Below are 52,523 nucleotides of genomic sequence, written 5' to 3'. Positions count from 1 at the left end.
GTGGGAAAAAAACTGGAACTGCTCGAATCACTGCGGGAGCGGAGATGGCACCGGCGTTGCCGGTGTTCGCGGGTAAACCCGCTCCTACAAGGGATGGGTGCAACGCCAGGCAGGGGCGCACCCCCGCACACTCTTCAGGACAGCGTCGCCTCCCATAATTCGAGTCAGAACACTAGAATAGCCCCACGCACCTATACAGAAGCGCTCTATGTCCAATTCTGTCGAACCTGAAACCCTGGCCCAGCTGCCGTTGGACGAGCTTGTCGCCTGCCATGAATGCGACCTGCTGCTGCGCAAGCCCGTGCTGCAGCATGATGAGAAAGCCCAATGCCCGCGCTGCGGCTACGAGCTCTATGCCCACCGGCACAATGTGGTCAATCGCAGCCTGGCCTTGGTGCTGACGGCCCTTTTGCTGTTCGTGCCGGCCAATTTCCTGCCGATCATGCAGTTGCACCTGCTTGGCCAGACTTCGGACGATACGGTCTGGAGTGGCGTGCTAGGCCTGTACAACTCGGGAATGCGCGGTGTTGCCGTAGTGGTACTGCTCTGTAGCATGGTCATTCCGCTGGCGAAGCTGCTCTGTCAGCTGGCCGTGCTGTTGAGCATCCGCTTGAACTTCGGGCGTGACTACGGCCTGGTCTTCTACCGCATCTATCACCACCTGCGTGACTGGGGCATGCTCGAGGTCTATTTCATGGGGGTGCTGGTGGCCATCGTCAAACTGGTGGACCTGGCCGAACTGACCGTGGGCCTTGGGCTGTTCTGTTTCATCAGTCTGCTATTGATCCAGGTGTGGCTCGAAGTGGTGATGTCGCCCCACCAGATCTGGAGTGCGCTATCGGGGGAGGACCTGCATGCGGGCGATTGACGCAGGCATTGTTGTCTGCAATGAGTGTCACGAGCTGAACAGGCAGGAGCCAGACAGCACTTCGCAAACCTGCACACGTTGCGGCGCTATCGTGCATGCACGCCGGCCGAACAGTATCGTGCGCACCTGGGCGTTGCTGATTGCGGCGTCGATCCTCTACATCCCGGCCAACATACTGCCGATCATGACCGTGAGTACCCTCGGTCAGGGTAGCCCGGACACCATCATGTCCGGTGTCATCACCCTGCTCAAGCACGGCATGGTGCCCATTGCGGCTGTGGTGTTCATTGCCAGTATCCTGGTCCCCACGTTCAAGCTGGTGGGCATCGGCTTGCTGTTGTACTCCGTTCAGCGGCGGCAGCCGCTTTCGGCCCGGCAGCGGATATTGATGTACCGCTTCATCGAATTCATTGGGCGCTGGTCCATGCTGGACATCTTCGTCATTGCCATCCTGGTGGCAGTGGTGAATTTTGGCCGAATAGCCAGTGTCGAAGCCAACCTGGGCGCTGTCGCCTTCGCAACTGTGGTGATCCTGACAATGCTTGCCGCTTTAACTTTCGATCCCCGACTGATTTGGGATAACACGGAGTCGGAGGACGACCATGAGTGACCTGCCAACGGCTAAAACCCGCCCAGCCTCGAACTGGTCGGCCATCTGGATCCTGCCTTTGATTGCGCTGATGATCGGTGGCTGGCTCGCGTGGCAGGCCTACCGCGACGCTGGTGTGGAAATTGAAGTCCGCTTCGAGTCGGGAGAGGGTATCGTCGCCAACAAGACCGAGGTCATCTACAAAGGCATGCCGGTTGGCAAGGTGAAAAGCCTGGTGCTCGACGCCAAGGGCGACACGCAGGGGGTGATCGCTACCATCGAGATGAACAAGGCTGCCGAGCCCCATCTAACCAAAGGCACGCGTTTTTGGCTGGTGAAGCCGAGTGTCAGCCTGGCCGGTATATCTGGCCTTGAAACACTGGTGTCGGGTAACTACATCGCCGTTAGCCCGGGAGAGGGGGAACGTACCAAACGCTTTGTGGCATTGAAGGTGGCGCCACCGCTCTCGGATTCTGAACCAGGCCTGCACCTGACCCTCAAGGCCGACAGGCTGGGCTCGCTCAACCGTGACAGCCCGGTGTTCTACAAGCAGATTCAGGTAGGCCGGGTGAAAAGCTACCGCCTGTCCGAGGACCAGAGCACCGTAGAGGTGAAAGTCTTCATCGAGCCGGCCTACGCCAGCCTGGTGCGCAAGCACACGCGTTTCTGGAACGCCAGCGGTGTCAGCATCGATGCTTCGCTTTCGGGTGTGAAGGTGCGCAGTGAGTCTTTGTCGAGCATTGTGGCGGGTGGTATCGCCTTCGCCACGCCGGAGTACCGCAAGGACAGCCCTCCCACCGACCCGAGCCTGCCGTTCCGCCTGTACGAGGACTTCGATGCCGCCCAGGCGGGTATCCGGGTAAAAGTGAAGCTGAGCGATTATGAAGGCCTGCAGGCGGGTCGCACGCCGGTCATGTACAAGGGCATCCAGGTGGGTTCGCTGAAAGCCCTGAAGATGGAAGACAACCTGGCCAGCGCTTCGGCCGAGCTGACACTCGACCCACTGACCGAGGACTACCTGGTAGACGGGACACAGTTCTGGGTAGTCAAACCGTCGATTTCCCTGGCGGGAATCACTGGCCTGGAAGCCTTGGTCAAAGGTAACTACATTGCCATTCGTCCTGGTGAGAAGGGCGCACGGCCAGAGCGTGAGTTCGAGGCGCGTGCCAAGGCGCCGCCGCTCGACCTCAAAGCGCCGGGCCTGCACATGGTGTTGTTCGCCGACACCTTGGGTTCGCTGGAAATCGGCAGCCCGGTGACGTACCGCCAGGTGAAGGTGGGTAGCGTGCAGAGCTATCAGTTCGCCCGTAACAGCAACCGCATCCTGATCGGTGTGCATATCGAGAAGGAGTACGAGAAGCTGGTCAATGGTTCGTCGCGCTTCTGGAACGTCAGTGGGATCACCCTGACCGGCGGCCTGTCGGGCATCAAGATCAAGAGTGAGTCGCTGCAAACACTGATGGCCGGCGGTATTGCGTTCGATACGCCACGGCCCGATGTACCGCTGAAACGGCACATTCCACGCTTCCGCCTGCATGACAGCCAGGAAGCGGTGAACCGTGCGGGTACGTTGATCACCATCCGTGTAGAGCGTGCCGATGGCCTGAAACCGGGCACGGCCATCCGCTTCCGCGGCCTGGATGTGGGCAGCATCGAGAGCGTCGACCTCACCGATGACCTGCAGGCGGTGCTGCTAAGGGCGCGCATTACCGAATCGGCGGATCGCATTGCCCGTGCCGGTACGCAGTTCTGGGTGGTCAAGCCGGCCCTTGGCTTGGTGCGCACTGAAAACCTGGACACCTTGATAGGTGGGCAGTACCTGGAAGTGCAGCCAGCAGCCAAGAACCGTGGACCACAGCGCGATTTCATCGCCCTAACCGAGGCACCGGAGGTAGCAGGGCCAGAGGTCGGCCTGCCATTGACGCTCAGTGCGCCACGCCGCGGCTCGATCAAGCCGGGTGTGCCGGTTACCTATCGTGAGGTTACGGTGGGCAAGGTGACAGGCTTCGAGCTGGGCCAGAGCGCTGACCGCGTGCTGATTCATATCCTCATCGAGCCGCGCTATGCCGCCTTGGTGCGCAGCGGTAGCCGCTTCTGGAACAGCAGTGGTTTCGGTTTCGACTGGGGTCTGTTCAAGGGCGCTACAGTGCGTACCGAGTCGGTGGAAACCCTGATCGATGGCGGTATCGCCTTCGCAACGCCAGATGGCGAGCAGATGGGTAACCCGGCGCGGCCGCAGCAGACCTTTGCCTTGTTCGAAAAGGCCGAGGATGAATGGCTGCAGTGGGCACCGAAGATTCAGATCGCCAAGTGATGTAAAAGTAGGGCCGCCAAGCGCGGCCCTGCTTTTTTGTGGGAGCGGCCTTGCGTCGCGAAAGGGGCGCGTAGCGGCCCCTCGGTCTCAGCGCAGAAAGTGAGATTGCCGGGGCTGCCCCGCAGCCCTATCGCGACACAAGGCCGCTCCCACAGATCGAGTCCCGCATGGAACTGGGCCCGCAAGCATAAATCGCAGGCAACAAAAAACCGACCCTAGGGTCGGTTTTTCGACTAGCGCGTCGCTTAGGCAGCTGCAGCTTCTTTCAGCGCCTTGATGTGGCCATTCAGACGGCCTTTGTGACGAGCAGCCTTGTTCTTGTGGATGATACCCTTGTCGGCCATACGGTCGATTACAGGTACAGCCAGAACGTAAGCGGCTTGCGCTTTTTCGGCGTCTTTTGCGTCGATGGCTTTAACTACATTCTTGATGTAGGTGCGGACCATGGAACGCAGGCTGGCGTTGTGGCTGCGACGCTTCTCAGCCTGTTTTGCACGTTTCTTGGCGGAAGGTGTGTTGGCCACCGTCGAGCTCCTCGAAAGACTTTAGGTAAATAGCAAACAAAATAGGCCGCGAATCATGCCGATCAGTCGAGCGGATGTCAAGGCCACCTGCAAGGTTCCGCCGAGCGGTGCGCCAACAAGCGGGAAAGATTCCTTTATGCTGCGCGACCTGTACACTCGGGAATTTTTGGCTCCCCTGCGAAGGCGCGGGAGTATCGCACATTCGGACGCTGTCTGGCAGCGTCCTCTGTCATTGGCGTGAATCTTTTCGATGAACCTGCTCAAATCCCTGGCTGCAGTAAGCTCGATCACCATGATTTCGCGGGTGCTGGGCTTTGTTCGCGACACCATCCTGGCCCGCATCTTTGGTGCTGGTGTCGCTACCGATGCCTTCTTCATCGCGTTCAAACTGCCCAACCTGTTGCGGCGCATCTTCGCCGAAGGCGCATTCTCCCAGGCCTTCGTGCCGATTCTGGCCGAGTACAAGACCCAGCAGGGCGAGGAGGCGACGCGCACCTTCATTGCCTATGTCAGCGGCCTTCTGACCCTGGTGCTGGCCCTGGTGACCGCCATCGGCATCCTCGCTGCACCGTGGGTGGTGTGGGCCACGGCCCCGGGTTTTGTCGACAGCACCGAAAAATATGCGCTGACCACCGACCTGTTGCGGGTGACGTTTCCTTATATATTCCTGATCTCGCTGTCTTCCCTGGCCGGAGCGATCCTCAATACCTGGAACCGCTTTTCGGTGCCGGCCTTCACGCCTACCTTGCTGAACGTGGCGATGATCGCCTTCGCCGTGTTGCTGACGCCGTACTTCAACCCGCCAATCATGGCGTTGGCCTGGGGCGTGCTGGCGGGTGGCCTGGCGCAGTTGCTGTACCAGCTGCCAGCGCTGAAGAAGATCGGCATGCTCGTGTTGCCGCGCCTGAACCTCAAGGACGCGGGAGTGTGGCGGGTACTGAAACAGATGCTGCCGGCGATCCTGGGGGTGTCGGTGAGCCAGATCTCGCTGATCATCAACACCATCTTCGCTTCCTTCCTGGTGGCCGGCTCGGTGTCGTGGATGTACTACGCCGACCGCCTCATGGAGCTGCCTTCCGGTGTGCTGGGCGTTGCCCTGGGCACTATCCTGCTGCCGACACTGGCCAAGACCTACGCCAACAAGGACCGCGAGGAGTACTCGCGAATTCTCGACTGGGGCCTGCGCCTGTGCTTCCTGCTGGTACTGCCCTGCACCCTGGCGTTGGCCATTCTTGCCGAACCGCTGACCGTTGCTTTGTTTCAATATGGCAAGTTCAGCGCGTTTGATGCGGCGATGACCCAGCGAGCGTTGATCGCCTATTCCGTGGGCTTGCTGGCGATCATTCTGATCAAGGTACTGGCACCTGGCTTCTACGCGCAGCAGAATATCCGCACGCCGGTAAAGATCGCGGTCTTCACCCTGGTCTGCACTCAGCTGTTCAACCTTGCCCTGGTCGGCCCGCTTGCACATGCCGGCCTGGCATTGGCGATCAGCCTCGGTGCCTGCCTGAATGCCGGTTTGCTGTTCTGGAAGCTGCGCAGTCAGCAGCTGTTCGAGCCTCAGCCTGGCTGGGCAGTGTTCCTGCTCAAGCTTGTGTTGGCGGTGGCGCTGATGTCGGCAGTACTGCTGGCGGGCATGCACTATATGCCGGCCTGGGAACAGGGCATCATGCTTGAGCGCTTCCTGCGGCTTGGGGCGCTGATCCTGGCGGGCGTCGTGACGTATTTTGGCTGCCTGTACCTGTGTGGCTTCCGGCCCCGGCATTTCGCTCGCAAGGCCTTGCACTGAGGCTTTTGGCGGGTCAGGCGTCGGTTTTTCGCATTCCACGCCGCCCTTGGGCGCTGCTGCCTGTCACCAGCGCCCGGGTGTGGTTATAATCGGCCACTTTATGAGCAAGAAGCGCGTTATGCAGCTGGTTCGAGGTCTTCACAACCTGCGCCCCGAGCACCGGGGCTGTGTCGCCACCATTGGCAACTTCGACGGGGTTCACCGCGGCCACCAGGCAATCCTGGCGCGCCTGCGCGAGCGCGGTCAGGCCCTGGGCCTGCCGACCTGCGTGGTGATCTTCGAACCGCAACCACGCGAGTACTTCGCACCCGATACCGCGCCAGCGCGCCTGGCCCGGCTGCGCGACAAGATCGAGCTGCTGGCGACCGAAGGCATCGACCGGGTGCTGTGCCTGGCGTTCAACCAGCGTCTGAGCAAGCTCAGTGCCGATGCCTTCGTCAAGGCCATCCTGGTCGACGGCCTGGGGGTGCGTCATCTCGAAGTGGGCGATGACTTCCGCTTCGGCTGCGACCGTGCTGGCGACTTCGCTTTCCTGGTCGAGGCCGGCAACGCGTACGGCTTTACCGTCGAGGCCGCCAACACGGTCATCCAGGATGGCCTGCGGGTCAGCAGCACCGAAGTGCGCAAGGCCTTGTCCGAGGGCGACTTCGAACTGGCCGAACACCTGCTGGGCCGCCCGTACCGCATTACAGGCCGCGTGCTGCACGGCCAGAAGCTGGCCCGCCAGCTCGGCACACCAACCGCCAACATCCAGCTCAAGCGCCGCCGCGTGCCGCTGTCCGGGGTATACCTGGCCAGCATCGTGATCGACGGCAAAGCTTGGCCGGGTGTCGGCAATATCGGCGTGCGCCCCACCGTTGCCGGTGATGGGCGCCCGCACCTGGAGATTCATCTTCTGGACTTTGCCGGCGATCTTTACGGCCGGCGCCTGACGGTGGAGTTCCACCACAAGCTGCGTGAAGAGCAGCGATTCGCCTCCCTGGAGGCGCTGAAGTCGGCGATCGATGCGGATATCGCCGCCGCACGTGCACATTGGCACGCTCAACCGCTAACGAAGAGCCTGAAATGACCGACTACAAAGCCACGCTTAACCTTCCGGACACCGCCTTCCCCATGAAGGCCGGCCTGCCTCAGCGCGAACCGCAGATCCTGCAGCGCTGGGACAGCATTGGCCTGTACCAGAAGCTGCGCGAAATTGGCAAGGATCGTCCCAAGTTCGTCCTGCACGACGGCCCGCCCTATGCCAACGGCAAGATTCACATCGGTCATGCGCTGAACAAGATCCTCAAGGACATGATCGTCCGTTCCAAGACCCTGGCCGGCTTCGATGCGCCGTACGTGCCAGGTTGGGACTGCCACGGCCTGCCGATCGAGCACAAGGTCGAGGTTACCCACGGCAAGCACCTCTCCGCCGACCGTACCCGCGAGCTGTGCCGCGAGTACGCTGCCGAGCAGATCGAAGGGCAGAAGACCGAGTTCATCCGCCTGGGCGTGCTGGGTGACTGGGACAACCCATACAAGACCATGAACTTCGCCAACGAGGCCGGTGAAATCCGCGCCCTGGCCGAGATGGTCAAGCAAGGCTTCGTGTTCAAGGGCCTGAAGCCGGTGAACTGGTGCTTTGATTGCGGTTCGGCGCTGGCTGAAGCGGAAGTCGAGTACGCTGACAAGAAGTCGCAGACCATCGACGTGGCCTTCTCGGTTGCCGATGAAGCCAAGCTGGCCGCCGCCTTCGGCTTGGCCTCTCTGGCCAAGCCGGCCGCCATCGTGATCTGGACCACCACCCCGTGGACCATCCCGGCCAACCAGGCCCTGAACATCCACCCGGAATTCAAGTACGCCCTGGTCGACACCGGCGAACGCCTGCTGGTGCTGGCTGAAGAGCTGGTCGAGTCGTGCCTGAAGCGCTACAACCTGGAAGGTTCGGTCGTTGCCACCGCCCAAGGTTCGGCGCTGGAGCTGATCAACTTCCGTCATCCGTTCTACGATCGCCTGTCGCCAATCTACCTGGCCGACTACGTCGAGCTGGGCGCCGGTACCGGCGTGGTGCATTCCTCGCCAGCCTACGGTGAAGACGACTTCGTCACCTGCAAGCGCTACGGCATGGTCAACGACGACATCCTTACCCCGGTGCAGAGCAACGGCGTGTATGTCGACTCGCTGCCATTCTTCGGCGGCCAGTTCATCTGGAAGGCCAACCCGGCCATCGTCGAGAAGCTGAGCGAAGTCGGTGCGCTGATGCACACCGAAACCATCAGCCACAGCTACATGCACTGCTGGCGCCACAAGACCCCGCTGATCTACCGCGCCACCGCGCAGTGGTTCGTGGGCATGGACAAGCAGCCGAGCACCGGCGAGCCGCTGCGTGAGCGTGCGCTGAAAGCCATCGAAGACACCAAGTTCGTCCCGGCCTGGGGCCAGGCGCGCCTGCACGCGATGATCGCCAACCGCCCGGACTGGTGCATCTCGCGTCAGCGCAACTGGGGTGTGCCGATCCCGTTCTTCCTGCACAAGCAGACCGGCGAGCTGCATCCGCGCACTGTCGAACTGATGGAAGAAGTGGCCAAGCGTGTCGAGCAGCAAGGCATCGAGGCCTGGTTCAAGCTGGACGCCGCTGAACTGCTGGGCGCTGAAGCCGACCAGTACGACAAGATCGCCGACACCCTCGACGTGTGGTTCGACTCGGGCACCACTCACTGGCACGTACTGCGTGGCTCGCACGACATCGGCCACGCCACCGGCCCGCGCGCTGACCTGTACCTGGAAGGTTCCGACCAGCACCGCGGCTGGTTCCACTCGTCCTTGCTGACCGGTTGCGCCATCGATAACCATGCGCCATACCGCGAGCTGTTGACCCACGGCTTCACCGTGGACGAGAACGGCCGCAAGATGTCCAAGTCGCTGGGCAACACCATCGAGCCGGAGAAGGTCAACAACACCCTGGGTGCCGATATCCTGCGCCTGTGGGTTTCGGCCACCGACTATTCCGGTGAAATGGCCGTTTCCGAGCAGATCCTGCAGCGCAGTGCCGACGCCTACCGGCGTATCCGCAATACCGCCCGCTTCCTGCTGTCCAACCTGTCCGGCTTCGACCCGGCCCGCGACCTGCTGGCCCCGGAAGACATGCTGGCGCTGGACCGCTGGGCCGTGGACCGTACCCTGCTGCTGCAACGCGAACTGGAAGAGCACTACAGCGAGTACCGTTTCTGGAACGTCTACTCCAAGGTGCACAACTTCTGCGTACAGGAGCTGGGCGGCTTCTACCTCGACATCATCAAGGACCGCCAGTACACCACCGGCGCCAACAGTGTTGCCCGCCGTTCCTGCCAGACTGCGCTGTACCACATCAGCGAGGCGCTGGTGCGCTGGATCGCGCCGATCCTGGCATTCACCGCCGACGAAATCTGGCAGTACCTGCCGGGCGAGCGCAACGAGTCGGTAATGCTCAACGGCTGGTACCAAGGCCTGAGCGAGCTGCCGGAAGGCACCGAGTTGGACCGCGCCTACTGGGACCGCGTGATGGCAGTGAAGGCATCGGTCAACAAGGAGCTGGAAAACCAGCGCACCGCCAAGGTCATCGGCGGCAACCTGCAAGCCGAAGTGACCCTGTACGCCGACGAAGGCCTGAGTGCCGACCTGGGCAAGCTGGGCGACGAGTTGCGCTTCGTGCTGATCACCTCGGCCGCCAGCGTGGTGCCGTTCGCACAGGCGCCGGCCGAAGCGGTAGCCACCGAAGTCGAAGGCCTCAAGCTGCAAGTGGTCAAGTCCGGCCACACCAAGTGCGGCCGTTGCTGGCACTTCCGCGCCGACGTCGGCAGCCATCCGGAGCACCCGGAAATCTGCGGCCGTTGCGTCGACAACCTGACCGGCTCGGGTGAGGTGCGCCACTATGCCTAACCCTGCAGCGGGGCGCTTCGGGCGCCTTGCATGGCTGTGGCTGAGCTTGCTGGTCCTGGTCATCGACCAGGCCACCAAGCTGTACTTCAACAACGCCCTGACCATGTACCAGCAGATCGTGGTCATTCCTGACTACTTCAGCTGGACCCTGGCCTACAACACCGGTGCCGCGTTCAGCTTCCTGGCTGACGGAGCGGGTTGGCAGCGCTGGTTGTTCGCCCTGATCGCCGTGGTGGTCAGCGCGGTACTGGTCGTCTGGCTCAAGCGCCTGGGGCGCAACGAGACCTGGCTGGCCGTGGCGCTGGCGCTGGTGCTGGGTGGGGCGATTGGCAACCTGTACGACCGCATCGTGCTGGGCCATGTGGTCGACTTCATCCTGGTGCACTGGCAGAACCGCCATTACTTCCCGGCCTTCAACGTGGCCGACAGCGCCATCACCGTTGGTGCGGTGATGCTGGCGCTGGATATGTTCAAGAGCAAGAAGTCCGAGGATCCGGTCCATGACTGACACCCGTATCGGCCAGAACACCGAAGTCACCCTGCACTTCGCGCTGCACCTGGAAAACGGCGACACCGTCGACAGCACGTTCGATAAGGCCCCGGCTACTTTCAAAGTGGGTGATGGCAACCTGCTGCCGGGCTTTGAAAACGCCCTGTTCGGCTTCAAGGCCGGTGACAAGCGCATCGTGGCAGTGGCCCCGGAGAACGCGTTCGGCCAGCCTAACCCGCAGAACGTGCAGGTCATGCCGAGGTCCAACTTCGAAGGCATGGAGTTGTCCGAAGGGCTGCTGATCATCTTCAACGACGCCGCCAACACCGAGCTGCCGGGTGTGGTCAAAGCGTTCGATGACGACCAGGTCACCATCGACTTCAATCACCCACTGGCTGGCAAGACCCTGACCTTCGAGGTGGAGATCCTCGAGGTGAAGGCCCTGTAAGCCTGGAGCCGAGCATGCAAATCAAACTCGCCAACCCTCGCGGCTTCTGCGCCGGGGTCGACCGGGCGATCGAGATCGTCAACCGCGCGCTGGAAGTCTTCGGCCCGCCGATCTATGTGCGCCACGAAGTGGTGCACAACAAGTTCGTGGTGGAAGACTTGCGTAACCGCGGCGCCATCTTTGTCGAAGAGCTGGACCAGGTGCCGGACGATGTCATCGTCATCTTCAGTGCCCACGGTGTTTCCCAGGCCGTGCGGCAGGAAGCTGCTGGCCGTGGCCTGAAAGTGTTCGATGCCACTTGCCCGCTGGTGACCAAGGTTCACATCGAAGTGGCCAAGTACAGCCGCGATGGCCGTGAGTGCATTCTCATCGGCCACGAAGGGCACCCGGAAGTCGAAGGCACCATGGGCCAGTACGATGCCAGCAACGGTGGCGCCATCTACCTTGTCGAAGACGAGGAAGATGTGGCCAACCTGCAGGTGCGCGACCCGGACCACCTGGCTTTCGTCACCCAGACAACACTGTCGATGGACGACACCAGCCGCGTCATCGATGCGCTGCGTGCGCGCTTCCCGAACATCGGCGGCCCGCGCAAGGACGACATCTGCTACGCCACCCAGAACCGCCAGGATGCCGTCAAGCAACTGGCCGGCGAGAGCGACGTGGTGCTGGTGGTCGGCAGCCCGAACAGTTCCAACTCCAACCGTTTGCGTGAGCTGGCTGAGCGCATGGGCACCCCGGCCTACCTGATTGACGGTGCCGAGGACCTGCAACGCGGCTGGTTTGACCAGGCCGCGCGCATCGGCATCACCGCCGGTGCTTCTGCGCCCGAAGTGCTGGTGCGTGGCGTGATCGAACAGCTCAAGGCCTGGGGCGCCACTGGCGCTGAAGAGCTGGACGGGCGCGAAGAGAACATCACCTTTTCAATGCCCAAAGAGCTGCGGGTTCGCTCGCTGATCTGACGGGCAGTACCGCCGCCAATGCAGGGGCTGCTTTGCAGCCCTTGCGCGACACAAGACCGCTCCTGCAATGACCGCGCTAGCAGCGGTCATTGCTCAGGTCCTCCGTAAGCAACCTGACTCTGCCGCTTGATGCCAGCACCACCTGATATCGGCTGCGAGCAGCGGCGCGTTCGCACATTTCCAGTTTTGCGCCCAACCAGCTGTTGCCCGACGTCATGGGCACGCCCAGCGCACTGAATTTGAACTGCTCACCGCGATTGCTGGTTATTTTCAGCGGCTTTGAAAGGCGCTGTTCGCGCAGCACCTGCCGGTTATGCTCCAGCACTACCCGCCACCCATTCCCCCAATTACCGTCCAGCGCCAGCACCAGCACCGGCTGACCCTGCAACAGCGCATGGCTGCGTGCACTGCGCAGCGCCTGCGCCAGATCACGGGCAGCCGCCGCCCGGTGCAGGTCATCGCTCATTCTGGCGTAGGCCGGCATGCCCAGCTGGGTCAGCAAGACCGCCACGGCCAAGGCCGACAACATTTGTATCAGTGTTACGCCGCGTTGCTTCACCGTGCATTCCTCCCTGGACGTGCTTGGCTATAGCTTCCTGGCGGTTGGACAAGAGGTCCAGTCGCCCAAGTTGAAAGCAATGACGGGAAAAGTCGCAGGAGGTGCAGGGATGCACGCAAGGCAAGGGGGCATGACGCTTCTGGAAGTGTTGTTGGCGGTTGTGGTCGTGGCTGTGGGTATGTTCGCCGCAGCGGGGCTGCAATTGCAGGCATTGCAGGCTGTGGACAGTGCGCGGCGCAATGGGCAGGCGGCAATGGCGGCGCACAGCGAGCATGAACGGGGGCGTCGATGAGGCGCGGCCAACGTGGTTTTGGTTTGGTTGAGCTGATGTTGGCGCTGACTATCGGGTTGATGCTGTTGGCGGCCGCCAGTCAGCTCTTTGCATCGGCTCAACAGGCCTGGCGCCTGCAAAGTACTGCGCTGCGCATGCAGGATGAGGCGCGGCAGGCGTTGCTGCGCATGGCCCAGGATATTCGCATGGCCGGCATGTTTGGCTGTTTGCGCCTGAAACCTTCCGATTTCGATGACCCGGCATTACAGCAGGTCTTCGCTCGCCCCCTGGTGATCGAAGCGTCCACCCTCAGCCTGATCGTGGCGGAGTTGCCTGGGCAAGCTGGCCGACCTGACTGGTTTCTGCACACCAATTGCCTGACCGAAGTGTCTGTCGATGCAGCACGCAAGGCTGGGGACCTACTGGTGTACCCGGTCAGCAGGTATGTCTACCAGCTCCAGGACGATAAGCTGAGGTTCAAACGCGGAAACAGCAAATTTCAACCGTTGGTTGATAATGTGCAGGCGATGCGTGTGGAGCGTGTGCAGATGGTGGGGGGAGAACGGGTGGATATCAGCCTGACACTCTACGAACCCACGCTCAAGGTTCAGCAGCGCCATGAGTTGAGCGTCGCAATCCGCAACCCGGTCCCCGCTTCATGACTCACCAGCGTGGCGTGGTTCTTCTACTGGCCTTGGTCCTGAGCGTCCTGCTGGGCCTGCTTGCCACATCTGCCCTGCGCGACGCGCTGGTGGAAACGCGGATGACCGGCTACCTGAGCGATGGCCTGATGGCGCTGGAAGAGGCTGAGGCCACTTTGCTGGCCGGGGTACGCGAACTTGAACGGGCGCCCCCTGACGTTTGTAACGCGTGCCTGCCACCGCCCAGGCCGCACGATCTGGTTGGGCAGTGGCAAGGCACCCAGACCGGCTTTTTCCAGCTGCAGAACCTGGGTGTCAGCACACGTGCCGCGCACATGCCCGAAGGGCAGCCGGTTAGCCTGTTCCGGATTACCGCCGTCAGCAAGCAAAGCCGCTCACGGCATGTGCTGGAAGCGGTCTACGCCGTGGCCGGCAATCAAACCCAACGCATCACCTGGCGGCAAAGATTGCGAGGAGACTGACATGCAGCAAGGCTTGAGCCTGATCGAGTTGTTGATTGTGCTGGCCGTGACCGGCATTCTGGCAGCCATTGCCTACCCCAGTTACAGCGACCAGCTTCGGCGAGCCGCACGCAGCGAAGTGGTTGGCCTGCTGCATGATGCCGCCCTGCGCCTGGAGCGCCACCGCGTGCGCACTGGCCAATACGCCGAGGGCGACCTGGTCTTGCCCGAAGGTACCCGCTACTACAGCCTTCAGGCCCAGCGCGACAGTGACACCTTCACGCTGCGCGCCCGGCGGCTACCGCATGGGCTGATGGCACAGGATGGCTGTGGCGATTTCCAGCTCGACCAGGCTGGCGTGCAGCACAATCAGGGCGCCGTTGAGCACAGCACGCACTGTTGGGGAAGTTGAAGGTTCAATGATGCCCGGTGCATCGCGGTTTTACTTCAGGTGTTGGATCGACAGATGAGCAAGCAAGTAGTGGTGGTTGGCGGCGGGGTGATCGGCCTGCTGACGGCATTCAACCTGGCAGCCAAGGTCGGCCAGGTGGTGGTGTGCGATCAGGGCGAGGTTGGCCGAGAGTCGTCCTGGGCTGGCGGTGGCATTGTCTCGCCGTTGTACCCGTGGCGCTACAGCCCCGCAGTGACCGCTCTGGCGCACTGGTCGCAGGACTTTTATCCACAGCTGGGCGAGCGTCTGTTCGCCAGCACCGGTGTCGACCCGGAAGTTCACACCACCGGGCTGTACTGGCTCGACCTGGACGACGAGGCCGAAGCGTTGGCCTGGGCCGCGCGCGAGCAGCGGCCGCTCAGTGCCGTGGATATTTCGGCGGCCTACGATGCGGTGCCGGTGCTGGGCCCGGGCTTCAAGCACGCCATCTACATGGCTGGTGTGGCCAATGTGCGCAACCCACGCTTGGTCAAGTCGCTGAAGGCGGCGTTGCTGGCGCTGCCGAACGTGAGCTTGCGCGAACACTGCCAGATCACCGGCTTCGTGCAGGAAAAGGGGCGCGTGACTGGTGTACAGACGGCTGATGGCGTACTGGCGGCGGATGAGGTTGTGCTCAGCGCAGGCGCCTGGAGTGGCGACCTGTTGCGTACCCTTGGCCTTGAACTGCCGGTGGAGCCCGTGAAGGGCCAGATGATTCTGTTCAAGTGTGCTGAAGACTTCTTGCCGAGCATGGTGCTGGCCAAGGGGCGCTATGCAATCCCGCGACGTGACGGGCACATTCTGGTAGGGAGCACGCTGGAACACGCCGGGTATGACAAGACCCCGACCGCGGATGCGCTGGAAAGCCTGAAGGCATCGGCGGTGGAGTTGTTGCCTGAGCTTGAAGGCGCGACAGTGGTGGCGCACTGGGCGGGACTGCGGCCGGGGTCGCCAGAAGGCATCCCTTACATTGGGCCTGTGCCAGGGCATGAAGGGTTGTGGCTGAACTGCGGGCATTATCGCAATGGGCTGGTGCTGGCGCCGGCTTCGTGCCAGCTGTTTACCGATTTGCTGACAGGGGCCGAGCCGATTATCGACCCGGCGCCGTATGCGCCAGAAGGGCGTTTGGGCTGAGGACCTCTTCGCGGGTAAACCCGCTCCTACGCGAGCGGGTTTACCCGCGAAAGGGCCGCAGAAGCCAATACAGATTTCAGCCAGTAATCGGTGCTTGCAGGTGCCGGCTCGGATAATGCTGCTCATACACCTTGCACACCCGCAGCACTTGCTCATCAGCAAAGCGCCCGGCCACCACCTGCAGGCCCACCGGCAACCCCTCGCGGGTGAACCCGCAGGGTACCGAGGCCGCCGGCTGTTGGGTCAGGTTGAACGGATAGCTTAACGGCGTCCACTCCATCCATTGCGCCATCCCCGACCCAGGCGGCACGTTGTGTCCGGCTTCGAACGCCACCAACGGCAGCATCGGCGATACCAGCACGTCATATCGCTGATGAAAGGCATTCATCTTCGCAATCAATTCTGCCCGTGCCTCAAGCGCCTGGGTGTATTCGCCAAGGCTGATCTGTGCACCTTGTTCGGCAATCCAGCGCAGCCCCGGGTCAAGCAACGCTTTCTGCTCATCGCTCAAGGCACTGGCCAACCGCGCCGCGCCGGCAAACCACAGGGTGTTGAAGGTTTCCAGCGGGTCGCTGAAGCCCGGGTCCACTTCCTCTACCTGCGCACCCAGCCGCGCCAGGCGCTGCACCGCTTGCGCCACCAGTGCCTGGATCTGTGGGTCGACCTGCACGTAACCGAAGTTGGCGCTGTAGGCGATGCGTAGGCCGCTCAGATCTTGCTGCTGGCTGAGCCACGGCGCCTGCCGGGGTGCGCCGGCCAAACCGTCGCGGGCATCGGGGCGCGCTACGCAGTCGAGCATCAGCACCGAGTCGTCCACGGTACGCGTCATCGGCCCCAGGTGCGACAGCACGGTCATGGCGCTGGCCGGCCATTGCGGCACATAGCCGAAGGTCGGTTTGATGCCGAAGGTGCCGGTGAAGGCGCAAGGGATGCGAATCGAACCACCGGCATCGCTGCCCTGATGCAGCACCCCCAGGTTCAGCGCGGCGGCTGCCGCAGCACCACCAGACGAACCACCGGCAGTCAGCCTGGTGTCCCACGGGTTGCGAGTGATGCCGTACAGCGGGTTGTCGGTCACCCCTTTCCAGCCGAACTCTGGCGTGGTGGTCTTGCCCACCAGCACTGCACCGGCTTCACGCATGAAGGCGCTGAAGGGCGCATCGATTTCCCACGGCCCGGCACCCGAGGTAGTACGCGAGCCCTTGCGGGTAGGCATGCCGCGGGTCAGGGTCAGGTCCTTGATCGAGGCGGGTACGCCATCCAGTCGGCCACAGGGTTGGCCACGTTGCCAGCGCTGTTCGCTGGCACGGGCGGCGGCGCGGGCGCCTTCGCCGTCGACATGGCAGAAGGCGTTGACCGCCGGGTTATGCAGGTCGATACGCGCCAGCACATCGTCGACCACCTCGACGGGTGACAACTGGCGGCGATGGTACAGTTCGAGCAGTTCGACGGCGGTGAGTTCGCCAATCGCGGTTTTCTGGGTCATTTCAACGGGCTCCCGGGTTGGCGGCCTGGAACATGGCGCGCAACAGGACGTCGCAACCATCGGCCAGGTCCTGGGGCGCGGCATTTTCGATTTCGTTGTGGCTGATGCCGCCTTCGCATGGCACGAAGATCATCCCGGCCGGGCCCAGCTCGGCGAGGAAGATCGCATCGTGACCGGCGCCGCTGACGATATCCATGTGGCTCAGGCCCAGCGCACGCGCCCCCTGGCGCACGGCATCCACACACTGCTCGGCGAAGTACAGTGGCGGGAAGTCGGCTGTCGGGGTCAGCTGATAGCTCAGGCCATTTTTCGCCGTGCTGTTTTCGATGGCTGCGCGCACTTCGCTGACCATGACGTCGAGGTGCCCAGGGTCGAGGTGGCGCAGGTCGATGGTCATGTGTACCTGGCCGGGGATGACGTTGCGCGAACCTGGATGCAGGGTCAGGCAGCCGACCGTGCCGCAGGCATGTGGCTGGTGCGCGTGAGCGACGCGGTTGACCGCAGCCACCACCTCGGCTGCGCCGACCAATGCGTCCTTGCGCAGGTGCATGGGTGTGGGGCCTGCATGCGCCTCGACGCCGGTAAGGGTCAGGTCGAACCATTTTTGCCCCAGGCAGCCCTGGACCACGCCGATGGTGGTGCGTTGGTCTTCCAGCACCGGGCCTTGTTCGATATGTGCTTCGAAGTAGGCGCCCACGGCATGCCCGGTAGGCACGCGTGGGCCGGCGTAGCCGATGCGCTGCAACTCAGCGCCGACCGACAGACCTTGGTCATCGACCTTGTCCAGGGTTTCCTGCAGGCCGAATTTACCGGCAAACACGCCCGAGCCCATCATGCAGGGCGGGAAGCGCGAACCTTCTTCGTTGGTCCATACCACCACTTCCAGCGGGGCTTCGGTGGTCAGGTGCAGGTCGTTGAGCGTGCGCATCACTTCGAGGCCGGCCATGACGCCGTAGCAGCCATCGAACTTGCCGCCGGTGGGTTGGGTGTCGATGTGGCTGCCGGTCATGATGGGCGGCAGGGCAGGGTTGCGCCCTGGGCGGCGGGCGAAGATATTGCCGATGGCGTCGACGCTGACCGTGCAGCCGGCCTCCTCGCACCAATGGACGAACAGGTCGCGAGCCTGGCGGTCGAGGTCGGTCAGGGCCAGGCGGCATACGCCGCCCTTGGCGGTGGCGCCGAGTTGGGCCAGGTCCATCAATGATTGCCACAGGCGCTCGCGGTTGATCAGAGGGCCTTGGCCGAGCAGGTGCTGCGAGGGATCGATGCGGGTGTTCATGGTTCATCTCTCCTGAAATTACTGGGTTGCTTGTACCGGCCTATTCGCGGGTGAACCCGCTCCTACAAAGGCCTGGCAGTGGCCGGTACAGGTAAGCACGGTCGGGTCAGGCGCTAAGGGCCAGGTAACGGTTCTTGATGCTCGGGTCCTCGCGGAACTGCGCCGCACTGCCCTGGTAAGCGACGCGGCCCTGCTCCAGCACATAGTGGCGATCAGCAAGGGCATCGCAGACCATTAGGTTCTGCTCTACCAGCAGGATCGACAGCCCTTCGTCCTTGATCCGTCGCAGGATCTTCACCAGTTCATCGACAATCACCGGGGCCAGGCCTTCGGTGGGCTCGTCGAGGATCAGCAGCCTGGGGCCGTTGAGCAGGGCGCGGGCGATGGCCAACATTTGCTGCTCGCCACCGGACAGGGCGAAACCACCGTTGCGGCGCCGCTCCTTCAGGCGCGGGAACATGCTGTAGACGTCCTCCAGCTGCCAGCGACTGGTCTTGCGCACGGCAATCTTCAGGTTCTCCTCCACGCTGAGCTGGCGGAAAATGCCGCGGTGCTCCGGCACCAGAGCAATGCCGAGCCGGGCGATATCGAAAATTTCGCGGCCGACCAACTGCTGGCCGTTGAAGCTGATCTGCCCCTGTCGTGGGCGGACAATGCCAAGGATGCTGCGCAAGGTGGTGGTCTTGCCTGCGCCGTTGCGCCCCAGCAGCGTTACCAGTTCGCCTGCCTCGACCTTGAGCGAGACGCCTTCGAGCACATGGCTCTTGTCGTAGTAGGAATGGATCGAATCGACGTTGAGCATCAGGCGGCCTCTCCAAGGTAGGCGGTGCGTACGCGCTCGTCGTTGCGCACCTGTTCAGGGGGACCCTCGACCAGGATCTGGCCGTGACTCATCACCGTGATGCGCTGGCTGATCGACATGACAATGCTCATGTTGTGCTCGATCAGTAGCACGGTATGGTCGCGGCCAAGGTCGCTGATCAGGTCGGTCATCACCGGGATGTCGTCGATGCCCATGCCCGAAGTGGGTTCGTCAAGCATCAGCAGGGTGGGCTTGGCACAGATCGACATGCCCACTTCCAGCACCCTTTGCTGGCCGTGCGACAGTTCGCCCGCCAGGGTTTCGGCACGGGCGCTCAGTTTCAGGCGCTCCAGCACCTGGTCGGCGGTGTTCCAGTGGCTGCGCTTGTGCTCGACGCTGCGCCAGAAGTTCAGCGCGCCCAGGCCATCACGGCCTTGGGCTGCCAGGCGCAGGTTCTCGCGCACTGAAAGGTTCTGGAACAGGCTGGTGAGCTGAAACGAGCGCGCCATGCCAAGCGCCACGCGCCCGTGGGACGGCTTGCGAATGATGTCCTGGCCATTGAACAGGATCTTGCCGGCCGTGGCCTGACGCTCGCCGGTCAGGCAGTGGAACAGGCTGGTCTTGCCGGCGCCGTTGGGGCCGATGATGGTGTGGATGGTGCCGGCTCGCACTTTGAGGTCAACGCCCGCGACCGCCTTGAACGGCCCGTAGGCCAGCTCCAGGTGGCGGGTTTCCAGGAGGTAGTCGCTCATTACAGGGTCTCCTTGGTCTTGGCCTGGGGTTTGTCATCGGCATTGCGCGTGGCCAGCAGGCGCTTGCCCAGTTCGGTCAGGCCGCCCCACAGGCCGCCACGCATGAACACCACCACCAGAATCAGGATCACCCCCAGCAGCATCAGCCAGCGTGGCCAAAGCTCCGACAGCACGTCACCCAGCAGCACGATGGCGCCGGCCCCCAGCAGCGAGCCGAACAATGAGCCGGTGCCGCCGACGATGGTCATGATCAGGATGTTCTCGCTCATCATCAGGTCGATGTTCGACAGCGGCGCAAAGTGCAGCAGCATGGCGTACAGCGCCCCGGCGATGCCGGTGATGGCGCCCGACAGCATGAACACCAGAATCTTGAAATGGCGGGTGTCGTAGCCGATGGCGGCGGCGCGGGTCTCGTTCTCACGGATAGCCAGCAGGGTGCTGCCGAATGGCGAACGGATCACCCGCAGGGCTGCGGCGAAGATCAACAGGAACAGCACCGCGACGAACACATAGAAGTGCCGTGGGTCGGCCAGGTCGACTAGCACATGGCCGGCGATTTCGATATTCGGCCGTGGCACATCAAGCAGGCCGTTGTCACCGCCGGTCCAGCCGCTGAGGGTATAGGCCAGGAAGTAGGCCATCTGGCTGAAAGCCAGGGTCAACATGACGAAGTAGATGCCCGTGCGACGGATCGCCAGTGCGCCCACCAGCAGCGCGAGGAGGGCGCCGAACACAGCTGCGCCAAGCAGCGCGGCGAACATGCCCCACTGCAGGTGGATCATCAGCAGCGCTGCGCCATAGGCGCCCACGCCAAAGAAGATGCCCTGGCCGAACGACAGCAGTCCGGTGTAGCCGAGCAGCAGGTTGCAGGCCAGTGCGGCCATGGCAAAGATCAGGATCTCGGTGGCCAGGGTGGCCGAGGGCAGCAACAGCGGCAGCGCCACCAGGCTGGCAACTACCAGCGACAGCAGCGCCGGGGCGCGGCCCTTGGCGACTGGCAATGGGTTTTTCTCGCTCATCTCAGGCTCTCCCGAACAGGCCGTAGGGACGGACCAGAATCACTGCTGCCATGGCGCCGTAGATCATCAGGCTGGCGCCTTGCGGCCAGAGACTGGTCATCATGCTTTGCACCACACCCACCAGCAGGCCGCCAACCAGCGCCCCGCCGAACGACCCCATGCCGCCAATCACCACCACCACGAAGGCAATGCCGAGGATTTCCGGGCCGACGAAGGGCTGCGCGCCCCGTAGCGGCGCAAATAGCACACCCGCCACACCTGCCAGGCCCACGCCCAGGGCGAATGTCAGGGAGAACAGGCGGAAAATGTTGGTGCCCAACAGCGACACGGTTTCGGTGCTTTCGCTACCGGCCCGCACCAGTGCGCCGAAACGGGTGCGTTCCAGCAGCAGCCACAGGCCAATACCGATCAGCGCTGCGAAGCCGATCAGGAACAAGCGGTAGTAGGGGTAGATGAAGTCGCCGAGTATCAGCACCCCACGCAGTTCGGGTGGCACGGCAATGTTCTTGCCCACCGGGCCCCAGATCAGCACCGACGCTTCCTGGATGATCAGCGCGATGCCGAGGGTGACGAGGATCTGGAAGGTGTGCGGCAGGTGGTAGATGCGTTTGATCAACAGGCGCTCGACCGCCCAGGCCAGCGCGGCCACCACCAGTGGCGCAATCAGCAGCGCCAGCCAGAAGTTGCCGGTGACGGCCACGGCGGTGTAGCACAGGTAGGCGCCCAGCAAGAAAAACGCGCCGTGGGCGAAGTTGACGAAGTTGAGCAGGCCGAAAATGATCGTCAGGCCTACGGCGATGAGGAAGTAGATCATCCCCAGGCCCAGGCCGTTGAGCAGTTGGAACAGGTACAAATCGAGCATGAGCGTGCCCTCGACAGCGCGCCGGGCGGCTGCCTGTACAAGTGTTTGTGACTAACGCCGCAGCTTCAGGCCAGGGCGCAACCGGTGTGATCGACCTCGACGAACGAGCGGCCCGAACTGATGACTTCGGCCAGGTCGTCCTCGTCGCGCATCTGCCCCTGGGGCTTGCCGCGCAGCAGGTAGTAGTCCTTGAGCACCTGGTGGTCCCCCGGACGGATCAGTTCTTCGCCGGTCGGGCCCTGGAAGCGCATGCCCTGCAATGCCGCAGACACGGCGGCCCCGTCCAGGCTGCCGGCCTTGACGATGGCTTCGAGCATCACCTTGGTGCCGATGTAGTCGGCGGCCAGCGGATAGTTGGGGTTGATGCCATAGGCCTTGCGGGTGGCGGCGACCAACTGTTTGTTCAGCGGGGTGTCGACCTGGTGCCAGTACTGCGCACCCAGGTACACGCCCTCGAGCACGTCGCTGCCCAGCTCCTGGAACTGGTCGAGGCCGGCAGACCACACCATCAGCACTTTCATGCGGTCCTTGATGCCGAAGTTGACCGCCTGGCGCAGGGCGTTGGAGGCCTGGCTACCGAAGTTGAGCAGCACCAGCACGTCGGGCTTGGCGGCGATGGCGTTGGTCAGGTAGCCGGAAAATTCCTGCTCCTGCAGCGAGTGGTAGCTGTTGCCGATGTGTTCCACGCCGAGCTCGGCGAACACTTTGCGGGCGTTGTCCAGCAGGGCATCGCCGAATACGTATTGCGGGGTGATGGTGTACCAGCGCTTGGCCTGGGGCAGCTGGCGGCTCATCGGCACCAGGGTTTCGCGGATGGCACCATAGGTGGGCACCGACCAGCGGAAGGTTGAGGCATTGCAGTCCTTGCCGGTGATTTCGTCGGCGCCCACAGGCGTCATGAACACGCCGCCGGCTTTGTGGATTTCCTTGGACACTGCCAGTGCCGAAGACGACAGGGTGCACCCCTGGAAGAAGCGTGCACCATCCTGGCCGATGGCTTCCTGCACCTTGCGCACCGCCTTGCCGGCGTTGCCTTCGGTGTCGATGACTTTGTACTTGAGCGGGTGGCCGAGCAACTGCGGGTGCTCGGCGATGGCCAGGCGCGAGCCCATGTCGGCGTACTTGCCGTAGCTGGCGAAGGCGCCCGACATGGACTTGAGCCCATAGAAGGTCAGCGGTTGGTCGGCGAATGCCCGGTGTGCCCCCAAGGGGAGGCTACCTAAGGCACCCAGGGCAAGGCCTGCCTTGAGCAGGGTACGTCTTTGCATGAGTAACTCCTTGTTTGTGGTTATTAGGCAGGAGTGGCAATGACAAAGCGGGTACGGCCGGGCCTGTGTGCAGGCCTCTTTACAGGCGCATCAGTGGTGGTGATCGAACTCCAGCAGGAAGTTACGGGCAACCTCGCCTTCCAGCGCGGTCATGTGGTGCTCGGCGTCGCACATGTGTTCGTGCATCAGCCGGCGTACGGCGGGTTCGTCGCTGGCGCGCAAGGCGGTCAGCAGTTGCTTGTGGTAGCCGATGTTGGCGGCGGCGAACTGCTGGCGCTTGGGCAGGTAGGCCTTTTTTAGCACCACCAGGTCGCGCAGCAGGTCGTTGAGGAACACCGCCATGAAACGCAGCAACGGGTTGGGGCAGCGGTCGGCCAGCAGGGTGTGGAATTCAAGCTCCGCCAAGCGCTGCTCACGCTGGCCTTCTTCGCTGTCTTCCGGCGCGCTGCAGAAGTCGATGTTGGCCTGCAGCGCGGCGTAATCGGCTTCGCTCAGCTTGCCCATCACCGACACCGCCAGTTCTACCTCGATGACTTTGCGCAGCTGGTACACCTGTTCGCCGTCCAGGTGCTGAAAGTGCAGGTAGTTGCGCAGTGCGCGGCTGGCTGGTTCGGTGCCCACTTCGTTCAGATAGGCGCCCCCGGTCGGGCCGGTGCGGGTGCTCACCAGGCCTTCGACTTCGAGCGCCTTGAGGGCTTCGCGGGCGGTGCCCTTGGAGCATTCGAAATGCTCCATCAGCTCCCGCTCGGTAGGCAGGCGGTCGCCGGGGTGCAGCGCTTCGGTGACGATCGAGCGCTTGACTGATTCGACGATCACATCGGACAGCTTCTGGCGCTTGCGTTTGGGTTTGAGCATTTCGCTATTTTTCATATTTATGCGGATAAATAGGATTTAGCGAATTTTGCCCGGACGGGTCAATGCTGGCGGGGGGGAGGGGTCGTAAATGGTGTGAAAGGGTCGGGGAGGGATATGTGGAACACGAAATTGCAGATAAAAACTGTGGGAGCGGGCGTGCCCGCGAACACCGGCGAAGCCGGTGCCATACACCGTGGTGCCTGCTTCGCGGGCAAGCCCGCTCCCACAGATTTCGAATTGGTTTCAGGATTGAACAGACATCGTGTTCAGCCTTGGTGGCCAGGGCCCTGCTGCAGGTGGGCCTGGCTGCAATACCACTCATTGCCCTGCTGTAGCGCCCGGTCGTTGGGCAGGTGCACGCCGCAATGGGCACAGCGCACCATCTTCAGCGGCGCATCCAGCTTCGCCTCGGGGTGCGACTGCTGGCTGACTTTGAACTTGCGCCACAGCCAGAACGCGGCGGCGATCAGGGCGATCCAGAAAAGTAGGCGAACCATGGTGTCCAGCTTGTCGATTGAAGAAGCCAACAGTCTAGGACGCGGCCAATAAAAAAGGGAGGCCCAAGGCCTCCCTTTCATTCACCACTGAAGGTCAGTCGAACAGACCAAAGGTCATGTAGCTGAACCAGGAACGGTCTTTCTCGGCTTCTTTCGGGCCTTCCGGCACGATTGGGTCGCCGTTCTCGTCTTTAGGCAGCAGCTCTCGCGGCATCTCGTCGCGCGCGTCCTGGAACTGTTTGACCACGTCCTGGTTGGCGCGGGTTTCGCCTGGCGGCAGCGGGGTTTCGGTTTCGATCAGGCCCAAGGTGGCCTTGGACAGCCAGCCGCGGCCGTCAGACTCGGTCTGCTTGGGCTGGAACTCGCCATCGACCAGGCTCGGGTGATCCGGGTAGTTGAGCTTGAGGGTTTCCAGGCTCGTGGCGGCCAGTTCGTCCAGGTGCAGCTTCTGGTACGACTCGACCATCACCGCCAGGCCGTCACCGACAGACGGGGTTTCCTGGAAGTTTTCGACCACGTAGCGGCCACGGTTGGCAGCCGCTACATAAGCCTGGCGGCTCAGGTAGTAGTCGGCCACGTGGATTTCGTACGAAGCCAGCAGGTTGCGCAGGTAGATCATGCGCTGCTTGGCGTCTGGCGCGTAGCGGCTGTTGGGGAAGCGGCTGGTCAGCTGGGCGAACTCGTTGTACGAGTCGCGGGCGGCGCCCGGGTCACGCTTGGTCATGTCCAGCGGCAGGAAGCGCGCCAGCAGGCCACGGTCCTGGTCGAACGAGGTCAGGCCCTTGAGGTAGTAGGCGTAATCGACGTTCGGGTGCTGCGGGTGCAGGCGGATGAAGCGCTCGGCGGCCGACTTGGCGGCCTCGGGCTCGGAATTCTTGTAGTTGGCGTAGATCAGCTCGAGCTGCGCCTGATCGGCATAGCGGCCGAACGGGTAGCGCGACTCCAGGGCCTTGAGCTTGTTCACGGCGCTGGTGTAGCTGGAGTTGTCCAGATCAGCCTGGGCCTGCTGGTACAGTTCGGCCTCGCTGAGGTTCTCGTCAATGACCTCTTTATTAGAGGAACAGGCCGCGGTAAGCCCGAGGATGGCGATCAGCAGCAGGTGTTTCACTCGCATGGCGGCTTGCGTCCCTTTGACGGCCGCTGTCTTGGGCGGTGCCGTCCTGTTATGATGAGCGCCCCGGCCAACCCCGGGACAAAAGAAGCCGTATTTAACCACAAGCTCGCAGCCGAAACCAAAGGCTGTGCGCCCGCCGAATCGAGCATGTCCGAGATCATTCAACTTAGCGCAGAGGTACCGTCCGAACTGGGCGGCCAACGCCTCGACCAGGTCGCCGCCCAATTGTTCGCCGAGTACTCGCGTTCGCGGCTAACTTCGTGGATCAAAGAGGGCCGCCTGACGGTCGATGGTGCAGTCGTGCGCCCTCGAGACCTTGTTCATGGTGGCTCTCAGCTTGCCCTGGAGGCCGAACAAGAGGCCCAGGGCGAGTGGATCGCAGAAGATATCGAACTGGATATCGTCTACGAAGACGACCACATCCTGGTGATCAACAAGCCTGCCGGGCTGGTTGTGCACCCGGCGGCCGGGCATGCCAGCGGCACCCTGCTCAACGCGCTGCTGCACCATGTGCCAGACATCGTCAACGTGCCGCGCGCCGGTATCGTGCACCGCCTGGACAAGGACACCACCGGCCTGATGGTGGTGGCCAAGACCCTGCAGGCGCAGACCAAGCTGGTCGAGCAGATGCAGGCCCGCAAGGTCAGCCGCATCTACGAGTGCATCGTGATTGGCGTGGTGACTGCCGGTGGCAAGATCGACGCGCCCATCGGCCGCCACGGCGGCATGCGCCAGCGCATGGCTGTAACCGACGGCGGCAAGCCGGCGGTCAGCCACTACCGCGTACTCAAGCGCTTCCGCTCGCACACCCATGTGCGGGTCAAGCTGGAAACCGGCCGTACCCACCAGATTCGCGTGCACATGGCCCACGTGGGTTTCCCACTGGTTGGTGACCAGACGTACGGCGGGCGCTTCCGTATTCCGCCCGCTGCCAGCCCGACCATGGTCGAGGCGGTCAAGACCTTCCCGCGCCAGGCGCTGCATGCGCGTTTCCTCGCCTTGGCCCACCCGATTACCGGTGAAGTCATGAAGTGGGAATCGCCACTGCCGGATGACTTCGTCTGGTTGCTGTCGCTGCTGAACCAGGACCGCGAGAGCTTCATCGGATGAGTGACCTGACGCAGGCGTTGCTGTTACCCGACTGGCCGGCCCCGGCTTCGGTCCGCGCCTGTGTCACCACCCGTCAGGGCGGCGTCAGCCTGCCGCCTTACGAAACCTTCAACCTCGGCGACCATGTTGGGGATGACCCTGCCGCGGTCGCCGAGAACCGCCGCCGCCTGAGCGAACAGTTCACCATCCAACCGGCCTGGCTCAAGCAGGTGCATGGGCGGGTGGTGGCGGATGCCGACCCGACCGTGGTGGCCGAGGCCGATGCCAGCTGGACCCGCCAGCCTGGCATTGCCTGCACCGTGATGACCGCCGATTGCCTGCCTGCGTTGTTCTGCGACCGCGCGGGCACCCGCGTGGCGGCGGCGCATGCTGGCTGGCGTGGGCTGGCGGGTGGCGTGCTGGAAGCCACGCTGGACCGGCTGGCGCTGCCGCCAGAAGAGGTGCTGGTGTGGTTGGGGCCTGCCATCGGCCCGCAAGCATTCGAAGTGGGGCTGGAAGTGCGTGATGCCTTTACCGCCGTGCACCCGCAAGCAGCTCGGGCATTCGTCGACGGCGAACGGCCAGGCAAGCTGTTGGCGGATATCTATGAGCTGGCGCGTATTCGCCTGGCTGCCCGTGGCGTGACTGCTGTTTATGGCGGTGGCTTGTGCACGGTCAGTGATGCGCGGTTCTTCTCCTATCGCCGTACCCCGCAGGGTGGGCGTTTTGCATCGTTGGTCTGGCTGGACCCGCGCTAGCCTGTACCGGCCTCTTCGCGGGCACGCCCGCTCCCACAGAGATTCCGCAAACGTTGAAACCGGTGGTGTACCTGTGGGGGCGAGCATGCCCGCGAATGGCCCCCGTTAATCCAACAGGTTGACTTTGGTCAACCCCGCTAAGCTTGAATCTTCCAGAATCAGCCTTATCTATAAAGTCATCTCAGGCAGGTTTCTTTATAAACAGGCGCTGTCCATCGCTCCGACCTGCCCTTTAAAGGAAGGTACACCATGCGAATAGACCGTTTAACCAGCAAGCTGCAACTTGCAATATCCGATGCCCAGTCTTTGGCCGTTGGCATGGACCACCCTGCCATCGAGCCCGTGCACCTGTTACAGGCGCTGCTCGAACAGCAGGGCGGCTCCATCAAACCGCTGCTGATGCAGGTAGGCTTCGACATCAATGGCCTGCGCCAGGGGCTGGTGAAAGAGCTCGACCAACTGCCGAAAATACAGAACCCTACCGGCGACGTGAACATGTCGCAGGACTTGGCACGTCTGCTTAACCAGGCAGACCGCCTGGCACAGCAGAAGGGCGACCAGTTCATTTCCAGCGAGCTGGTGCTGTTGGCCGCCATGGACGAAAACAGCAAGCTCGGCAAGCTGCTGCTGAGCCAGGGCGTGAGCAAGAAAGCGCTGGAAAATGCCATCAACAACCTGCGTGGCGGCGCGGCAGTGAATGACGCCAACGCCGAGGAATCGCGCCAGGCGCTGGACAAATACACCGTCGACCTGACCAAGCGTGCCGAAGAGGGCAAGCTGGACCCGGTCATTGGCCGTGACGATGAAATCCGCCGTACCGTGCAGGTGCTGCAACGCCGTACCAAGAACAACCCGGTGCTGATCGGTGAGCCTGGCGTGGGTAAAACCGCCATCGCCGAAGGCCTGGCCCAGCGCATCATCAATGGCGAAGTGCCCGACGGCCTCAAAGGCAAGCGCCTGCTGGCGCTGGACATGGGCGCGCTGATTGCCGGTGCCAAGTACCGCGGCGAGTTCGAAGAGCGCTTGAAAAGCCTGCTGAACGAACTGTCCAAGCAGGAAGGCCAGATCATCCTGTTCATCGACGAACTGCACACCATGGTCGGCGCCGGCAAAGGCGAGGGCGCCATGGACGCCGGCAACATGCTCAAGCCGGCCCTGGCCCGCGGCGAGCTGCATTGCGTAGGTGCCACCACGCTGAACGAGTATCGCCAGTTCATCGAGAAGGACGCCGCCCTGGAGCGCCGTTTCCAGAAGGTGCTGGTCGAGGAGCCGAGCGAGGAAGACACTATCGCCATCCTGCGTGGCCTGAAAGAGCGCTATGAAGTGCACCACAAGGTGGCCATCACCGACGGTGCAATCATCGCTGCGGCCAAGCTCAGCCATCGCTACATCACCGACCGCCAGCTGCCGGACAAGGCCATTGACCTGATCGACGAAGCGGCCAGCCGCATCCGCATGGAGATCGACTCCAAGCCGGAAGTGCTCGACCGCCTTGATCGCCGCCTGATCCAGCTGAAGGTGGAGTCGCAGGCGCTGAAGAAAGAAGAAGACGAAGCGGCGAAAAAGCGCCTGGAGAAGCTGACCGAGGAAATCGAGCGGCTGGAGCGTGAGTATTCCGACCTGGAAGAAATCTGGGCTTCGGAGAAAGCTGAAGTGCAGGGCTCGGCGCAGATCCAGCAAAAGATCGAGCAGTCTCGCCAGGAGCTGGAAGCCGCCCGTCGCAAAGGCGACCTGAACCGCATGGCCGAACTGCAGTACGGGGTGATCCCGGACCTGGAGCGCAGCCTGCAGATGGTCGACCAGCACGGCAAGACCGACAACCAGTTGCTGCGCAACAAGGTCACCGAGGAAGAAATTGCCGAAGTGGTATCGAAATGGACCGGCATTCCTGTGGCCAAGATGCTTGAAGGCGAGCGTGAGAAGCTGCTGAAGATGGAAGAGCTGCTGCACCAGCGCGTGATTGGCCAGAGCGAGGCGGTAACCGCCGTAGCCAACGCCGTACGCCGCTCGCGTGCCGGGCTGTCCGACCCGAACCGGCCAAGTGGTTCGTTCCTGTTCCTCGGCCCGACCGGTGTGGGCAAGACCGAACTGTGCAAGGCGCTGGCCGAGTTCCTGTTCGACACCGAAGAGGCGATGGTGCGCATCGACATGTCCGAATTCATGGAGAAGCACTCCGTCGCGCGCCTGATCGGTGCACCACCAGGCTATGTAGGGTATGAAGAGGGCGGTTACCTGACCGAGGCCGTGCGGCGCAAGCCTTACTCGGTGGTGCTGCTGGACGAGGTGGAAAAAGCCCACCCGGATGTGTTCAACGTGCTGTTGCAGGTGCTGGAAGACGGCCGCCTGACCGACAGCCACGGGCGCACCGTGGACTTCCGCAACACCGTGATCGTGATGACCTCCAACCTGGGCTCGGCGCAGATTCAGGAACTGGTGGGTGACCGCGAGGCACAGCGTGCGGCAGTGATGGATGCGGTGGGGGCGCACTTCCGTCCGGAATTCATCAACCGCATCGACGAAGTGGTGGTGTTCGAGCCTTTGGGCCGCGAGCAGATTGCCGGTATTACAGAAATCCAGCTCGGCCGCCTGCGCAGCCGCCTGCTGGAGCGCGAACTGTCGTTGAGCCTGAGCCCAGAGGCGTTGGACAAGCTGATTGCCGTGGGTTATGACCCGGTGTACGGCGCGCGGCCGCTGAAGCGTGCGATCCAGCGCTGGATCGAGAACCCGCTGGCGCAGCTGATTCTGGCCGGCAAGTTCCTGCCCGGTACGGCGATCACCGCCAAGGTGGAAGGCGACGAAATCGTCTTTGGCTGATTGTGTTGCACCATGAGCCCCGCGTTTGCGGGGCTTTTTTTGCCTGTTGCCAATGCCGGCACAGCCCAGCTATTTCGGGCCTTTGCGCCAACCCGGGGTAACCGCCTGAAATTTTTGAAATTTTTGCTTGCATCAAATTTAGAGTGCCCCTAATATACGCCGCGTTGTCAGGCACTAAGCGAATCACCAGCAACATCGGTGATCGCAAAACAACTTACAAATCAGTAAGTTGAATGAAAAAAAGTGGTTGACAAGCAAAACGAAGAATGTAGAATAGCCGGCCTCAGCAGCGACAACGCGAAAGCGAAGAAGCTAAAGAGTCCGAAGCGAACACAGTCTTCGGAGTTGTACCGAAGTTCAGTTCCGCGATAGCTCAGTCGGTAGAGCAAATGACTGTTAATCATTGGGTCCCTGGTTCGAGTCCAGGTCGCGGAGCCAATCTCGGGGTGTAGCGCAGTCCGGTAGCGCGCCTGCTTTGGGAGCAGGATGTCAGGAGTTCGAATCCCCTCACCCCGACCATTTTCCGGGTCGTTAGCTCAGTTGGTAGAGCAGTTGGCTTTTAACCAATTGGTCGTAGGTTCGAATCCTACACGACCCACCATGTAGAAAAGGGCATCTCAAAGAGATGCCCTTTTTTTTGAAACACTCGGGGTGTAGCGCAGTCCGGTAGCGCGCCTGCTTTGGGAGCAGGATGTCAGGAGTTCGAATCCCCTCACCCCGACCATTTTTGGGTCGTTAGCTCAGTTGGTAGAGCAGTTGGCTTTTAACCAATTGGTCGTAGGTTCGAATCCTACACGACCCACCATGAACAAAGGGCATCTCGCATGAGATGCCCTTTTTCTTTTGCCTCGAAAAATGCGCCCATCGGCGCAATCCCACCTGCATCTATTTGCCACACCGCCCCTATGTAGGAGCGGGTTCACCCGCGAATGCGGCAGTGCAGCCACCATCGCATTCACAGGTAAACCCGCGCCTACAGGGCATGGGGGCGCCTGTTAGTGCAACTTCAGGCGCGGCTCGGTACCCCGGCCAATCTTGCTGCCCAGCATCATCAACGCCGTGCGGAAGAACCCGTACAGCGCCATCTGGTGCATGCGGTACAGCGACACATAGAACATGCGCGCCAGCCAGCCTTCCAGCTTCACGCTGCCCATCAGGTTACCCATCAGGTTGCCCACCGCCGAGAAGCGCGACAGCGACACCAGCGAGCCATAGTCCTTGTACTCGTACGTCGGCAGGGCCTTGTTCTCCAGGCGCGCCTTCAGGCTTTGCGCCAGCATCGAAGCCTGCTGGTGCGCCGCCTGTGCGCGCGGCGGCACGTTACGATCGCTGCCGGGTTGCGGGCAGGCGGCGCAGTCACCGAAGGCGAAGATGTTGTCGTCGCGGGTGGTTTGCAGGGTAGGGCGCACGACCAGCTGGTTGATGCGGTTGGTTTCCAGGCCATCGATGTCCTTGAGGAAACCTGGCGCGCGGATACCGGCTGCCCACACCTTCAGGCTGGCCTGGATCACTTCACCGTCCTTGGTTTTCAGGCCGTCCTCGGTCACTTCACTGACTGCGGCGTTGGTCATCACCTTCACCCCGAGTTTTTCCAGGGTCTTGTGAACCGGTACGCTGATGCGCTCCGGCAGCGCCGGCAGAACGCGCGGGCCCGCCTCGATAAGGGTGATGTGCATGTCCTTGGGCTGGATGCGGTCCAGGCCATAGGCCGCCAGCTCGTGGGCAGCGTGGTGCAGCTCGGCCGCCAGCTCTACACCGGTGGCACCGGCGCCGACAATGGCTACGCTGATTTTCTCGCTGGCCACGTCGCCGGCGTGGGCACGCAGGTAGTGGTTCAGCAGTTGCTGGTGGAAACGCTCGGCCTGCTTGCGGGTATCCAGGAACAGGCAGTGCTGCGCTGCGCCCAGGGTGCCGAAGTCGTTGGTGTTGGAGCCCACGGCAATCACCAGAGTGTCGTAGCCCAGGGTGCGCGCAGGCAGCAGCTCGCGGCCCTCTTCGTCGAGGGTGGCAGCCAGTTGAATCTGCTTGCCTTCACGGTCCAGGCCGCTCATGCGCCCCAGCTGGAAATTGAAGTGGTTCCACTTGGCCTGGGCCACGTAGTTCAGTTCGTCTTCCGAGGAGTTCAGCGAGCCGGCGGCCACTTCGTGCAGCAGTGGCTTCCAGATGTGCGTGAGGTTGGTGTCGACCAGGGTGATGTCGGCCTGCTTGCGCTTGCCTAGGCTTTTACCCAGGCGGGTCGCCAGTTCCAGGCCGCCGGCGCCGCCGCCGACAATCACGATGCGATGAGTCATGGGAATATCTCATAAGGTTTACGGAATGCGTGGCCCTGGGGGCCGGCCGCAAACTGCACGAGGGGAGGGCGAGCGCGAAGCAGCTCATAGCACCAGTCCACTCAGCAGGCGGCTGATGAGACCCAACCCGATGGTCACGGCCAGCACCAGCACAAGGAGCAGCCACGGCCGGAAGGGCCTGCGCTCGACTTGGTGCTGGGGGGCTCGCAGATACTCATCGACACGACGCTGATCTTCCGGGTTCAGGCGACTGGTCATGGTGGGCCTCGTCAGGTAGACGTTTGTGACTGCGCAAACGCTACAGCGTTCGCGCAGGCGCTTGAAACAAATGATAATGCTTTCTATCCCTGGCGCCGAGTGTACGCCATCGCAAACAGTCGCTGCACTGGATCAAAGACTGATGCCTACGTCGAAGACGATGCTGCGGCCAAGGTTGCCGCGCAGGAAATCCGGCGCATCGGGGTGGGCAAACAGTACCCGGGCAAAGGTTGGCCCGACCAGCGACAACGAGCGCCAGCCCTGGCGCAGGTATTCGGTAGGCGGCGGGAAGTGGGTGTTGAGGTCGAGCACTTCGCGCTTGAGGCTGGAGAACGCGATGATGTCCAGCTCGTTCAGCTCCAGCCCGCGTTCCCGGTAATTGTGCGCCTTCTTGCGCAAGGTGGGCGCCAGGCGCCCCAGCAGTTCGGTGGCACTGATGCGCCGTGGGCGTGCTTCGCGGCGTACCAGCTGCGCCAGGGAAAACGCACTGCGCCGCCGCTGCAGCTCCTCGCGCCATTCATCGTTCAGCCGGCGGCCCTCGTCGAGCACGAAAAACACCTCGAAGGCGGCGTCGCGGAACAGCACGTCAGGTGGCTCCTGCCCCGCCGGGGTGAAGTCCTCGCTGCGGTAGGGAATGTTCAGCCCCTGCAACAGGCGCTGGCACACCCAACGCTCCCGCTCCCACTTACGGGCGTTGGAGAGAAAGGCATTGGCTTGTTCGGCCTGGATGGTAAGCAGGCGCAGGTAGTCTGAGTCATCCATGCAGACAAGCTTAGCCGCTAATCGATGACGGTAAGATGCTGTTTAAGCGTGAGAATCAGCCCAGCACTGGCCACTGCTGCACCAGCCCGACCAGATGTACCACGCCAAAGCCCAGGCAGATCAGCGAGCTGACCACGATAAAACGCTGCGAACGCCCGGTGCCCGCCAGCAATACTGGCCCCAGCAGGCCGCGTAGCAAGTACACCAGGGTGATCAGGCAAATGACTGGCAGCAGCAAGGGCAGCCGCCCGATCGCCCCGGCAGCCGACAGCGCATAGGCCGACCAGGCCAGCAACACGCAGGCGATGGCGGCGGTGATCAGCGCCGGGTAGCAGCGGCCCTTCTCGGCGGCCACCGCCATGCGCTCACCGGCCCCGAACAAACGGTACCAACGCGGCCCCACGGCGATGATGGCCAGGTGAATTACACCGATGATGGCGTTGAGTGCCGCTGCCAGTAGCAGGGCGGGGTTGGTTCCTTCCAGCATGACCAATGCTTCCTGCATCGAATGGAAGCGTCAGCCTACCGCAGCCGAAGGAATGGGAGAATGGGTGTAGACTCGGTTTTATCCACATGGCCGCAAAGGGTATTGTTCAGGTGATCAGCGCGCAGGTGTTATCCGGCACCACCCTTACCCTTGGCTGGCTGGGTTATGTGCCGTTGCTGATCTGGGCGGTCAGCCGGGTTCGCTGGGTGGAACTGTTTACCGACCGGCGCCGCCAGCATTTGCTGTTTGGCACGGTGTTCTGCCTGTTTGCGCTGTGGCTGGTGCGGCGCGACTTTGATACCGGGGTGTCGTACCACTTTATTGGCATGACGGCGGTCACCCTGTTGCTGGACTGGCCGCTGGCGGTGCTGGGTGGGTTCATGGCCCAGCTCGGCTTGCTGGCGCTGGGGCGTCAGGACCTGGTGGCGCTGGGGGTGAATGGTTTGTTGCTGGTTGGCTTGCCGGTGCTGATTACCGAGGTGTGCGCGCTATTGGTGGAGCGTGCCCAGCCCCGCAACCTGTTCGTTTACATCTTTTGTTCGGGTTTTTTTCCGGCAGCGCTGACTGTGCTGATTTGCGTCCCCGCAGCGCTAGGGGTGTTGTGGCTGGACGGGCGTTTTGCCCTGCCGGAGTGGCTCAGCGACTTTGTGGGCTACCTGTGGTTGATGATGTTCCCCGAGGCGTTCATCAACGGCATGGTGATCAGTGCGCTGGTGGTGTTTTGCCCCGAGTGGCTGGAAACCTTCAACCGGACGCGGTATTTGCAGGCGCCCTGGAAGGAAGATGAGCGGTGAATGTGTTGTGGCTGTGCCGGCCTCTTCGGGGGTAATGCACAGCACTCAGAGCTTGCACTCTCACTGTGGGAGCGGGCATGCCCGCGAACACGGGCGAAGCCCGTGCCATCCACTGCGGCGCCTGCTTCGCGGGCTTGCCCGCTCCCACAGGTACCGCGCGGGTTGTGGGCCCGCGTTGTATTTGTGGATCAGCTCAATGCCGCGGCTCCAGGTCCCCCGAATACAGCTCATCTTCGGACTCTTCCGACCCCGCAATCTTGTGCTCCTCAGCCGCCCAGGCGCCCAGGTCGATCAGTTTGCAACGGTCCGAACAAAACGGCCGGAACGCGTTTTTTTCGCTCCATTCCACAGGCGCGCCGCAAGTTGGGCAATCGACGGTCAATGGCTGGCTCATGGCTGGCCTCCTTTCAAAGTCAGGTAAAAGTGGTGCAGGCGGTCAATCTGCTCGTGCAGCGCGGCCAGGCCGCCGTCGTTGACCACCACATCATCGGCATGGCGCAAGCGATCCTCACGGGCCAACTGCGCCTGCAAAATGGCCTGCACGTGCTCGGCACTGGTGTTGTCCCGCGCCAGGGTACGGGCTATTTGCAGGTCCTGCGGCGCATCGATCACCAGTACGCGTTGGGTCTTATGGTGCTGGCCCGATTCGATCAGCAGCGGCGACACATAGACCGCATAAGGCGACTGCGCCTTGGCCAGATAGCTGAAAATCTCCTGACCGATCAGCGGGTGCAGCAGTTGTTCCAGCCATTTGCGTTGCGCCGGGTCGGCGAATATCAGCTGGCGCAGGGCGGCGCGATCGAGCTGGCCGTCACCCTGCAGCACGCCCGGGCCGAAGCGCTCGACGATGCTGGCCAGGGCCGGGCGGCCAGGTTCGACAACCCAGCGCGCCGCCTGGTCCGCATCGACCAGGTGCACGCCAAGCTCGACAAAGCGCTCGGCAGCGGCGCTTTTACCGCTACCAATGCCGCCGGTCAGGCCGAGAATCCAGGGGGTAAAGGCCGCAGTGGTCATCAGTATCCAAGCAGTTGCATGTATGAGGCGTATATTTCATCACCCCAGAGCACGGCAATCCACCCCGCAATTGCCAGATAAGGGCCAAACGGGATTGCCGTGCCCATGGCATCCCGGCGAAAACGCAGCAGGCACAGGCCAAACAGCGCCCCCACCACCGACGACAACAGCAGCGTCAACGGCAGCACCTGCCAACCCCCCCACGCCCCGATCAGCGCCATCAGCTTGAAATCGCCATAGCCCATGCCTTCCTTGCCGGTGACCAGCCTGAACACCCAGTACACCGTCCACAGGCTGAGGTACCCGGCCACTGCGCCCCACAGTGCGTCGGCCAGGGGCACATGGATGCCAAAGGCATTGACGATCAGCCCTAGCCACATGGTCGGCAGCACCAGCACATCCGGCAGCAGCTGGTGGTCCGCATCGATCAGGCTCAGCGCCAGCAGGCACCAGGTCAGCGGCAGAGCCACCAACGCCTCTACCGAAGCGCCGAAGCGCCAGGCCACTACCAGCGACAGCAGCGCGCTGGCCACTTCCACTACCGGGTAACGCAGGCTGATGCGGTTTTTGCAGGACGAACAGCGCCCGCCCAAGGCCAGGTAGCTGATGACCGGAATGTTCTCCCACGCACGAATCCGGTGCGCGCAGTGTGGGCACCGGGAGGCGGGCAGGCACAGGTCGAAACGCGCGTGCTGCGTGGTCGGCAGCCCCAATACCTCTTGCGCCTCACGCTGCCATTGCCGCTCCAGCATGATCGGCAGGCGATACACCAGCACGTTGATAAAGCTGCCCACCAGCAGGCCGAGCACCGTAGCAAGGGTGAGGAAATACGCTGGCTGTTCAGCCAGCAAAGCCCATAAAGTCATGTTCAGATCAAACTACCCAACTGGAAGATCGGCAGGTACATCGCCACCACCAGGCCACCCACCAGCAAGCCCAGGATCAGCACGATGGCCGGCTCCAGCAGGCTGGTCAACTGGTCCAGCGCCTGGCTGACCTGTTCCTCGTAATGGCTGGCGGCTTTTTCCAGCATCTGGTCCAGCGTGCCGCTGGATTCACCGATGGCCGTCAACTGCACCAGCAAGGGGGGAAACAGCGGTTCACCGGCCATCGCCTGGTTTAACCCTTGCCCATTGGCCATGCCTTGGCGCAGCCGCAACACCGCCTGCTCGTGCAGGTCGCCACCCGTTACCCGCGCCACCGTACCCAGCGCATCCAGCAACGGCACCCCGGCGCCGTAGGACGTTGCCAGGCTGCGCGCAAACCGCGCCAGCGCGGCCTGCCCCAGCAACTTGCCAAACACGGGCAAGCCCAGCACCCGCCGAGATATCCACAGGCGCGCTGGCGCGTGCTGCCGGTAAAGCTGGCGCACGGCAACACCCAGCACCAAGCCCATCACCAGCAGCAGCGGCGCAAACTGTCTCAGCCCTGTGGACAAGTTGATCACCCATTGGGTAAATGCTGGCAACGCCGCGCCCATGCCCGAGAACATGCTCTCGAATTTAGGAATCACCTCCAGCAACAAGATCGCCGACACCCCCAGCCCGGTCAGCAACAGCAGCAGCGGGTAGATCATCGCCTTGCGCACCTTCTTGTGCAGCACCCGACGCTGCTCCAGCATGCCGGCCAGCTGCTCCAGCTGCCGGTCGAGCGTACCGGACTGCTCGCCCACCCGTACCAGGTTGCAATACAGCACATCGAACCATGCCGGGTGACGCTGCAACGCATCCGCCAACCCCAGGCCCGAGGCCACATCCTGTTTCAATGTTTCCAGCAACGCCGCCTGCGCCGCATCGCAACCACTGCGGCCCATCACCTCGAACGCTTGCAGCAGCGGCACGCCGGCCTTGAGCAACGTCGCCAACTGCCGGCTGAACCCCGCCGGGTCTGCCTTTTCGCGCCGCTTTGGCAAGCTGAACGCCAGCCCGCTGGCCGGCCGCAAACTCGCCACCGTGATGCCCTGGCGAATCAGCCCGGCGCGCACATAAGCCGGGCTGCGCCCGGGTGTTTGGCCGCTGACCGGCGCGCCATTGGCGTCGGTGCCGTGCCAGCGGTAGAGAAGTGAAGATGAAGTCATGCAAAGGTCCTTGTTCAGCCCCGGCGACAAGCCTGGAAACAGCTTGCCGCGTCCATGCAAGGGCACGCGTCCGTGATGCTCACTAGAGTAGTTCAGCGAAGATGACGCCCGTGCGGGCAGGGGTGACAAAAGGTGTCTGTTCAGGCCTACTGCGCCGCTGCCGGTTGGGGCGCAACTGACCTCAATGTGTAAGCGAATCAAAAAGGAACTACGTTCATGAAAGGGCAACGCGGTATCACCCTGATCGAACTGATGATCGTCGTCGCGATCATCGGCATTCTGGCGACCATCGCCTTACCGATGTACACCAACCACCAGGCACGCTCCAAGGCCGCGGCCGGGTTGCTGGAGATCAGCGCCCTGAAGACGGCGATGGATCTGCGGCTGAATGATGGAAAGGATGTAGCCGGTGTCTCCGAGCTGGGTGGCCAGCCGGCGACGGCGCATTGTGCGATCACGGCGAGCGGCAAGGCCGCAGATGGTAGCGGCAGCATTGTCTGCACCCTGGTGGATGCGCCTGCCAACGCACTGGGCAAGGCCCTGACCCTGACGCGTTCGGCCAGCGGCTGGGCGTGCACGACCGACATCGAAGAAGACCTGGCGCCCAAAGGGTGCAAGGGGGCTTGAGGGCAGGGCAATAAACCAGCGGAAACAGGGGTTTGCGTTACGGGTGTGAGCAGTGGTACGTTGCGCTACACGCCGGTGTAGCTCAGTCGGTAGAGCAGCGCACTCGTAACGCGAAGGTCGCAGGTTCGATTCCTGTCTCCGGCACCAGTAAAATCAACGATTCCAGCGTTTCTCATGTGTCAGTTTTGTAGCTCATGACAGCAGCATGACAGCAAATCGCCTCGCTTCAGCTCGTTACTCGGGCCTTTTTTTGGCTGCTACCAGAGACGTCACGGCCTGCGCGATGAATTACGATGGGACGTCGTGATTCATTCACTGGCTCAACGAGTAATTGATGAAAAATCCCTACGCTTTTGGTTTTTGGTGTTTAGCAATTGTTCTAGTGCTATTAACCACGACCTTTATACTTTCCGTTCCGCTAAATAAAGTTGAAATGTCGGGGGTACTTACTCACGTCAGTGCTTGGTCGGCAGCCATTCAAGGGATTGCATCCATAATTTTAGTAGTCTTTGCCATACTAGGCTTCAGTACCTGGAAAGCTCAGATTAAGCATGAGAAGGTCATGAGCGTCATATGGACAACCCAGGCGTCTTTACACAGAGTTGATATAGATTTTCAGACTATAATGGTGGAACTTAGCACTTCTGGAGTGCCGTTTGATCTGGATGTGACGACCTTCCTGAGCCAGCAGGAGCTAGGAAGCTCCCTAAAGGAACTTCATGAGCAGTGTGTCTGGATGGATCGGATCGTCACTGAGAATGGTTGGGAATGGGTAAATCATGCAGGGTTTCTTAAAGGCCACGTAATTAGTTATATCTCCCGCAGCAGGGGATCCCCATCAATTTCGGACAGGTTATTTTGCATCGGCAGCGAGCAGAGTGCGGAGATTAATCGGGCTGTAAATGGTTTCAAGTCTGAACTCGCGGCTATGGAGCGTAAGTTGAAGGAGCTTAATAAATCGCATAGGGCCTGGCACTAACGATTTAAACGCTTTTTTCAAGTAGACTCGCGAATTCGTAGAACTGTCGTGGTCGAACAACTCGCGTGCCGAGCAGTGGCACGTATACCCAACCCGGCTGCTAGCAGTTCCTTCACTCGCTTGTGCAACGCCTCATCCACTGGCCTGCCTTGGTATTTGCCAGCAGCCTTAGCCTTCTGGATGCCCTGGGCCTGGCGCTCGCGGCGCTGCTCGTAATCCTTCCGGGCGATCGCGGCCATCATCTCCACCAACATCGAGTTGATCGCGGCCAGCATCCGGCCGGTGAACTCGTCGCCCTGCGTGTCACGCATACCCTGATGGCTTGTGGGCAGATCGAGCGCGACGATGCGCAGGCCCTTGGCGTCGATTGCGCCCTTGAGCTTGGCCCAGTCGTCAGCGGGGAGGCGGGAGAGGCGGTCGATGGATTCGACCAGGAGCACATCACCCTTGCGGGCATCCTTCAGCAGGCGAAGCAGCTCAGGCCGATCCGCCGCGGCGCCGCTGGCGTTCTCCAGATACTCGCAGGCGATTACCTTGTTATGGTCGCTGGCGAACTTCTCCAGGGACGCCCGGGCGCGGCCGGCGTCTTGCTCGTCGGTGGATGCCCGGAGGTAAGCGCGGATGAACATAGTGCAACCTGTATCAGTTAGGGTGTTGTCCTAACACTGTTGCACTTTGGGTGTTACTTTTCAAGCGAAAAGGCTGATAAAGGCTCAAATTGCCCGTATCAGCCTAAGCATACCCTGCTGCTACCCCGAGCTAGCCATGGGGTTCACGCATCCAGCCATTCGGCCCCCACATATTGCGGGCGGTACGCAGGCACCGCTCCTTGTAGTGCTCCTCGTATCGCCTGACCATCATGGCCAGATCGGCGCCGACCGGGCCGTTGTGATTGACCATCGCCATGGTGCGTCCGATCATGATTCCAGCAACCTCAAAGCGGTCCCTGATCTCATTCATGGGCGCGTCATGGTCACCAGGCTTTACCGCGATCTGCTTCATGAATAGCTCGATGACGGCCTTCTCCATCAAAGCCGTGTCCCACTTGACCACACTCATTCAACTACCCTGCCTTTTCAGGCCGTACGCCTGCTCTGTAACTTCAACGAAGCTACCCCACCCGGCCGCCATTTGGTCCACCAGGCGGTCCTCGACTGCCTGAACGAGCACTTCAAGTCTTCCGCCTTCACCCGTGCGTGTCTCAACTACTGCGTTGCTGTTGTTCACGATAAACACCTGGTGCGCCGCCTGAGGTTTGCGCACATCTTGAGATATCGCCTGGCTTCGCCCGCTGGCTTGCGTGGCACCTGCCAGCGCAACGTTCCCGGTGCGCAGCGCCTCGACCGCAGACACGCCCCCGAAGCGACGGATATCTGCCTGCGACCAGACAACCTCGCCCTTGTGCACCACGCCGGCCGGATCGTTGACGCCGCCGGGGCCAGTGTAGCCGCCCTCAGAGAAGCCAATACCGGCGATATTTGCGACGTTGGCTGCTGTAGCAACTCCAACCGCGGCAGCAGCTGCAAAGTTGAAAGGAGGCGGGAAAGCAGCCAGGGCCTTCTGAACAGCCAAATAGCCGTCGATGGTTGCCTGGGTGATTGCTGCAGCCTTGCCGATTGCCGCAAGCCTTTTGTTTGATGACTGGCTGAGCGAGGACATATTGTCGAAGAAGGTCGAAGCCCCCGACAGCAGGGCTCGGTTCGTCGCCTCATCAATCTTTGCTCGTTCCTTCTGCGTCTGGTCATCAATGTTGGCCACGCGCGCTGCGTACGTCTCTTCGTTGATCGCCTTGAGATCAAGGTAGGCCTTCTGTTTTTCAAGCTCCGTAGCGCGCCAGGTTTCTAGCTTCTGCGCCGCCTCGGCCAAGCGATCAATCTCACTCCCGGCTCCGCCAACAGAAGCGTCAAGCCCTGGCGTGTCAGGTGCCTTAGTAACGCCCTCGACCGTTCCAGGCTTCTGCGCAGCTTGCAGATTAATGTCGCGGATCTTGATGAGAGTCTGAAGCCTTTTAACCGCCTCAACATTCCCTTGGCGCTCGTACTCTGCAATTAGAGCGGCATCCTCCAGGGAGGACTTTAGGCTGTTAGCCTCGCGGAGCTGACCCGTAAGGGTAAGCAGCTGCACCTGGTCTTTTTGCGCCTGAACAATCCCCTTACTGAGCTCCGCTTGACGCTCAAGCTCGGCATTCCTTTTGAGCTGGGCGGTAATGAGGTCCTGGCTTGCCAGCAAAGATTTTTGGTCGGCAGTAAGTGTCTTTTTGGACTTGAGGTCGGATAGCTGCTGCTCCCATTTGATCAACGCCTGGGCCTGAACGCCAACCCTCTCGGTCGCAACCCCCTGTGCGTTGATTAGAGAGTTCTGCTGAATCAGCACGGCTTGTGTTCTCTTTGCCTCATCCAGCATCCTCAGGCCGGCGTCTTCTCGATACTGAGGCCCCTTTGGCGTCTTGGGGTCTTTGTACTTCTCGTTGATCGCCGCGATGTCTTTGGCTTGCTGCTCGGCGGAGATGAGTAGCGACTGGTCATTTTTGACCCTTGCCTCGGTGACCCTCCTCTCAACAAGCAGGCGATACTCGGCCAAAGCCTTCTCGCGCTTCGCTGCGTTGTTTTCGGAGCTTTCGCGAAGCTTGTCCAGGGCCAGCTGGTCATCCAGCGACTGCTTTTGCTGCTGCTGGGCTAAACCCTGGGCCATTGCGCGCCGGTCCTTCTCGGCTTTCATGATTAGAAGCTGAGTCTTCTCGGCTTCCAGCGCTTCCTGGCGGAAGGTATCAGCCGGTGCCAGATTGCTGATGGGGTCTGCCTTGCCTCCGTTCGGGGTGCGCTGAGTTCTCCGATTTGCCGCCTCCGCGATGGTGGCCAGCTGCTCGTCCAGCGCTTTAAGCTGTTCATCTAGGGTCTTCTCTCGGCCAACGTTAAGCGCAGCGTCCCAGGCCGCTTTGGCTGCTCCCGTCACTGCCTTCCAGCTCGCCTCGATGTAGCCGAGGTTGTCCCGTACACCTTTCGAGGTCCGATTCAAGCCCTGCTCATACGCATCGTTCGCAAGCTCTGCGGCTGCCTGGGTTTTCCCCTGCTCCTGCAATGCCTTGATCTGCTCGTAGGTCGAGGCCGTCAGGAAGTTCATTGACTCGTTGAGCTTCAGGATTTCTGCCACTGGATCTTTGGCGATCCTCTCGAAGTTCTTGACGGTCTCTTCTGCGGCTTGACCAGTGGCCGACTCGAAGTCAATCGCTGCGCGGGTGATCGACTCGAACGCCGATACCGGAATGCGGGTCGAGGCGGCAAGTTGAGCCAATACTGCCGCAGCCTTACCCACTGTGCCGCCGGCAGCAGAAGCCTGCTCAGCCATCCCGGCGAGTTGCTCGGTAGTCGTGCCTGCCGTATTGCCCGTCAAAGCCAGCGAAGCATTGAAGGCGGTAGCCTCGTCACTCCCCTGCTTGTAGGCCAGAGCGAGAACGCCGGCCGCTGCGGCGGCGATTGTGAGCGGGCTGACCAAGCCAAGGATATAGCTGCTTGTTGCGCGGGCGGCCTGACCCATTCCGCCAAAGGAGTCTTTGATCTGCGAGCCTTGCTGCAGGAAGACTGTCAGGGGCGATTGCCCGGCCTGCAAGCTGATCACAACGTCGCTGAACTGCGCCGGCAACATTCGGAGCGCTGCGGCATTCTGCTTCGCAGTATTCCCTGTACGGGTCAGAGATTGATCGAGCCCTGTGAGGGCTGCGCGGGCCTGGTCAATTTTTGCTTGATAATGGCTGAAGGTCTCTGCATCAAGCGCGCCTCTCTTCTTCTGCTGAGCCAGCTTGCGTTCCTGCTCATCCAAGCGGTTTAGCGCCTTGGTCGCAGGATCAATGCTAGCAAGAAGCTCCTTTAGGCCTTGCGCCTGAGCGACGGTGGCTGCTCGAGCCTGGCGGTTGGCTTCAGCCACCTTCTGGGTCGATTCTGCAAGTTTGCCTTGGTTGGCTGCCAGCACCATGCTCCCAGAAAGCAGGCCCTGATCAGCCTCTGACAGCCCGGTTGCTACATTTGCGAGGTTGCGCTGAGCCTGCGCGGCTTTTACCGAGGCCTCAGCAATCGCCAGGATTCTCGCCTTGGCCTGCTCTGCTGTTTCGCCAACTACCTTCTGAGCATTCGATACGCCCGAAAGCGCGTTCAAGGATTCCTGCAATTTCCTATTGTAAGAGTCGTAAACAGCCTGGTTGATCTGTCCGGAATCCCTGGCTTTAACAAGTGCCAGCTCTTGCGCAGCAAGGTCATTGAGCTTTTTTGTCAGAGGCTCGATCTTGCCCAGCAGGCTATCCAGCTCCTTTCTTTGGGTGGCGGCTGCCTTTGCTGCTGCATCAGCGCTTTTTGCTGCCGACTCAGTCGCTGCCGACGCTTTGTCATTCGCGGCCTGAACCTTGGCCAATGCCATAGCCAGGTTGGTGTAGTCAGAGCCAGACTTGCGAAGGGTTGAATTTGCTCGTACGCCTACCTGCTCCAGAGCCTCAAGAGCTGCCCTGACGCTATTGACCTGCTGCTCTGCGCTTCTTCCGTCAACTTCAAGTTCGAGGCGGGATTTAAGTGCCATGGCTTTCTCCAAGGGGCGCGCGGTTTTCGATGATCTGCCGATAGATCTCGGCGGCATACTCCGCTGTGGTGGTGCCCGGTGGCGGCAGTCCGATGCGGCACGAACCCGCCTGTTCGAGCGTCATGTCGAAGATTCCTGCCGGGAACAGCCGCCCAAGGCGCTCGACCTGGCGGGTATGCAGGATTATGGCGTGGGCGATCGCCTCGGCCTGCTCACTGGTCATGTCGGTGAAGGGGAAGAAAAAGGTCTCGTACTGGCCTTGGATTCGGTAGCTGAGCGAGTGGCCAACGATGTCTGGAAAGTCCATCGATTCCGCCCCGCTGCTGGCATCTACAACAGCGATCGTAACCATGGAAATCGGCTCTTCATCTGCGCCGATACGTGAGGTCAATCGCCGGATTTCTGATTTCAGGCCTTTGATGGTCATCGCTGCATCTCCTCTATCTGCTGCCGAAGTTCGTCGACGGCCTTTTCCAGTTCAGCCACCTCAATCACCCTGGCCACCGCGCTCAGCCCTTCGATCAGGTGCCGGCCCTGGTCGGGAGGAAGGTCACCAGCGGCAATAGCCTTGAGGATGGATTTCGCCGCGCTTGGCAGGTCGGTATCGTCCAGCTCGAACTGAACTGGTTCAGCGGCCGGTTTGATCGGAGGCACCAGGCGCTCCAGGATCAGCCGGCAAGCTTGCATATCACCCTTCCGGGCGGCGGCCAGTACTTTCTTGGTGACAGCATCTGCGCCCTCGGCTAGGCGCGCCCGGATGGCTTGTGTCTGGCCTGATCGTCCACCCGGGTTACCGCTATGTCCTGGCGCGAACGTGCCGTTCCCTCGGCGCCGCGTTGGCTTTGGTGGATCAGCTAAGCCTTCGTCGTTCTGACTCAATGTGCGCCCCTTACGCTGCGCCGCTCAGACCGCGCACTACGTCCGGATCAGCGTTGACCAAGAACTCGGCCCGATCACCTGCCGCCTCGATTTGGGTAACCAGCTCTGCACCAGTGACCTCTACGACTAAGCGGAATGCCTTGCTAACCGCCTTTGTTGCCGAATCGAGGTCTTCGCCTTCCTGGGTGATCAGTGCAAACGCTTCCGGGTTCGCGCGCTCCAAAGTGACGTTGGCGATACGGCGGTGCTCGGCGTCATTCAGCCCAGACAGAAAGGGGGGAAGGCGCAAAACGGCCTCGGTGAGTCGCGGCTGCTCGCCGGTGAGCAGCAGCAGGCGCCGTGCGCTCGCGTCGTCCATGGAGCTCAGCTTGCGAGCGATTTCCATATCGATTAGCGGGGTGGAGGTGTCGCCATCGCGATAGGGGGGCACGGCCGACAGGCGATTCATCCGCTGCTGATAGTCGCCCCGCAGCGCCTCCAGGCGCGTCGAGAACTTGGCCAGGCTGCGCAGGCTGTCCACGCCAGCCGATTTTCGGTCATCGCGCTTCGCTTCGGCGCTCAGGCGGGCGTCGCTGGTGATCCGGCCGAGACGCAGGGCGGTGTGCTCAACCTCGCGGCCGGCGGCCTTGGCGATGTTGTAGAGCTCACTGGTCTGATCTCCCTGCCAAACGGCCAGAATGCGATCCCTGCCGTTCACGATGGTGGTGATCTTCTCGAACATATGGTTCTCCTTGGTGAGGTTAGGCCGGGAGGCTCATCACTGGTCGCTGCTCAGCCAGTGCGATAAGCAAAGCGTTGGCGTGAACGTCGCCTTTCCCGGCGGCAGCGCGCAGGCGTGCCCAGGCCGCATTCACTTCGGCAATGGTTGGCTTGATCTGCTGGCCGCGGGCCTTGGTGGGGGCTGTCATGGGGCATTCCTCTGATAGCTGTTGAAAGCCTTGCAGAGGTCAAATTAGGCCGTATCTGGCTTTCTATCCAGTGCTTTATGGGTACACCTAGGGTGATACACGCAACGGGACAGAACGGGACGAATAAGCCTGATTTCCAGGCCTCTGAAAGGGGTGTTTTCGTTGCACTAAGTTGCGCGCACCCTAAATGATACGAACCGCCAAACTACGAAGTTTTCGAGGTATGACCAGGTTCACACCGCCGGTGGAGACCTCGCGCCACGAAACCGAACCTCTCCATTTTGTGGCGCGCGAACTACCCAATTGCTGGGTAGTTAAATCCCCGGATTTCAGGGTGTTTACCGTCTCCTCAGTTTTGAGGATACCTCCGGCCACCAGGTGAACGAATCGTTCACCCCCAACGGGGGAATACCCGGCGAGCAGGAGGGGTTCGATTTGAAATCGCGCCCTCACCCGGCCTGACTGCAGCGAAGTGGGATTTCCTCACATCGAGGAAAAGGCAGGGGGTCGCACTTTTCTTACCCCCTCATGGCTCAAATGTGAGCCACCGTCACAATTACCTGCTCCGGCCTGCTGTCAGGGTTTGTGGTCGGACTTTCCGACTTCAAATCCAGAAGTTGGCGAGCAAAGCCGGAATCACGGTTTAGCCAAAGTGGGAATTCCCGCCCAGGCCTTTTACGAGATGGTCGTGAAAGGGCATCGGCTGGAGTTTCAGCCGATCTCCAGTGTGTCGATTCCTACACGGTGTGTTGATTTCCACACGCTGGATCATGTCGAGTCGACTGATTTTGGTAGTTTCGGGCCCCGGCGAGAGATGGCGGAAAATCTACCGGCATCTCGATGTGCTCAGATCTGAGCACATCTGCCGCCCTGACAATGCCCTCAGATTTCAGGGCATCTCCGTCTCGGAGACACCTTTGCCGCAAGCCTGCCGGTTTTCCGCATCCTTGGTTTCTGGTTTTCCCCAACCTGGCCACCTGGGCATTGTGAGCAGCTTTGCTCACATCTCGCTGGCCCACTCCCACAGAGATCCGTCCAGCTATGGACGCATCGGCCTGGTCCATCCAGTTATGGATACATCCTCAATTTGAGGAAGAGTCGGTGCTACCTGGACCGAGGGTGCATCACTTTGGTCGCCCCCTTCGGGAGGGGTGCAAAAATATTTCACCCTGCCACTTGCGTTACGAGTAACGATTTCCTATAGTTCAATCACGTTACGGGTAACGAGGAAGCCATGACCGAAGAGAAGAAACCGAAATCCAATGCGGACAGGCAGCGTGAATTCCGCGATCGTCAGCGCGAATTGGGGTTCAGGCAGCAGACCATGTGGGTTCATACCGAAACGGAGCAGGAAGGGCGCCAGGCGGCGCTAGAAGGAAAGCCACTTAAGCCCCAGGGGAGCAAAGACCCCATCAGCTGGGCGATTGGGTGGTTGAACGAGAAGGGCAAGCAGTAAAAACGGGATTTCCCGTAATTGGAAAGGTGGCCAACCCGGTGTTCGAGCACCGGGAGGGCCTATCACACGACGACGCTATGAGGCACACGTCATGCAACTTAAACAAGATACCAGCAGTAAGCCACAACTCAAAGTCGCAGAGCAGGTTAAGGCGCTCAAAATCACCGGTGAGGGCGCCTTGTGGGACCTGGAATCGGATATGGGCCAGTTCGAATGGCTCAAGACGCTCATGTGGGTTATCAAGCGTGAGGCCGAGGATGGTAAGGCCGGCTCAACCGACCGCATCAAGCAGTTGGCCGACATTGGCAATTACCTGGCCGAGGACCGCGCCAATATCCTTGACGGCATCTGCGAGCGCCTCAAGAGCAGCATGGATGCTATCGGGGGTGCCCAATGATCAATGCTCCCGACCTTGACGACAACAGCGACCTCTTCAGCGCTCTCTACAAGATGGTGTGCGGGCGCGCTCGGGAAACCGGCCTGCCAATCGAGGTGATCCTGTGCCAGATGATCTACCAAGCGACTTACGAGATCATCCTGGGCGGCGAAATCACGCGACAGATGATCGCTGGCATAGTGGAGGCCGCGGTGGTCCAGGTGGCGATCAACTCGCAAGCTGAGGACGCGCAAGGGGGTGACCAGTGAGCGCTGCATACTCAAGTCACCCAGCCTTGGCCGGCCTCGATGGAGAGCAGATAGCGGAGCTGGCCCTTATGGGGCTGCGGTACCGGGCACTCGGCGCGGGAACCATCGACTTCTGCGACCCATCGCGGCTGGATGTGTACTGGACCGGCACGCGAATGGTCGAGAAGGCGGTCAAGGATGCTGTGAAGGCAGCAAAGGGGCGGGCTCAAAATGCTCAATATCAGGCCGGCATAGCTTCGGGCCACCTGACCGGCCTATTCAACTGTGGCGTCATCGACAATGACACGTACATGGACCAGTTCAAGCTACTGCTCGACAGGCCACACTGAGCTCGGCTGTATTTCAAGCTCAGCTGGCTAGGTCGAAGAGGGCACTACCCTGATCCGGGGTGGTGCCCTTTTCGTTGTGTGGCAGATGGTCCAGATCTGGGTCGTCGCGTCGCCGCTCAGGCCCTGCGGTGCGCGTATTTAATACCCCTGGGGGTGGTAAATTATAAAGACTGGGAGTTTTTCCGTTCACATGATCCCCGCAAAGCCCGTAAATCCGGTGAGTGACTAGGAAAAAATCCCAGTCGCTCGCAAGGGCAGCAACATAACCGGACGAAACCGGAAAGCCGTATGGGAAAAAATCCCAGTCGCTTGCGGAAAAAATCCCACCGAAAAAATCGAAATCAGGTGAACTTGAATGGCGCAGGGCCTGGGGATACTTCGAGGTTTTTCCCGGGGCACTCGTCGATGTACGCCCAGGCGAGCGCATACAGCGCGCACTGCGCCATACCAGGCTCACGGCCACCTTTCCTGTAGGTGCGGGTACGGATGATCAGGCCGGCATCAATCAGCTCCTGCAGCGCCGATGCGAGCGTTTTGGCGTCCATCTTTCGGCCCTCGGCCATCATCTCGACAGTGCACGCCAGGTCGCCATTGTTGCGCCCGTTGTAGTGCCGCCCAAGCTTGATCAGGACGGTAACCGCCTTGGGGCTTAGGTTGTCGAACGCGGGGTGCATGAGCAGTCGATGGGGTAGGGCAAAGACCCTTCCGCCAAAGTCGACCTTGTACTGCTTCTTTCTTGCCATTCAGCGACTCGCACAAAGGCGCCGGGGGCGCGATGTGAAATCGCACCCCCTGGCTGTCGATTTAGTCTTTATCGTCGGAGAGGACGTAGAGGCCCACTCGGTGCGGGCGCCGCCCAGGAGCTGCCGCTTGGTAGCACCACCTGGTCAGAATCCCCCAGCCTTGCCGGCGTAGATGCCGGATAGTGGATGGCGGGTGAACGATGTCCAGATCCTGGGCAGCCTCGATCGAGGAGACTGGCCCCTTCTTCAGGGCTTCGATCAACCGCTGGGCTTGCGCGTGGGTGGAATGGTTGTCAGGCAGATCGTGATCTGCGATAGTTTTTGCCGTCATATAGGCTCCTTTCACTAGGGGTCAGGCCCGGGTGGTGGTGGTGCACTGCCCGGGCTGCTTTTCTCTCTCCTCCCATATCCCCTCCATCACTCCCCTGAACCATCTGCAGTTGCAGCAGCGTCGAGCACCAGGCTGAGAAAGCCCTTAGTGGCCTCCGCGGCTTTGACTGATGACTTCGCCAGTTTGATGACTTCCTGATGCGTTCCGTAGCCGGCGGCGATCATCCGCAGGCCAGTGGCCAGCAGGGTGACCATTGCGTGCGCCTCATCTACGGCCGTGTGAAGGTCGTCATAGGTTGGCCGCTCTGGGGTGGTGCTTTGGGCGAGGGTATGGGTAGAATCGAGGCGCTGTGTAGTCGTCTTCGCAGATTGCTGTGCGGCACGCTGGGCCAGTGCCTCTAACACTGGCTCGGCACCATTCCTCACAAGCGCCAGTTTTGGCGTCTGCTTGCCCCCAGCCATTACCGCGCCCCATCCTGAGCAACGCGCTCAATGAACGATTTGAGCTCTGATGCCAGGATCAAGCGGCGACGGCCGATTTTGAAGCTCTGAATCTCTCCCTTCCCGACCATCTCGTACATCATGGATCGGGCGATCCCCAGCGAACGTGCAGCCTCTTCAATTCCAACTGAGAGCGGCTGAATGGCTTGTGTCTGCGCCATAGAGGGTGTCTCCGGTGTTCTGTTTAGTTTCGATTAGTCCGCCTATCAGGCGCTTGTAGGTTATTGCGTGTTGCATGAAAAAAGCAACACATTTTGATGTGGTGCAGCTTGCATGAGCGACAATCGTCTGCGAGCCTATGCTTCCTACAGTGAGGTGCACCTTGGCCAAGAAGCAGAAGCGCTCAGAGACGCTTTCCATCCGAATCAGCCCCAGGCTAAAGGCCGGCCTTCAGGTCGCGGCCAACATCGGCAAAACGTCGATGGCTTCAGTGATCGATACGACCCTGAGCGAGGGCCTCGAGAAAACCTTCGTAAAGGCTGAAGAAGTCCACCCCCGACTCCTGGAGCGATTCGGTGCGCAGGGCGGAACTGTGCAACTTTCGAAGGTGATGGCGGAGATTTGGACCGACGAGCCTTTCCTGCTCACGCTAAGGCTGTATCTTTTGCTGCCATCCGGCCTGACGGACCGCGAGTTTCTGATGGCAACCACAGTCTTCAAAGACGAGACCTTTGCCGGGGTCGACGATGTATTTGAAGGCGCGGCTATGCCTGGGCTGAGTTATCCGTTGATTGATCTTGGTCGTGCTCAGCTGGAGCAGAACGAGCTGGCGAGCTATGCCGACTATTTCTCCCATGAGTCTCAGCGCCCGGGTGCCGGCCTGCACGTTGAATACGACCAGTACCTGCAGCTCCATAAAGATCTGAATGAAAAGCGGCTAACTCGGAAAGAGTTGCCAAAGTGTGAGTTCCGCCTGCAAAGCGCTGATAACTCGATGTATGAGTTCGTCTTTGCTGATCGCGATGGAAGAGTGTTGCTAGAGGGAGAGGCTAAAAGTGATCGCCTTTCGATTGTTGACAAAATTAAGCGTATTAAGCAGATCTGTCACGACTTGAACTCATATGATTTACACCAGACTGAAGATGGCGTTTATGAGTTCTTCGTCCAGTACAAGGGCGTGGTTCTTGCTAGGAGTGTTTGTTTCCAGAACAAAACAGTAGCGCGGTCGGCAATCGATACTGTGGCAAAAACGGCCTCGGCGGCCGTCATCAAAACCGTGTTCCTTGACGATCTAGATGAGTAGATCCACAGCGGCCGCCTTGCTGTCTGGCGCCAGGTGAGCGTAGCGCAGCGTCATCTTGAGGTCGGCGTGCCCCAACAGATCCCTGATCGTGTTCAGCGGCACTCCCTTCATAGCCAAATTTGACGCGAAAGTGTGGCGGAGGTCGTGCCAGCGAAACGAAGTAACTTTCGCCTCCTTCAATACCCCGTCCCAAGACTTTTTGACGTTATCCATTACTCCACCAGTTTGGCTTGGAAAGAGCAGATGTAGGCCATTAGATTGAGCCTTCCAATCCTTGATAGTTCGCAGGGCTTCCTTATTCAACGGGATGTGCCTAGTTTGATCGGACTTCGCGCCCTCACCAACAACTGTCAGCGTCTTCTGGCCAAGATCAATATCAGTCCAAGTCAGATTAAACAACTCGCCTCGGCGCAGGCCGGTATTGAGACTGATAATGGCCATTGGCTTCAGGTGATCAGCAAACGCCAACGTTCTCAGGTCCGGCAGCTCGGCCTTTTTCCGCTCCCGGCGCCACCGGTTGGCGCTGTCACGCTCGCTCCTGATGCGCTCCTCCCGATCGTCCAGAGCCTGGCGTAGTCGCCGGTTCTCTTCCGAGGATAGGAATCGAACCCGGGCGCGGGTGTCGAGCCGCATCGGCTTCAGTTTGGCCATCGGGTGCTGCTCGAGTGCGCCCCACTCGACAGCCTTGGAAAGTGCGCCGCGCAGGGCTGCCAGCTTCCTGTTGGCAGTGGCGTCCTTCAGGCCGGCAGCCAGCCACTTCACGCGCATAGCCTCCAGATCGCGCTGAGTGATGTCTGCCAGCGGTTTACGCATCAATGCGCCGAAGCTGTACTCTATGGCGTGCCGCGTCTTCTGGTGGGCCTTGTGGTGGGTCTCCAGCCACGGGTAGTAGCTTTCCTCCAGGTAGCTCTGGAGAGTGTGCGCGGCCCGGCGCTTGCTCTTCGCTGCCACCAACGGCGCGCCGTGGGCGTGAGCCTCAGCGAGCCAGCGAGCGGTCTCTGTCCGCGCTTGGTCCAAGGTCATCATTCCAACCCGCCCCAGGGTTGCGGCCTGGTTCCTGCCCCAGGTCACCATATAGCTGGCGTGGCCACTGGGTAGGACGCGGATAGACAGGCCTGGCTGGGCAGTGTCGTGGATGCGGTAGGCCTTCTCCTGGGGCTGGATGCTGGAGAGGACTTTTGCGGTGATTTTGGTTTTCATGGGTTGGCGTCCGTGACAGCAGGGTGACAGCAAAAATGACTATACGGACCTGTCTCGGCGGACTCAACTGGACGATATGTCCCAATGAATGCTGGGAATGCCCTGTAATTGCTGGGCGTCATAACGCACTCGTAACGCGAAGGTCGCAGGTTCGATTCCTGTCTCCGGCACCAGAATCAGTTGGCCTATGGCGATTTATCGCTACCTGGCACCAATAGAAGCCCGCCTTGTGCGGGTTTTTTTGTTCCCGCTTTTTTCCCCACGGATTTGCGTGTTTTTGACTTTATGGTTCGCAGTTTTACACTTAGGGTTGCACGTATTTTTAGATAGTGGTTAGCTGTCGATCAGGTTTTGGCCAGTGTTTACGGGGTGAGAACCGAAATTTTTCTAGATAATGATTTTCCCGTTTAGGGATAATTTTGAGATGCCCCAGTTTTCTCACCACGACTTGCAAGCTACTGAACC

57 protein-coding genes and 6 tRNA genes are annotated in these 52,523 nt (G+C 61.2%); 31 read left to right on the top strand and 32 right to left on the bottom strand.

Annotated features, from left to right (window positions below):
• Nucleotides 1-208 precede the first annotated feature (208 nt).
• From ACF8O8_RS19240 to ACF8O8_RS19230, 3 genes are read left to right on the top strand one after another with little or no spacing between them, the layout of a single operon-like run.
• A complete protein-coding gene (locus ACF8O8_RS19240; RefSeq protein WP_020190949.1) occupies nucleotides 209-868 on the top strand; it encodes a paraquat-inducible protein A in 660 nt (219 codons plus the stop codon).
• A complete protein-coding gene (locus ACF8O8_RS19235) occupies nucleotides 855-1,478 on the top strand; it encodes a paraquat-inducible protein A (protein ID WP_049588113.1) in 624 nt (207 codons plus the stop codon). Before ACF8O8_RS19240 ends, ACF8O8_RS19235 begins: the two co-directional genes overlap by 14 nt.
• Nucleotides 1,471-3,771, top strand: a complete 2,301-nt coding sequence (locus tag ACF8O8_RS19230; RefSeq protein ID WP_392510274.1) for an MlaD family protein — start codon at nucleotides 1,471-1,473, stop codon at nucleotides 3,769-3,771. Before ACF8O8_RS19235 ends, ACF8O8_RS19230 begins: the two co-directional genes overlap by 8 nt.
• 245 nt (nucleotides 3,772-4,016) lie before the next feature.
• Here ACF8O8_RS19230 and rpsT read toward each other — a convergent pair whose 3' ends face one another.
• On the bottom strand, nucleotides 4,017-4,295 hold the full coding sequence (rpsT, locus tag ACF8O8_RS19225; protein WP_003247625.1) for a 30S ribosomal protein S20: 279 nt from the start codon (nucleotides 4,293-4,295) through the stop codon (nucleotides 4,017-4,019).
• A gap of 250 nt (nucleotides 4,296-4,545) precedes the next feature.
• Here rpsT and murJ point away from each other — a divergent pair, with 250 nt between their 5' ends.
• The 6 genes from murJ (at nucleotide 4,546) to ispH (ending at nucleotide 11,881) form a co-directional block, all read left to right on the top strand.
• Nucleotides 4,546-6,084, top strand: coding sequence for a murein biosynthesis integral membrane protein MurJ (gene murJ / locus ACF8O8_RS19220; RefSeq protein ID WP_104960730.1), 1,539 nt, complete (start codon nucleotides 4,546-4,548; stop codon nucleotides 6,082-6,084).
• 118 nt (nucleotides 6,085-6,202) lie between these two features.
• Nucleotides 6,203-7,153, top strand: a complete 951-nt coding sequence (gene ribF / locus ACF8O8_RS19215) for a bifunctional riboflavin kinase/FAD synthetase (protein WP_010951868.1) — start codon at nucleotides 6,203-6,205, stop codon at nucleotides 7,151-7,153.
• Nucleotides 7,150-9,981: an isoleucine--tRNA ligase gene (ileS, locus tag ACF8O8_RS19210; RefSeq protein WP_392510273.1), complete on the top strand. Its 2,832-nt coding sequence runs from the start codon at nucleotides 7,150-7,152 to the stop codon at nucleotides 9,979-9,981. The genes ribF and ileS overlap by 4 nt, the downstream gene beginning before the upstream one ends.
• Entirely contained in the window at nucleotides 9,974-10,489 is a 516-nt protein-coding gene (gene lspA, locus ACF8O8_RS19205; RefSeq protein WP_003247609.1) for a signal peptidase II, read from the top strand. Before ileS ends, lspA begins: the two co-directional genes overlap by 8 nt.
• Nucleotides 10,482-10,919: an FKBP-type peptidyl-prolyl cis-trans isomerase gene (gene fkpB, locus ACF8O8_RS19200; RefSeq protein ID WP_392510272.1), complete on the top strand. Its 438-nt coding sequence runs from the start codon at nucleotides 10,482-10,484 to the stop codon at nucleotides 10,917-10,919. Before lspA ends, fkpB begins: the two co-directional genes overlap by 8 nt.
• 14 nt (nucleotides 10,920-10,933) lie before the next feature.
• Complete coding sequence (gene ispH / locus ACF8O8_RS19195; RefSeq protein ID WP_010951872.1) at nucleotides 10,934-11,881, top strand: 4-hydroxy-3-methylbut-2-enyl diphosphate reductase; 948 nt, start codon at nucleotides 10,934-10,936, stop codon at nucleotides 11,879-11,881.
• Between the two features lie 76 nt (nucleotides 11,882-11,957).
• Here the strand turns inward: ispH and ACF8O8_RS19190 are convergent, their stop codons facing one another.
• Nucleotides 11,958-12,440, bottom strand: coding sequence for a GspH/FimT family protein (locus ACF8O8_RS19190; RefSeq protein WP_010951873.1), 483 nt, complete (start codon nucleotides 12,438-12,440; stop codon nucleotides 11,958-11,960).
• A gap of 109 nt (nucleotides 12,441-12,549) precedes the next feature.
• On the opposite strand from ACF8O8_RS19190, the gene ACF8O8_RS19185 reads away from it, so the two are divergent.
• The 5 genes from ACF8O8_RS19185 to thiO are packed head-to-tail and all read left to right on the top strand — an operon-like array spanning nucleotide 12,550 to nucleotide 15,377.
• Nucleotides 12,550-12,732 (top strand): prepilin-type N-terminal cleavage/methylation domain-containing protein, encoded by a 183-nt coding sequence (locus ACF8O8_RS19185; protein ID WP_049588116.1) that lies wholly within the window; start codon nucleotides 12,550-12,552, stop codon nucleotides 12,730-12,732.
• Entirely contained in the window at nucleotides 12,729-13,373 is a 645-nt protein-coding gene (locus ACF8O8_RS19180; protein WP_392510271.1) for a PilW family protein, read from the top strand. Before ACF8O8_RS19185 ends, ACF8O8_RS19180 begins: the two co-directional genes overlap by 4 nt.
• A complete protein-coding gene (locus ACF8O8_RS19175) occupies nucleotides 13,370-13,834 on the top strand; it encodes a hypothetical protein (RefSeq protein ID WP_014589585.1) in 465 nt (154 codons plus the stop codon). The genes ACF8O8_RS19180 and ACF8O8_RS19175 overlap by 4 nt, the downstream gene beginning before the upstream one ends.
• A 1-nt stretch (nucleotide 13,835) precedes the next feature.
• Nucleotides 13,836-14,225, top strand: a complete 390-nt coding sequence (locus tag ACF8O8_RS19170; protein WP_392510270.1) for a type IV pilin protein — start codon at nucleotides 13,836-13,838, stop codon at nucleotides 14,223-14,225.
• Between the two features lie 54 nt (nucleotides 14,226-14,279).
• Nucleotides 14,280-15,377 (top strand): glycine oxidase ThiO, encoded by a 1,098-nt coding sequence (thiO, locus tag ACF8O8_RS19165; RefSeq protein WP_010951878.1) that lies wholly within the window; start codon nucleotides 14,280-14,282, stop codon nucleotides 15,375-15,377.
• Between the two features lie 76 nt (nucleotides 15,378-15,453).
• Here the strand turns inward: thiO and ACF8O8_RS19160 are convergent, their stop codons facing one another.
• From ACF8O8_RS19160 to ACF8O8_RS19115, 10 genes are all read right to left on the bottom strand, one after another.
• The gene (locus ACF8O8_RS19160; protein WP_010951879.1) at nucleotides 15,454-16,863 is read right to left on the bottom strand and encodes an amidase; all 1,410 of its coding nucleotides are present in this window, start codon (nucleotides 16,861-16,863) and stop codon (nucleotides 15,454-15,456) included.
• A gap of 1 nt (nucleotide 16,864) precedes the next feature.
• Nucleotides 16,865-18,142 (bottom strand): Zn-dependent hydrolase, encoded by a 1,278-nt coding sequence (locus ACF8O8_RS19155; RefSeq protein WP_010951880.1) that lies wholly within the window; start codon nucleotides 18,140-18,142, stop codon nucleotides 16,865-16,867.
• Between the two features lie 106 nt (nucleotides 18,143-18,248).
• Nucleotides 18,249-18,944 (bottom strand): ABC transporter ATP-binding protein, encoded by a 696-nt coding sequence (locus ACF8O8_RS19150; RefSeq protein WP_010951881.1) that lies wholly within the window; start codon nucleotides 18,942-18,944, stop codon nucleotides 18,249-18,251.
• On the bottom strand, nucleotides 18,944-19,696 hold the full coding sequence (locus ACF8O8_RS19145; protein ID WP_392510269.1) for an ABC transporter ATP-binding protein: 753 nt from the start codon (nucleotides 19,694-19,696) through the stop codon (nucleotides 18,944-18,946). Before ACF8O8_RS19145 ends, ACF8O8_RS19150 begins: the two co-directional genes overlap by 1 nt.
• The gene (locus ACF8O8_RS19140) at nucleotides 19,696-20,715 is read right to left on the bottom strand and encodes a branched-chain amino acid ABC transporter permease (protein WP_020192255.1); all 1,020 of its coding nucleotides are present in this window, start codon (nucleotides 20,713-20,715) and stop codon (nucleotides 19,696-19,698) included. The genes ACF8O8_RS19145 and ACF8O8_RS19140 overlap by 1 nt, the downstream gene beginning before the upstream one ends.
• Before the next feature lies 1 nt (nucleotide 20,716).
• Nucleotides 20,717-21,577, bottom strand: coding sequence for a branched-chain amino acid ABC transporter permease (locus tag ACF8O8_RS19135; RefSeq protein ID WP_003247565.1), 861 nt, complete (start codon nucleotides 21,575-21,577; stop codon nucleotides 20,717-20,719).
• A gap of 65 nt (nucleotides 21,578-21,642) precedes the next feature.
• A complete protein-coding gene (locus tag ACF8O8_RS19130; protein ID WP_003247562.1) occupies nucleotides 21,643-22,845 on the bottom strand; it encodes an ABC transporter substrate-binding protein in 1,203 nt (400 codons plus the stop codon).
• A 90-nt stretch (nucleotides 22,846-22,935) separates the two neighbouring features.
• Nucleotides 22,936-23,700 carry a FadR/GntR family transcriptional regulator gene (locus ACF8O8_RS19125; protein ID WP_010951884.1) on the bottom strand — a complete coding sequence of 255 codons (765 nt, stop codon included), beginning with the start codon at nucleotides 23,698-23,700 and terminating at the stop codon, nucleotides 22,936-22,938.
• A 266-nt stretch (nucleotides 23,701-23,966) separates the two neighbouring features.
• On the bottom strand, nucleotides 23,967-24,197 hold the full coding sequence (locus ACF8O8_RS19120) for a PP0621 family protein (protein WP_014755231.1): 231 nt from the start codon (nucleotides 24,195-24,197) through the stop codon (nucleotides 23,967-23,969).
• A gap of 94 nt (nucleotides 24,198-24,291) precedes the next feature.
• Nucleotides 24,292-25,311 carry an outer membrane protein assembly factor BamD gene (locus ACF8O8_RS19115; protein ID WP_003247556.1) on the bottom strand — a complete coding sequence of 340 codons (1,020 nt, stop codon included), beginning with the start codon at nucleotides 25,309-25,311 and terminating at the stop codon, nucleotides 24,292-24,294.
• A gap of 147 nt (nucleotides 25,312-25,458) precedes the next feature.
• On the opposite strand from ACF8O8_RS19115, the gene rluD reads away from it, so the two are divergent.
• The 8 genes from rluD (at nucleotide 25,459) to ACF8O8_RS19075 (ending at nucleotide 30,777) form a co-directional block, all read left to right on the top strand.
• Nucleotides 25,459-26,421, top strand: a complete 963-nt coding sequence (gene rluD / locus ACF8O8_RS19110; RefSeq protein ID WP_049588123.1) for a 23S rRNA pseudouridine(1911/1915/1917) synthase RluD — start codon at nucleotides 25,459-25,461, stop codon at nucleotides 26,419-26,421.
• Nucleotides 26,418-27,158: a peptidoglycan editing factor PgeF gene (gene pgeF, locus ACF8O8_RS19105; protein WP_392510268.1), complete on the top strand. Its 741-nt coding sequence runs from the start codon at nucleotides 26,418-26,420 to the stop codon at nucleotides 27,156-27,158. Before rluD ends, pgeF begins: the two co-directional genes overlap by 4 nt.
• 249 nt (nucleotides 27,159-27,407) lie before the next feature.
• Entirely contained in the window at nucleotides 27,408-29,972 is a 2,565-nt protein-coding gene (clpB, locus tag ACF8O8_RS19100; protein ID WP_010951887.1) for an ATP-dependent chaperone ClpB, read from the top strand.
• 362 nt (nucleotides 29,973-30,334) lie between these two features.
• Nucleotides 30,335-30,410, top strand: a tRNA-Asn gene (locus ACF8O8_RS19095).
• Nucleotides 30,411-30,414: 4 nt separating this feature from the next.
• Nucleotides 30,415-30,491, top strand: a tRNA-Pro gene (locus ACF8O8_RS19090).
• 6 nt (nucleotides 30,492-30,497) lie between these two features.
• Nucleotides 30,498-30,573: transfer RNA gene (locus ACF8O8_RS19085), tRNA-Lys, on the top strand.
• 46 nt (nucleotides 30,574-30,619) lie between these two features.
• Nucleotides 30,620-30,696, top strand: a tRNA-Pro gene (locus tag ACF8O8_RS19080).
• Between the two features lie 5 nt (nucleotides 30,697-30,701).
• Nucleotides 30,702-30,777: transfer RNA gene (locus ACF8O8_RS19075), tRNA-Lys, on the top strand.
• A gap of 190 nt (nucleotides 30,778-30,967) precedes the next feature.
• Here ACF8O8_RS19075 and ACF8O8_RS19070 read toward each other — a convergent pair.
• The 4 genes from ACF8O8_RS19070 to ACF8O8_RS19055 all read right to left on the bottom strand — a co-directional run bounded on the left by ACF8O8_RS19070 (nucleotide 30,968) and on the right by ACF8O8_RS19055 (nucleotide 33,770).
• Nucleotides 30,968-32,263 carry an NAD(P)/FAD-dependent oxidoreductase gene (locus ACF8O8_RS19070; RefSeq protein ID WP_392510267.1) on the bottom strand — a complete coding sequence of 432 codons (1,296 nt, stop codon included), beginning with the start codon at nucleotides 32,261-32,263 and terminating at the stop codon, nucleotides 30,968-30,970.
• 84 nt (nucleotides 32,264-32,347) lie between these two features.
• Nucleotides 32,348-32,521, bottom strand: a complete 174-nt coding sequence (locus ACF8O8_RS19065) for a DUF3094 domain-containing protein (protein WP_008091951.1) — start codon at nucleotides 32,519-32,521, stop codon at nucleotides 32,348-32,350.
• A gap of 132 nt (nucleotides 32,522-32,653) precedes the next feature.
• The gene (locus tag ACF8O8_RS19060; protein ID WP_003247546.1) at nucleotides 32,654-33,283 is read right to left on the bottom strand and encodes a DUF1780 domain-containing protein; all 630 of its coding nucleotides are present in this window, start codon (nucleotides 33,281-33,283) and stop codon (nucleotides 32,654-32,656) included.
• Between the two features lie 55 nt (nucleotides 33,284-33,338).
• On the bottom strand, nucleotides 33,339-33,770 hold the full coding sequence (locus ACF8O8_RS19055) for a hypothetical protein (RefSeq protein WP_049588119.1): 432 nt from the start codon (nucleotides 33,768-33,770) through the stop codon (nucleotides 33,339-33,341).
• Between the two features lie 86 nt (nucleotides 33,771-33,856).
• Here ACF8O8_RS19055 and ACF8O8_RS19050 point away from each other — a divergent pair, with 86 nt between their 5' ends.
• The gene (locus tag ACF8O8_RS19050) at nucleotides 33,857-34,564 is read left to right on the top strand and encodes an energy-coupling factor ABC transporter permease (protein WP_392510266.1); all 708 of its coding nucleotides are present in this window, start codon (nucleotides 33,857-33,859) and stop codon (nucleotides 34,562-34,564) included.
• 193 nt (nucleotides 34,565-34,757) lie between these two features.
• Here ACF8O8_RS19050 and yacG read toward each other — a convergent pair whose 3' ends face one another.
• The 4 genes from yacG to ACF8O8_RS19030 are packed head-to-tail and all read right to left on the bottom strand — an operon-like array spanning nucleotide 34,758 to nucleotide 37,655.
• Nucleotides 34,758-34,958, bottom strand: a complete 201-nt coding sequence (yacG, locus tag ACF8O8_RS19045; RefSeq protein WP_010951889.1) for a DNA gyrase inhibitor YacG — start codon at nucleotides 34,956-34,958, stop codon at nucleotides 34,758-34,760.
• Nucleotides 34,955-35,578 carry a dephospho-CoA kinase gene (coaE, locus tag ACF8O8_RS19040; protein WP_004575721.1) on the bottom strand — a complete coding sequence of 208 codons (624 nt, stop codon included), beginning with the start codon at nucleotides 35,576-35,578 and terminating at the stop codon, nucleotides 34,955-34,957. The genes yacG and coaE overlap by 4 nt, the downstream gene beginning before the upstream one ends.
• Nucleotides 35,578-36,444 carry an A24 family peptidase gene (locus tag ACF8O8_RS19035; RefSeq protein ID WP_010951890.1) on the bottom strand — a complete coding sequence of 289 codons (867 nt, stop codon included), beginning with the start codon at nucleotides 36,442-36,444 and terminating at the stop codon, nucleotides 35,578-35,580. The genes coaE and ACF8O8_RS19035 overlap by 1 nt, the downstream gene beginning before the upstream one ends.
• Nucleotides 36,445-36,446: 2 nt before the next feature.
• Nucleotides 36,447-37,655, bottom strand: coding sequence for a type II secretion system F family protein (locus ACF8O8_RS19030; RefSeq protein ID WP_392510265.1), 1,209 nt, complete (start codon nucleotides 37,653-37,655; stop codon nucleotides 36,447-36,449).
• 216 nt (nucleotides 37,656-37,871) lie between these two features.
• On the opposite strand from ACF8O8_RS19030, the gene ACF8O8_RS19025 reads away from it, so the two are divergent.
• The 3 genes from ACF8O8_RS19025 (at nucleotide 37,872) to ACF8O8_RS19015 (ending at nucleotide 39,261) form a co-directional block, all read left to right on the top strand.
• The gene (locus tag ACF8O8_RS19025; RefSeq protein WP_392510264.1) at nucleotides 37,872-38,282 is read left to right on the top strand and encodes a pilin; all 411 of its coding nucleotides are present in this window, start codon (nucleotides 37,872-37,874) and stop codon (nucleotides 38,280-38,282) included.
• A 71-nt stretch (nucleotides 38,283-38,353) separates the two neighbouring features.
• A tRNA-Thr gene (locus ACF8O8_RS19020) sits at nucleotides 38,354-38,429 on the top strand.
• Between the two features lie 187 nt (nucleotides 38,430-38,616).
• Complete coding sequence (locus tag ACF8O8_RS19015) at nucleotides 38,617-39,261, top strand: hypothetical protein (RefSeq protein ID WP_392510263.1); 645 nt, start codon at nucleotides 38,617-38,619, stop codon at nucleotides 39,259-39,261.
• A gap of 17 nt (nucleotides 39,262-39,278) precedes the next feature.
• Here ACF8O8_RS19015 and ACF8O8_RS19010 read toward each other — a convergent pair whose 3' ends face one another.
• The 7 genes from ACF8O8_RS19010 to ACF8O8_RS18980 all read right to left on the bottom strand — a co-directional run bounded on the left by ACF8O8_RS19010 (nucleotide 39,279) and on the right by ACF8O8_RS18980 (nucleotide 45,611).
• Nucleotides 39,279-39,890, bottom strand: a complete 612-nt coding sequence (locus ACF8O8_RS19010; RefSeq protein WP_392510262.1) for a recombinase family protein — start codon at nucleotides 39,888-39,890, stop codon at nucleotides 39,279-39,281.
• Nucleotides 39,891-40,020: 130 nt separating this feature from the next.
• Nucleotides 40,021-40,320, bottom strand: coding sequence for a hypothetical protein (locus tag ACF8O8_RS19005; RefSeq protein ID WP_392510261.1), 300 nt, complete (start codon nucleotides 40,318-40,320; stop codon nucleotides 40,021-40,023).
• Nucleotides 40,321-43,824 carry a phage tail length tape measure family protein gene (locus ACF8O8_RS19000; protein ID WP_392510260.1) on the bottom strand — a complete coding sequence of 1,168 codons (3,504 nt, stop codon included), beginning with the start codon at nucleotides 43,822-43,824 and terminating at the stop codon, nucleotides 40,321-40,323.
• Nucleotides 43,814-44,251, bottom strand: a complete 438-nt coding sequence (locus ACF8O8_RS18995; protein ID WP_392510259.1) for a hypothetical protein — start codon at nucleotides 44,249-44,251, stop codon at nucleotides 43,814-43,816. The genes ACF8O8_RS19000 and ACF8O8_RS18995 overlap by 11 nt, the downstream gene beginning before the upstream one ends.
• A complete protein-coding gene (locus ACF8O8_RS18990; RefSeq protein ID WP_323614992.1) occupies nucleotides 44,248-44,703 on the bottom strand; it encodes a DUF5681 domain-containing protein in 456 nt (151 codons plus the stop codon). The genes ACF8O8_RS18995 and ACF8O8_RS18990 overlap by 4 nt, the downstream gene beginning before the upstream one ends.
• A 10-nt stretch (nucleotides 44,704-44,713) precedes the next feature.
• Nucleotides 44,714-45,424 carry a hypothetical protein gene (locus tag ACF8O8_RS18985; RefSeq protein ID WP_392510258.1) on the bottom strand — a complete coding sequence of 237 codons (711 nt, stop codon included), beginning with the start codon at nucleotides 45,422-45,424 and terminating at the stop codon, nucleotides 44,714-44,716.
• A 19-nt stretch (nucleotides 45,425-45,443) separates the two neighbouring features.
• The gene (locus ACF8O8_RS18980) at nucleotides 45,444-45,611 is read right to left on the bottom strand and encodes a hypothetical protein (RefSeq protein ID WP_177336440.1); all 168 of its coding nucleotides are present in this window, start codon (nucleotides 45,609-45,611) and stop codon (nucleotides 45,444-45,446) included.
• A 1,234-nt stretch (nucleotides 45,612-46,845) separates the two neighbouring features.
• Between ACF8O8_RS18980 and ACF8O8_RS18975 the strand changes: the two genes are divergently transcribed.
• The 4 genes from ACF8O8_RS18975 to ACF8O8_RS18960 all read left to right on the top strand — a co-directional run bounded on the left by ACF8O8_RS18975 (nucleotide 46,846) and on the right by ACF8O8_RS18960 (nucleotide 48,041).
• Nucleotides 46,846-47,067: a hypothetical protein gene (locus ACF8O8_RS18975; RefSeq protein ID WP_392510257.1), complete on the top strand. Its 222-nt coding sequence runs from the start codon at nucleotides 46,846-46,848 to the stop codon at nucleotides 47,065-47,067.
• Between the two features lie 91 nt (nucleotides 47,068-47,158).
• On the top strand, nucleotides 47,159-47,464 hold the full coding sequence (locus tag ACF8O8_RS18970; RefSeq protein ID WP_392510256.1) for a hypothetical protein: 306 nt from the start codon (nucleotides 47,159-47,161) through the stop codon (nucleotides 47,462-47,464).
• The gene (locus ACF8O8_RS18965) at nucleotides 47,461-47,712 is read left to right on the top strand and encodes a hypothetical protein (RefSeq protein ID WP_392510255.1); all 252 of its coding nucleotides are present in this window, start codon (nucleotides 47,461-47,463) and stop codon (nucleotides 47,710-47,712) included. Before ACF8O8_RS18970 ends, ACF8O8_RS18965 begins: the two co-directional genes overlap by 4 nt.
• A 26-nt stretch (nucleotides 47,713-47,738) precedes the next feature.
• Nucleotides 47,739-48,041: a hypothetical protein gene (locus ACF8O8_RS18960; RefSeq protein ID WP_392510254.1), complete on the top strand. Its 303-nt coding sequence runs from the start codon at nucleotides 47,739-47,741 to the stop codon at nucleotides 48,039-48,041.
• A 341-nt stretch (nucleotides 48,042-48,382) separates the two neighbouring features.
• Here ACF8O8_RS18960 and ACF8O8_RS18955 read toward each other — a convergent pair whose 3' ends face one another.
• From ACF8O8_RS18955 to ACF8O8_RS18940, 4 genes are all read right to left on the bottom strand, one after another.
• Nucleotides 48,383-48,784, bottom strand: a complete 402-nt coding sequence (locus ACF8O8_RS18955; protein WP_029380510.1) for a helix-turn-helix domain-containing protein — start codon at nucleotides 48,782-48,784, stop codon at nucleotides 48,383-48,385.
• Nucleotides 48,785-48,845: 61 nt separating this feature from the next.
• Nucleotides 48,846-49,115: a helix-turn-helix domain-containing protein gene (locus ACF8O8_RS18950; protein ID WP_019750394.1), complete on the bottom strand. Its 270-nt coding sequence runs from the start codon at nucleotides 49,113-49,115 to the stop codon at nucleotides 48,846-48,848.
• Between the two features lie 86 nt (nucleotides 49,116-49,201).
• Nucleotides 49,202-49,369, bottom strand: a complete 168-nt coding sequence (locus ACF8O8_RS18945) for a hypothetical protein (RefSeq protein WP_177412729.1) — start codon at nucleotides 49,367-49,369, stop codon at nucleotides 49,202-49,204.
• A 206-nt stretch (nucleotides 49,370-49,575) separates the two neighbouring features.
• Entirely contained in the window at nucleotides 49,576-49,776 is a 201-nt protein-coding gene (locus ACF8O8_RS18940) for a helix-turn-helix domain-containing protein (protein WP_019750396.1), read from the bottom strand.
• 161 nt (nucleotides 49,777-49,937) lie between these two features.
• On the opposite strand from ACF8O8_RS18940, the gene ACF8O8_RS18935 reads away from it, so the two are divergent.
• Nucleotides 49,938-50,858: a hypothetical protein gene (locus ACF8O8_RS18935; RefSeq protein WP_152606213.1), complete on the top strand. Its 921-nt coding sequence runs from the start codon at nucleotides 49,938-49,940 to the stop codon at nucleotides 50,856-50,858.
• Here the strand turns inward: ACF8O8_RS18935 and ACF8O8_RS18930 are convergent.
• A complete protein-coding gene (locus tag ACF8O8_RS18930; RefSeq protein WP_392510253.1) occupies nucleotides 50,847-52,058 on the bottom strand; it encodes a tyrosine-type recombinase/integrase in 1,212 nt (403 codons plus the stop codon). The two genes, ACF8O8_RS18935 and ACF8O8_RS18930, sit on opposite strands and share 12 nt — an antisense overlap.
• Nucleotides 52,059-52,523: the final 465 nt, after the last annotated feature.

Source organism: Pseudomonas sp. TYF_14, assembly GCF_043105275.1.
Classification (GTDB): domain Bacteria; phylum Pseudomonadota; class Gammaproteobacteria; order Pseudomonadales; family Pseudomonadaceae; genus Aquipseudomonas; species Aquipseudomonas alloputida.
The sequence above is the reverse complement of the archived record's forward strand: the minus strand, read 5'-3'. Positions and strand labels throughout refer to the sequence as shown.

What these genes read in the sequence shown, in the direction of transcription:
- ACF8O8_RS19000 (WP_392510260.1), bottom strand. Translation starts at nt 43,824, where the DNA reads ATGGCACTTAAATCCCGCCTCGAACTTGAAGTTGACGGAAGAAGCGCA.
- ACF8O8_RS19025 (WP_392510264.1), top strand. Translation starts at nt 37,872, where the DNA reads ATGAAAGGGCAACGCGGTATCACCCTGATCGAACTGATGATCGTCGTC.
- ACF8O8_RS19135 (WP_003247565.1), bottom strand. Translation starts at nt 21,577, where the DNA reads ATGCTCGATTTGTACCTGTTCCAACTGCTCAACGGCCTGGGCCTGGGG.
- fkpB (WP_392510272.1), top strand. Translation starts at nt 10,482, where the DNA reads ATGACTGACACCCGTATCGGCCAGAACACCGAAGTCACCCTGCACTTC.
- ACF8O8_RS18985 (WP_392510258.1), bottom strand. Translation starts at nt 45,424, where the DNA reads ATGTTCGAGAAGATCACCACCATCGTGAACGGCAGGGATCGCATTCTG.
- ACF8O8_RS18955 (WP_029380510.1), bottom strand. Translation starts at nt 48,784, where the DNA reads ATGGCAAGAAAGAAGCAGTACAAGGTCGACTTTGGCGGAAGGGTCTTT.
- lspA (WP_003247609.1), top strand. Translation starts at nt 9,974, where the DNA reads ATGCCTAACCCTGCAGCGGGGCGCTTCGGGCGCCTTGCATGGCTGTGG.
- ribF (WP_010951868.1), top strand. Translation starts at nt 6,203, where the DNA reads ATGCAGCTGGTTCGAGGTCTTCACAACCTGCGCCCCGAGCACCGGGGC.
- ACF8O8_RS18930 (WP_392510253.1), bottom strand. Translation starts at nt 52,058, where the DNA reads ATGAAAACCAAAATCACCGCAAAAGTCCTCTCCAGCATCCAGCCCCAG.
- clpB (WP_010951887.1), top strand. Translation starts at nt 27,408, where the DNA reads ATGCGAATAGACCGTTTAACCAGCAAGCTGCAACTTGCAATATCCGAT.
- thiO (WP_010951878.1), top strand. Translation starts at nt 14,280, where the DNA reads ATGAGCAAGCAAGTAGTGGTGGTTGGCGGCGGGGTGATCGGCCTGCTG.
- pgeF (WP_392510268.1), top strand. Translation starts at nt 26,418, where the DNA reads ATGAGTGACCTGACGCAGGCGTTGCTGTTACCCGACTGGCCGGCCCCG.
- ACF8O8_RS18970 (WP_392510256.1), top strand. Translation starts at nt 47,159, where the DNA reads ATGCAACTTAAACAAGATACCAGCAGTAAGCCACAACTCAAAGTCGCA.
- ispH (WP_010951872.1), top strand. Translation starts at nt 10,934, where the DNA reads ATGCAAATCAAACTCGCCAACCCTCGCGGCTTCTGCGCCGGGGTCGAC.
- ACF8O8_RS19015 (WP_392510263.1), top strand. Translation starts at nt 38,617, where the DNA reads ATGAAAAATCCCTACGCTTTTGGTTTTTGGTGTTTAGCAATTGTTCTA.
- ACF8O8_RS19115 (WP_003247556.1), bottom strand. Translation starts at nt 25,311, where the DNA reads ATGCGAGTGAAACACCTGCTGCTGATCGCCATCCTCGGGCTTACCGCG.
- ACF8O8_RS19140 (WP_020192255.1), bottom strand. Translation starts at nt 20,715, where the DNA reads ATGAGCGAGAAAAACCCATTGCCAGTCGCCAAGGGCCGCGCCCCGGCG.
- ACF8O8_RS18945 (WP_177412729.1), bottom strand. Translation starts at nt 49,369, where the DNA reads ATGGTCACCCTGCTGGCCACTGGCCTGCGGATGATCGCCGCCGGCTAC.
- ACF8O8_RS19010 (WP_392510262.1), bottom strand. Translation starts at nt 39,890, where the DNA reads ATGTTCATCCGCGCTTACCTCCGGGCATCCACCGACGAGCAAGACGCC.
- ACF8O8_RS18940 (WP_019750396.1), bottom strand. Translation starts at nt 49,776, where the DNA reads ATGGCGCAGACACAAGCCATTCAGCCGCTCTCAGTTGGAATTGAAGAG.
- ACF8O8_RS19150 (WP_010951881.1), bottom strand. Translation starts at nt 18,944, where the DNA reads ATGCTCAACGTCGATTCGATCCATTCCTACTACGACAAGAGCCATGTG.
- ACF8O8_RS19035 (WP_010951890.1), bottom strand. Translation starts at nt 36,444, where the DNA reads ATGACTTTATGGGCTTTGCTGGCTGAACAGCCAGCGTATTTCCTCACC.
- rluD (WP_049588123.1), top strand. Translation starts at nt 25,459, where the DNA reads ATGTCCGAGATCATTCAACTTAGCGCAGAGGTACCGTCCGAACTGGGC.
- ACF8O8_RS18980 (WP_177336440.1), bottom strand. Translation starts at nt 45,611, where the DNA reads ATGACAGCCCCCACCAAGGCCCGCGGCCAGCAGATCAAGCCAACCATT.
- ACF8O8_RS19235 (WP_049588113.1), top strand. Translation starts at nt 855, where the DNA reads ATGCGGGCGATTGACGCAGGCATTGTTGTCTGCAATGAGTGTCACGAG.
- ACF8O8_RS18975 (WP_392510257.1), top strand. Translation starts at nt 46,846, where the DNA reads ATGACCGAAGAGAAGAAACCGAAATCCAATGCGGACAGGCAGCGTGAA.
- ACF8O8_RS19170 (WP_392510270.1), top strand. Translation starts at nt 13,836, where the DNA reads ATGCAGCAAGGCTTGAGCCTGATCGAGTTGTTGATTGTGCTGGCCGTG.
- ACF8O8_RS18950 (WP_019750394.1), bottom strand. Translation starts at nt 49,115, where the DNA reads ATGACGGCAAAAACTATCGCAGATCACGATCTGCCTGACAACCATTCC.
- ACF8O8_RS19175 (WP_014589585.1), top strand. Translation starts at nt 13,370, where the DNA reads ATGACTCACCAGCGTGGCGTGGTTCTTCTACTGGCCTTGGTCCTGAGC.
- ACF8O8_RS19155 (WP_010951880.1), bottom strand. Translation starts at nt 18,142, where the DNA reads ATGAACACCCGCATCGATCCCTCGCAGCACCTGCTCGGCCAAGGCCCT.
- ACF8O8_RS18965 (WP_392510255.1), top strand. Translation starts at nt 47,461, where the DNA reads ATGATCAATGCTCCCGACCTTGACGACAACAGCGACCTCTTCAGCGCT.
- ACF8O8_RS19160 (WP_010951879.1), bottom strand. Translation starts at nt 16,863, where the DNA reads ATGACCCAGAAAACCGCGATTGGCGAACTCACCGCCGTCGAACTGCTC.
- ACF8O8_RS19030 (WP_392510265.1), bottom strand. Translation starts at nt 37,655, where the DNA reads ATGACTTCATCTTCACTTCTCTACCGCTGGCACGGCACCGACGCCAAT.
- ACF8O8_RS19060 (WP_003247546.1), bottom strand. Translation starts at nt 33,283, where the DNA reads ATGGATGACTCAGACTACCTGCGCCTGCTTACCATCCAGGCCGAACAA.
- ACF8O8_RS19180 (WP_392510271.1), top strand. Translation starts at nt 12,729, where the DNA reads ATGAGGCGCGGCCAACGTGGTTTTGGTTTGGTTGAGCTGATGTTGGCG.
- ACF8O8_RS19070 (WP_392510267.1), bottom strand. Translation starts at nt 32,263, where the DNA reads ATGACTCATCGCATCGTGATTGTCGGCGGCGGCGCCGGCGGCCTGGAA.
- yacG (WP_010951889.1), bottom strand. Translation starts at nt 34,958, where the DNA reads ATGAGCCAGCCATTGACCGTCGATTGCCCAACTTGCGGCGCGCCTGTG.
- ACF8O8_RS19065 (WP_008091951.1), bottom strand. Translation starts at nt 32,521, where the DNA reads ATGACCAGTCGCCTGAACCCGGAAGATCAGCGTCGTGTCGATGAGTAT.
- coaE (WP_004575721.1), bottom strand. Translation starts at nt 35,578, where the DNA reads ATGACCACTGCGGCCTTTACCCCCTGGATTCTCGGCCTGACCGGCGGC.
- ACF8O8_RS18995 (WP_392510259.1), bottom strand. Translation starts at nt 44,251, where the DNA reads ATGACCATCAAAGGCCTGAAATCAGAAATCCGGCGATTGACCTCACGT.
- ACF8O8_RS19130 (WP_003247562.1), bottom strand. Translation starts at nt 22,845, where the DNA reads ATGCAAAGACGTACCCTGCTCAAGGCAGGCCTTGCCCTGGGTGCCTTA.
- ileS (WP_392510273.1), top strand. Translation starts at nt 7,150, where the DNA reads ATGACCGACTACAAAGCCACGCTTAACCTTCCGGACACCGCCTTCCCC.
- murJ (WP_104960730.1), top strand. Translation starts at nt 4,546, where the DNA reads ATGAACCTGCTCAAATCCCTGGCTGCAGTAAGCTCGATCACCATGATT.
- ACF8O8_RS19005 (WP_392510261.1), bottom strand. Translation starts at nt 40,320, where the DNA reads ATGAGTGTGGTCAAGTGGGACACGGCTTTGATGGAGAAGGCCGTCATC.
- ACF8O8_RS19230 (WP_392510274.1), top strand. Translation starts at nt 1,471, where the DNA reads ATGAGTGACCTGCCAACGGCTAAAACCCGCCCAGCCTCGAACTGGTCG.
- ACF8O8_RS19240 (WP_020190949.1), top strand. Translation starts at nt 209, where the DNA reads ATGTCCAATTCTGTCGAACCTGAAACCCTGGCCCAGCTGCCGTTGGAC.
- ACF8O8_RS19050 (WP_392510266.1), top strand. Translation starts at nt 33,857, where the DNA reads ATGGCCGCAAAGGGTATTGTTCAGGTGATCAGCGCGCAGGTGTTATCC.
- ACF8O8_RS19055 (WP_049588119.1), bottom strand. Translation starts at nt 33,770, where the DNA reads ATGCTGGAAGGAACCAACCCCGCCCTGCTACTGGCAGCGGCACTCAAC.
- ACF8O8_RS19185 (WP_049588116.1), top strand. Translation starts at nt 12,550, where the DNA reads ATGCACGCAAGGCAAGGGGGCATGACGCTTCTGGAAGTGTTGTTGGCG.
- ACF8O8_RS19125 (WP_010951884.1), bottom strand. Translation starts at nt 23,700, where the DNA reads ATGCTCAAACCCAAACGCAAGCGCCAGAAGCTGTCCGATGTGATCGTC.
- ACF8O8_RS19120 (WP_014755231.1), bottom strand. Translation starts at nt 24,197, where the DNA reads ATGGTTCGCCTACTTTTCTGGATCGCCCTGATCGCCGCCGCGTTCTGG.
- ACF8O8_RS19145 (WP_392510269.1), bottom strand. Translation starts at nt 19,696, where the DNA reads ATGAGCGACTACCTCCTGGAAACCCGCCACCTGGAGCTGGCCTACGGG.